The organism is Micromonospora solifontis, from assembly GCF_003725545.1.
Lineage (GTDB): Bacteria > Actinomycetota > Actinomycetes > Mycobacteriales > Micromonosporaceae > Micromonospora > Micromonospora solifontis.
Window position 1 is genome coordinate 1 of the sequence record NZ_RJLN01000030.1, and the last position, 57,671, is coordinate 57,671.

At 73.0% G+C, this 57,671-nt stretch carries 46 protein-coding genes and 1 pseudogene (1 of these 47 running past the window's edge); 25 read left to right on the plus strand and 22 right to left on the minus strand.

Features of this window, described 5'->3' with window-relative positions; all coding sequences use genetic code 11:
- The 4 genes and pseudogenes from EFE23_RS12945 to EFE23_RS28885 all read right to left on the minus strand — a co-directional run.
- The coding region (locus EFE23_RS12945; protein ID WP_199737050.1) for a CYTH domain-containing protein at positions 1-532 on the minus strand (532 nt) is incomplete at its 3' end.
- Between the two features lie 54 nt (positions 533-586).
- The gene (locus tag EFE23_RS12950) at positions 587-1,015 is read right to left on the minus strand and encodes a putative zinc-binding protein (protein ID WP_148058441.1); all 429 of its coding nucleotides are present in this window, start codon (positions 1,013-1,015) and stop codon (positions 587-589) included.
- 14 nt (positions 1,016-1,029) lie between these two features.
- Complete coding sequence (locus EFE23_RS28880) at positions 1,030-1,629, minus strand: thiamine pyrophosphate-dependent enzyme (protein WP_233600961.1); 600 nt, start codon at positions 1,627-1,629, stop codon at positions 1,030-1,032.
- Positions 1,630-1,714: 85 nt separating this feature from the next.
- Positions 1,715-2,629, minus strand: a pseudogene (locus EFE23_RS28885) (thiamine pyrophosphate-binding protein); the annotation flags it as partial.
- 207 nt (positions 2,630-2,836) lie between these two features.
- On the opposite strand from EFE23_RS28885, the gene EFE23_RS12960 reads away from it, so the two are divergent.
- From EFE23_RS12960 to EFE23_RS12990, 7 genes are all read left to right on the plus strand, one after another.
- Positions 2,837-3,319 carry a pyridoxamine 5'-phosphate oxidase family protein gene (locus EFE23_RS12960; RefSeq protein WP_199737051.1) on the plus strand — a complete coding sequence of 161 codons (483 nt, stop codon included), beginning with the start codon at positions 2,837-2,839 and terminating at the stop codon, positions 3,317-3,319.
- Between the two features lie 5 nt (positions 3,320-3,324).
- Entirely contained in the window at positions 3,325-6,990 is a 3,666-nt protein-coding gene (locus EFE23_RS12965) for a nitrate reductase subunit alpha (protein ID WP_123241165.1), read from the plus strand.
- On the plus strand, positions 6,990-8,687 hold the full coding sequence (gene narH, locus EFE23_RS12970) for a nitrate reductase subunit beta (protein ID WP_123241166.1): 1,698 nt from the start codon (positions 6,990-6,992) through the stop codon (positions 8,685-8,687). The genes EFE23_RS12965 and narH overlap by 1 nt, the downstream gene beginning before the upstream one ends.
- Positions 8,684-9,307, plus strand: coding sequence for a nitrate reductase molybdenum cofactor assembly chaperone (gene narJ, locus EFE23_RS12975; protein ID WP_123241167.1), 624 nt, complete (start codon positions 8,684-8,686; stop codon positions 9,305-9,307). Before narH ends, narJ begins: the two co-directional genes overlap by 4 nt.
- Positions 9,304-10,068, plus strand: a complete 765-nt coding sequence (gene narI / locus EFE23_RS12980; protein ID WP_123241168.1) for a respiratory nitrate reductase subunit gamma — start codon at positions 9,304-9,306, stop codon at positions 10,066-10,068. Before narJ ends, narI begins: the two co-directional genes overlap by 4 nt.
- Before the next feature lie 31 nt (positions 10,069-10,099).
- Positions 10,100-11,290, plus strand: a complete 1,191-nt coding sequence (locus EFE23_RS12985) for a molybdopterin molybdotransferase MoeA (RefSeq protein WP_123241169.1) — start codon at positions 10,100-10,102, stop codon at positions 11,288-11,290.
- A gap of 140 nt (positions 11,291-11,430) precedes the next feature.
- The gene (locus EFE23_RS12990) at positions 11,431-12,660 is read left to right on the plus strand and encodes an MFS transporter (RefSeq protein ID WP_123241170.1); all 1,230 of its coding nucleotides are present in this window, start codon (positions 11,431-11,433) and stop codon (positions 12,658-12,660) included.
- 109 nt (positions 12,661-12,769) lie between these two features.
- Here EFE23_RS12990 and EFE23_RS12995 read toward each other — a convergent pair whose 3' ends face one another.
- Together EFE23_RS12995 and EFE23_RS13000 are read right to left on the minus strand one after the other, a co-directional pair.
- A complete protein-coding gene (locus tag EFE23_RS12995; RefSeq protein ID WP_123241171.1) occupies positions 12,770-13,306 on the minus strand; it encodes a GNAT family N-acetyltransferase in 537 nt (178 codons plus the stop codon).
- A gap of 166 nt (positions 13,307-13,472) precedes the next feature.
- Positions 13,473-14,420, minus strand: coding sequence for an MBL fold metallo-hydrolase (locus EFE23_RS13000; protein WP_123241172.1), 948 nt, complete (start codon positions 14,418-14,420; stop codon positions 13,473-13,475).
- A 236-nt stretch (positions 14,421-14,656) separates the two neighbouring features.
- Here EFE23_RS13000 and EFE23_RS13005 point away from each other — a divergent pair, with 236 nt between their 5' ends.
- Positions 14,657-15,667 carry a helix-turn-helix domain-containing protein gene (locus tag EFE23_RS13005; RefSeq protein ID WP_123241173.1) on the plus strand — a complete coding sequence of 337 codons (1,011 nt, stop codon included), beginning with the start codon at positions 14,657-14,659 and terminating at the stop codon, positions 15,665-15,667.
- Between the two features lie 16 nt (positions 15,668-15,683).
- On the opposite strand, the gene EFE23_RS13010 is transcribed toward EFE23_RS13005, so the two are convergent.
- The 5 genes from EFE23_RS13010 to EFE23_RS13030 form a co-directional block, all read right to left on the minus strand.
- Entirely contained in the window at positions 15,684-16,247 is a 564-nt protein-coding gene (locus EFE23_RS13010; RefSeq protein ID WP_123241174.1) for a GNAT family N-acetyltransferase, read from the minus strand.
- A 59-nt stretch (positions 16,248-16,306) separates the two neighbouring features.
- Entirely contained in the window at positions 16,307-17,425 is a 1,119-nt protein-coding gene (locus EFE23_RS13015) for a DUF3103 family protein (RefSeq protein WP_123241175.1), read from the minus strand.
- A gap of 382 nt (positions 17,426-17,807) precedes the next feature.
- Positions 17,808-19,031: a L,D-transpeptidase gene (locus EFE23_RS13020; RefSeq protein ID WP_123241176.1), complete on the minus strand. Its 1,224-nt coding sequence runs from the start codon at positions 19,029-19,031 to the stop codon at positions 17,808-17,810.
- A 98-nt stretch (positions 19,032-19,129) separates the two neighbouring features.
- Positions 19,130-20,317, minus strand: a complete 1,188-nt coding sequence (locus tag EFE23_RS13025; protein ID WP_233600962.1) for a low temperature requirement protein A — start codon at positions 20,315-20,317, stop codon at positions 19,130-19,132.
- Positions 20,318-20,606: 289 nt separating this feature from the next.
- Complete coding sequence (locus EFE23_RS13030) at positions 20,607-21,131, minus strand: P-loop NTPase family protein (RefSeq protein WP_123241178.1); 525 nt, start codon at positions 21,129-21,131, stop codon at positions 20,607-20,609.
- Positions 21,132-21,235: 104 nt separating this feature from the next.
- Here EFE23_RS13030 and EFE23_RS13035 point away from each other — a divergent pair, with 104 nt between their 5' ends.
- The 4 genes from EFE23_RS13035 to EFE23_RS13050 all read left to right on the plus strand — a co-directional run bounded on the left by EFE23_RS13035 (position 21,236) and on the right by EFE23_RS13050 (position 25,796).
- Positions 21,236-23,089: a hypothetical protein gene (locus EFE23_RS13035; protein WP_148058442.1), complete on the plus strand. Its 1,854-nt coding sequence runs from the start codon at positions 21,236-21,238 to the stop codon at positions 23,087-23,089.
- 15 nt (positions 23,090-23,104) lie between these two features.
- Positions 23,105-23,803 carry a hypothetical protein gene (locus EFE23_RS13040; protein ID WP_123241180.1) on the plus strand — a complete coding sequence of 233 codons (699 nt, stop codon included), beginning with the start codon at positions 23,105-23,107 and terminating at the stop codon, positions 23,801-23,803.
- Positions 23,804-23,957: 154 nt separating this feature from the next.
- A complete protein-coding gene (locus EFE23_RS13045; protein WP_123241181.1) occupies positions 23,958-24,869 on the plus strand; it encodes a GNAT family N-acetyltransferase in 912 nt (303 codons plus the stop codon).
- A 75-nt stretch (positions 24,870-24,944) separates the two neighbouring features.
- Positions 24,945-25,796 carry a DUF72 domain-containing protein gene (locus tag EFE23_RS13050; protein WP_123241182.1) on the plus strand — a complete coding sequence of 284 codons (852 nt, stop codon included), beginning with the start codon at positions 24,945-24,947 and terminating at the stop codon, positions 25,794-25,796.
- A 3-nt stretch (positions 25,797-25,799) separates the two neighbouring features.
- On the opposite strand, the gene EFE23_RS13055 is transcribed toward EFE23_RS13050, so the two are convergent.
- Positions 25,800-26,837 carry an acetylxylan esterase gene (locus tag EFE23_RS13055; protein WP_123241183.1) on the minus strand — a complete coding sequence of 346 codons (1,038 nt, stop codon included), beginning with the start codon at positions 26,835-26,837 and terminating at the stop codon, positions 25,800-25,802.
- A gap of 265 nt (positions 26,838-27,102) precedes the next feature.
- Between EFE23_RS13055 and EFE23_RS13060 the strand changes: the two genes are divergently transcribed.
- From EFE23_RS13060 to EFE23_RS13090, 7 genes are all read left to right on the plus strand, one after another.
- Complete coding sequence (locus EFE23_RS13060; protein ID WP_123241184.1) at positions 27,103-28,089, plus strand: ABC transporter permease; 987 nt, start codon at positions 27,103-27,105, stop codon at positions 28,087-28,089.
- Positions 28,086-29,015: a carbohydrate ABC transporter permease gene (locus EFE23_RS13065; protein ID WP_233600963.1), complete on the plus strand. Its 930-nt coding sequence runs from the start codon at positions 28,086-28,088 to the stop codon at positions 29,013-29,015. The genes EFE23_RS13060 and EFE23_RS13065 overlap by 4 nt, the downstream gene beginning before the upstream one ends.
- Positions 29,016-29,056: 41 nt before the next feature.
- Positions 29,057-30,691, plus strand: a complete 1,635-nt coding sequence (locus EFE23_RS13070) for an ABC transporter substrate-binding protein (RefSeq protein ID WP_123241186.1) — start codon at positions 29,057-29,059, stop codon at positions 30,689-30,691.
- Positions 30,692-30,777: 86 nt separating this feature from the next.
- Entirely contained in the window at positions 30,778-32,337 is a 1,560-nt protein-coding gene (locus EFE23_RS13075; RefSeq protein WP_123241187.1) for a GH39 family glycosyl hydrolase, read from the plus strand.
- A complete protein-coding gene (locus tag EFE23_RS13080; RefSeq protein ID WP_123241188.1) occupies positions 32,334-33,023 on the plus strand; it encodes a YesL family protein in 690 nt (229 codons plus the stop codon). The genes EFE23_RS13075 and EFE23_RS13080 overlap by 4 nt, the downstream gene beginning before the upstream one ends.
- The gene (locus EFE23_RS13085; protein ID WP_123241189.1) at positions 33,020-35,059 is read left to right on the plus strand and encodes a beta-galactosidase; all 2,040 of its coding nucleotides are present in this window, start codon (positions 33,020-33,022) and stop codon (positions 35,057-35,059) included. The genes EFE23_RS13080 and EFE23_RS13085 overlap by 4 nt, the downstream gene beginning before the upstream one ends.
- 25 nt (positions 35,060-35,084) lie before the next feature.
- A complete protein-coding gene (locus tag EFE23_RS13090) occupies positions 35,085-37,169 on the plus strand; it encodes an alpha-glucuronidase (protein ID WP_199737052.1) in 2,085 nt (694 codons plus the stop codon).
- 143 nt (positions 37,170-37,312) lie between these two features.
- Here the strand turns inward: EFE23_RS13090 and EFE23_RS13095 are convergent, their stop codons facing one another.
- The 4 genes from EFE23_RS13095 to EFE23_RS13110 are packed head-to-tail and all read right to left on the minus strand — an operon-like array spanning position 37,313 to position 42,719.
- Positions 37,313-39,637, minus strand: coding sequence for a beta-xylosidase/alpha-l-arabinosidase (locus EFE23_RS13095; RefSeq protein WP_123241190.1), 2,325 nt, complete (start codon positions 39,635-39,637; stop codon positions 37,313-37,315).
- A 39-nt stretch (positions 39,638-39,676) separates the two neighbouring features.
- Positions 39,677-40,543, minus strand: coding sequence for a carbohydrate ABC transporter permease (locus tag EFE23_RS13100; RefSeq protein WP_123241213.1), 867 nt, complete (start codon positions 40,541-40,543; stop codon positions 39,677-39,679).
- On the minus strand, positions 40,540-41,538 hold the full coding sequence (locus EFE23_RS13105) for a carbohydrate ABC transporter permease (protein ID WP_123241191.1): 999 nt from the start codon (positions 41,536-41,538) through the stop codon (positions 40,540-40,542). Before EFE23_RS13105 ends, EFE23_RS13100 begins: the two co-directional genes overlap by 4 nt.
- On the minus strand, positions 41,535-42,719 hold the full coding sequence (locus tag EFE23_RS13110; RefSeq protein ID WP_233600964.1) for an extracellular solute-binding protein: 1,185 nt from the start codon (positions 42,717-42,719) through the stop codon (positions 41,535-41,537). The genes EFE23_RS13105 and EFE23_RS13110 overlap by 4 nt, the downstream gene beginning before the upstream one ends.
- Positions 42,720-42,985: 266 nt before the next feature.
- On the opposite strand from EFE23_RS13110, the gene EFE23_RS13115 reads away from it, so the two are divergent.
- A complete protein-coding gene (locus EFE23_RS13115; RefSeq protein WP_123241193.1) occupies positions 42,986-43,990 on the plus strand; it encodes a LacI family DNA-binding transcriptional regulator in 1,005 nt (334 codons plus the stop codon).
- A 6-nt stretch (positions 43,991-43,996) separates the two neighbouring features.
- Here EFE23_RS13115 and EFE23_RS13120 read toward each other — a convergent pair whose 3' ends face one another.
- Positions 43,997-45,055 carry a LacI family DNA-binding transcriptional regulator gene (locus EFE23_RS13120; RefSeq protein WP_123241194.1) on the minus strand — a complete coding sequence of 353 codons (1,059 nt, stop codon included), beginning with the start codon at positions 45,053-45,055 and terminating at the stop codon, positions 43,997-43,999.
- Between the two features lie 264 nt (positions 45,056-45,319).
- Here EFE23_RS13120 and EFE23_RS13125 point away from each other — a divergent pair, with 264 nt between their 5' ends.
- The 3 genes from EFE23_RS13125 to EFE23_RS13135 all read left to right on the plus strand — a co-directional run bounded on the left by EFE23_RS13125 (position 45,320) and on the right by EFE23_RS13135 (position 50,029).
- The gene (locus EFE23_RS13125) at positions 45,320-46,945 is read left to right on the plus strand and encodes a glycoside hydrolase family 43 protein (RefSeq protein ID WP_123241195.1); all 1,626 of its coding nucleotides are present in this window, start codon (positions 45,320-45,322) and stop codon (positions 46,943-46,945) included.
- A gap of 185 nt (positions 46,946-47,130) precedes the next feature.
- Positions 47,131-48,324: an endo-1,4-beta-xylanase gene (locus EFE23_RS13130; RefSeq protein WP_123241196.1), complete on the plus strand. Its 1,194-nt coding sequence runs from the start codon at positions 47,131-47,133 to the stop codon at positions 48,322-48,324.
- A gap of 271 nt (positions 48,325-48,595) precedes the next feature.
- A complete protein-coding gene (locus tag EFE23_RS13135; RefSeq protein ID WP_123241197.1) occupies positions 48,596-50,029 on the plus strand; it encodes an endo-1,4-beta-xylanase in 1,434 nt (477 codons plus the stop codon).
- Positions 50,030-50,211: 182 nt separating this feature from the next.
- Here EFE23_RS13135 and EFE23_RS13140 read toward each other — a convergent pair whose 3' ends face one another.
- The 5 genes from EFE23_RS13140 to EFE23_RS13160 all read right to left on the minus strand — a co-directional run bounded on the left by EFE23_RS13140 (position 50,212) and on the right by EFE23_RS13160 (position 56,306).
- A complete protein-coding gene (locus tag EFE23_RS13140) occupies positions 50,212-50,631 on the minus strand; it encodes a DUF6069 family protein (protein WP_123241198.1) in 420 nt (139 codons plus the stop codon).
- 10 nt (positions 50,632-50,641) lie between these two features.
- Entirely contained in the window at positions 50,642-51,640 is a 999-nt protein-coding gene (locus EFE23_RS13145) for an RNA polymerase subunit sigma-70 (protein ID WP_123241199.1), read from the minus strand.
- 64 nt (positions 51,641-51,704) lie between these two features.
- Entirely contained in the window at positions 51,705-52,850 is a 1,146-nt protein-coding gene (locus EFE23_RS13150; protein ID WP_233600965.1) for a glycoside hydrolase family 26 protein, read from the minus strand.
- Positions 52,847-54,745, minus strand: coding sequence for a glycosyltransferase family 2 protein (locus EFE23_RS13155; protein ID WP_123241201.1), 1,899 nt, complete (start codon positions 54,743-54,745; stop codon positions 52,847-52,849). Before EFE23_RS13155 ends, EFE23_RS13150 begins: the two co-directional genes overlap by 4 nt.
- 70 nt (positions 54,746-54,815) lie before the next feature.
- Entirely contained in the window at positions 54,816-56,306 is a 1,491-nt protein-coding gene (locus EFE23_RS13160; protein WP_199737053.1) for a glycosyltransferase family 39 protein, read from the minus strand.
- Positions 56,307-56,513: 207 nt separating this feature from the next.
- On the opposite strand from EFE23_RS13160, the gene EFE23_RS13165 reads away from it, so the two are divergent.
- A complete protein-coding gene (locus EFE23_RS13165) occupies positions 56,514-57,281 on the plus strand; it encodes a class I SAM-dependent methyltransferase (protein WP_123241202.1) in 768 nt (255 codons plus the stop codon).
- Positions 57,282-57,363: 82 nt separating this feature from the next.
- Positions 57,364-57,671, plus strand: partial view of a hypothetical protein gene (locus tag EFE23_RS13170; RefSeq protein ID WP_148058443.1) — the start only. 907 nt of this gene lie beyond the right edge of the window; the window shows 308 of its 1,215 coding nt (coding positions 1-308); the start codon lies at positions 57,364-57,366; its stop codon lies off the right edge, out of view.

Here is a 57,671-nt window from a genome sequence, read left to right on the forward strand (position 1 = left end):
TGATGCCGTAGTCGGCGAGCCAGCTGAGCAGGTCGTCGCGTTGGGCGAGGACGAGTGAGCCACCGGTGAAGCGGGGGTCGTCGGTGACCTCGGCGACGATCTGCGGGGGTGGGACGAACGAGCGTGCCGCCTCGTCGGTGGTGAACTCGGCCTCAGCCAGGATCAGACCGTGCAGCGGAGGGTCGAAGACGTCGATGCCCAGCGGTGGGACGCTCAGGCGTGTCTTGGACAGCGTTGCGGCGGGCAGGCTGGCGAACAGTTCGTATTCGGCTGGGGACAGGTAGATGTTCGTGATCATTCCCTGGATGTGGCCTGGCCGCTGGGCGGGCACTTTCTGGGTGAGCTTGAACTCGCAGGCTCCGCCGGGGAGGTTCTCGACACGCCGTAGGCGCAGCCGCGTGCCGGCCAGGTACCGGTCGGTGATGTGGCGGCTGGCGGTGACCGCAGCCGGCAGCGGCGGTTCGGCCAGCAGGAACCGTCTCTCCCGCTCGACCCGCGCGTACTTCCCATCGCGGACGGGCTCGTCCGGCATCCCCGCCACCCTTCGCATCGGTGTCCTCACGACGCCTTCGACCCGCTGGTCAGGCTACTCGCGGTCGGGTAGCGCCGGCGCGCAGTCGCGCGCCGCCTCGGCGACCAGCGGCCACAGCCGGCGCAGGTCCGCCTCGTCCGGGTCGACGTGCCGGCGCTTGCGCACGCCGTGGTCGCTGAGCACGACGTGCCGGTCCGGGGTGAGGCCGTGCCGGCCCAGGGTCGCCGCCACGCAGACCAGCGGGCAGCCGTCGAGCGCCAGCAGCGGACGGCCGGAACGGGCCAGCCGCAGCAGCGGCGCGACGTCGCCGCCGAGGCCGGCGACGCAGGACATCTCGGCCAGCCCGGACCGGTCGAGGCGGACGGCGAGGGCGTTGGCGAGCTGGGCCGCGCTGGAGCAGCCGGAACAGGAGTACACCACGGGCTGGTCGCGCCGCGACCGGCGACGGTCGGTCATCGGCGGGACATCATCGGGACGGGTCACCGGGTCTCCTCCGCTCACCAGTGCTTCTCTCCGGCGCCGCCGATCGGCACCTCGATCAGGGTCGGGCCGGTCCGGGCCAGGGCGTCCCGCAGGGCGCCCGCCAGCTCCGCGCCGCCCGCCGCGCGGGTGGCCGCCACCCCGTACGCCCGGGCCAGGGCGACCGTGTCGATCCCGGGCACCCGCAGGCCGGGCACCTCGGGCAGCCCGAGGAAGTCCCGGTAGTCCTCCAGCACCGCGTACCGGTCGTTGCGCAGCACGACGACGGTGACCGGGACGTCGTACCGGGCGGCGGTCCAGAGGGCCGGCAGGGCGTACTGGAGGGCACCGTCGCCGACCACCGCGGTGACCGGCCGGTCCGGCTGCGCCAGTTGCACCCCGATCGCGGCGGGCACCCCGAAGCCGAGGCTCGCCCCGGCCGGGCTGTAGTAGCCGCCGGGGCGGCCGAACCGGATCTGGTCCTGGCAGTCGCGCATGTTCGACACCGACTCGCACACCACCACCCCGTCGGGCGGCAGCACGCGGCCGAGGGCCGCGTAGGCCCCGGCGGCGCTGAGCCGGTCCGCCGGGTCGTCCACCGGGCTGCGGGCGCGGCCCTGGGACGCGGGGCGCGGCACCGGCCTCGCCGACCTCCTCGGCCAGCACCGCCAGCACGGCCACCGGGTCGGCTAGCACCGCCCGCCCGACGCGCGCGCGGGCCGCCTCGTCCGGGTCGTCGGTGAGCAGCACCAGTTCGGCGTCGGGTCCCAGCAGCCGTCCCGGCACGTAGGGGTAGTAGCGGAAGGCGCTGGCCCCGGCGACCAGGACGAGGTCGTGCCCGCGCAGCGCCTTGCCCACCCCGGCCTCGGTCGCCGGCAGGACCCCCTGGAACGCCGGATGCCCGGTGGGGAAGCCGCACCGGGGCTCCAGCGGCGCCCAGTACACCGGGAGGCCGCACCGGTCCGCGAGTCGGACCGCCGCCGCCCACCCCTCGGCGCTGTCCAGCGCGGCGCCGACCAGCAGCACCGGCGAGCGGGCGGCGGAGAGTCGGGCGGCGAGCTCCCGCACGAGGGCGACGTCGACACCGGTGGCGACGGTGACCCGTCGCTCGGCGAGGACCTGCGCCTGGGCGTCGTCGACCTGGGCCGTCCAGTCGTCCATGGGCAGGGAGACCAGCACCGGTCCGCGCGGCGGCAGGGCCGCCAGGTGCGCGGCCCGGGCCAGCGCGGCCGGCACGTCCTCCGCCCGGGGCGGCTCGACGCTCCACTTCACCAGCGGACGGGGCAGCACGGTCGGCTCCGCGTTGGTCAGCAGCGCGGGCCCGGTGAGCAGGGCCCGGACCTGCTGCCCGGCGGTCAGCACCAACGGGGTGTGCGCCGCCGCCGCGTTCACCAACGCGCCCATCGCGGTCGCCACGCCCGGCGCGCTGTGCAGGTTGACCAGCGCGGGACGCCCGGTGGCCTGGGCGTACCCGTCGGCCATCCCGATCACCACCCCCTCCTGCAGGCCGAGGACGTAGCGGAAGTCGGACGGCAGGCCGGCGATCATGGGCAGCTCGGTCGAGCCGGGGTTGCCGAACACGGTGGTCAGGTGATGCGACCGGAAGATGTCGAAGGCCGCCTGTCGTACCGAGATCATGGCTGAGCCTGACCCGGGGCAACCGGCCGCCGGCAGCGGCGAAGGGCCCGGCCGCGACGGGACCGACGACCGTGGCGGCCCGGGTATCGCGGGGGGTCCCACCCGGCCGGGGTGGGCCGGGACCTTCGGCCCTACCCGCCGTCCGGCCCGACCCCTGATCGTGGCCGGGAGATGCCGGATGCCGGGTGGATGGGCCGAGGAGGAGGCGTGGCGGAGAGCCGGGCGCTGCGGAAGATGCCGAGGGCCGAGGCGATGCGCCTGGTGGCCTCGGTCCGGGTCGGCAGGGTGGTGTTCACGCAGCGGGCGCTGCCGGCCATTCGTCCGGTCAACCATGTGGTGCTGGACGGCCTCGTGGTCTTCGGCACCCACCGGGACTCGGCGGTGGCGACGCAGACCGCCGGCGCGCCGACGGTGGTCGCGTACGAGGTCGACCAGATCGACGAGGAGCAGCGGTCCGGCTGGAGCGTCGTCGTCACCGGCCTCGCGGTCCGGGTCGAGGCCGGTGAGCGCGCCGACCGGTATCACGGCCGGTTGCGTCCCTGGGTGGGCGTGGCCGATCACCTCATCGCCGTCACGCCCCGGCTGGTGACCGGCTTCCGTCTGGTGCCACGGACCGCGGGCGCGTCCGGGTTGCGCCGCGTCATGATCGGTACGACGGTGGAGGGCACGCCCGACCGAGCGGAGGAATGAGGCACATGTCGCGAGCGACCGAGCAAGCGGAACGGGCACTGCTGGCGGTCGGCGGTCTGGTACGCCGGGCCGAGGTGTCCGCCGACGGCCGGACGCTGCACCAGATCGGCGGTCGGGAGGCGGACGCCTTCTACCGGGACCGCTGGTCCTACGACAAGGTGGTCCGCTCCACGCACGGCGTCAACTGCACCGGCTCGTGCTCCTGGAAGGTGTACGTCCGCGACGGGATCATCACCTGGGAGCAGCAGCAGACCGACTACCCGAGCGTGGGGCCGGACCGGCCGGAGTACGAGCCGCGCGGCTGCCCCCGCGGCGCCGCCTTCTCCTGGTACACGTACTCCCCCACCCGGGTGCGCTACCCGTACGCCCGGGGCGTGCTGGTGGAGATGTACCGGGAGGCGAAGCGGCGGCTCGGCGACCCGGTGGCGGCGTGGGCGGACATCCAGGCCGACCCGGAGCGCCGCCGCCGCTACCAGCGGGCCCGGGGCAAGGGCGGCCTGGTCCGGATCACCTGGGACGAGGCCCAGGAGATGGTCGCCGCCGCGCACGTGCACACGATCCGGGAGTACGGCCCGGACCGGGTCGCCGGCTTCTCCCCGATCCCGGCGATGTCGATGGTGTCGCACGCGGTCGGCGCCCGGTTCCTGTCCCTGATCGGCGGCTCGATGCTGTCCTTCTACGACTGGTACGCCGACCTGCCGGTGGCCTCCCCGCAGGTGTTCGGGGACCAGACCGACGTGCCCGAGTCCGGCGACTGGTGGGACGCCTCCTACCTCGTCATGTGGGGCTCGAACGTCCCGGTGACCCGGACGCCGGACGCGCACTGGATGGCCGAGGCCCGGTACCGGGGCCAGAAGGTGGTGGTGGTCAGCCCCGACTTCGCGGACAACGTGAAGTTCGCCGACGAGTGGATGCCGGCGCAGCCGGGCACCGACGGCGCGCTCGCCATGGCGATGGGGCACGTGGTCCTCAAGGAGTTCTTCGTGGACCGGCGCACGCCGCGCTTCGTCGACTACGTCCGGCGCTTCACCGACCTGCCGTTCCTGGTCACCCTGGAGCCGGGCGCCGACGGGGCGTACCGGCCGGGCAAGTTCCTCACCGCGGCGGAGCTGGGTGAGTCCGACCGGGAGGCGGCGTTCAGGACGGTGCTGTGGGACTCCGCGACCGGCGCGCCGGCGGTGCCGCGCGGCAGCCTCGGCCACCGGTGGGGCGAGCAGCCGGGCCAGTGGAACCTGGACCTCGGTGCCCTGGAGCCGGCCCTGACCTGCCTCGGTGGGGGCGACTCGGTCGAGGTGGAGCTGCCCCGCTTCGACACCGACACCCCGCAGGTGCTACGCCGGGGCGCGCCCACCCGGACGGTCGGCGGGCACCTGGTGACCAGCGTCTTCGACCTGCTGCTGGCCCAGTACGGGGTGGCCCGCGACGGCCTGCCCGGGCAGTGGCCGGCCGGCTACGACGACGTCGAGGCGCCGTACACGCCGGCTTGGCAGGAGCCGATCACCGGGGTGCCGGCGGCGCAGGTGGCCCGGGTGGCCCGGGAGTTCGCCGACAACGCCGAGCGTTCCGGCGGCCGGTCGATGATCCTGCTCGGCGCGGGCACCAACCACTGGTTCCACTCCGACGCCACCTACCGGGCGATCCTCGCGCTGGTGACGCTGACCGGCTGCCAGGGGGTCAACGGCGGCGGCTGGGCGCACTACGTCGGGCAGGAGAAGTGCCGCCCGGTGACCGGCTGGCAGCAGCTGGCGTTCGGCCTGGACTGGGTGCGCCCGCCGCGGCAGATGATCGGCACCGCCTTCTGGTACGTGCACACCGACCAGTGGCGCTACGACACGTACTCCGCCGACGTGCTGGCCTCGCCCACCGGGACGGGGGCGTTCGCCGGGAAGCACACCATGGACCTGCTGGCCCAGTCGGCCCGCTCCGGCTGGATGCCGTCCATGCCGACCTTCGACCGCAGCCCGCTGGACCTGGCCGACGAGGCGCTCGCGGCGTCCCCGGACGACCCGGGTGGCTGGGTCGCCGAGCAGCTCGGCCAGGGGCGGGTGCGGTTCGCCTGCACCGACCCGGACGCGCCGGAGAACTGGCCCCGGGTGCTGACCGTGTGGCGGGCCAACCTGCTCGGTTCGTCGGCGAAGGGCAACGAGTACTTCCTGCGCCACCTGCTGGGCACCGACGCCAACCTGCGCGCGTCGGAGGCCCCGGAGGAGTTGCGCCCGAAGGACGTGACCTGGCGGGAGGAGGCGCCCGAGGGCAAGCTCGACCTGCTGCTCAGCCTGGACTTCCGGATGACCTCCACCACCCTCTTCTCCGACATCGTGCTGCCGGCCGCCACCTGGTACGAGAAGCACGACCTGAGCAGCACGGACATGCACCCGTTCGTGCACGCGTTCACCCCGGCGATCAACCCGCCGTGGCAGACCCGGACCGACTTCCAGGCGTTCCACGGCATCGCGAAGGCGTTCTCCGCGCTGGCCGCGACCCATCTCGGCGTGCGCCGGGACCTGGTGGCGGCGCCGCTGCTGCACGACACCCCGGACGCCATGGCCACCCCGTACGGCCGGGTCCGGGACTGGGCGGCCGAGGGTGCGACCCCGGTGCCGGGCCGGACCATGCCGAAGCTGGTGGTGGTCGAGCGGGACTACGGCGCGGTCGCGGACCAGATGGCCGCCCTCGGCCCGTTGATGGACTCCCTCGGCACCACCGGCAAGGGCGTGGCCGTGGACGTCCGGCCCGAGGTGGAGTACCTGCGGCACAAGAACGGCGAGGTGCGCGGCGGGACGGCCGACGGGCGGCCGTCGCTCGCCACCGACGTGCACGCCTGCGAGGCCATCCTCGCGCTGTCCGGCACCACGAACGGCCGGGTCGCCGTCGCCGGCTTCCACGACGTGGAGAAACGCACCGGGGTACGCCTGGCCGACCTGGCCGAGGAGCACGGCGGGAAGAAGATCACCTTCGCCGACACCCAGGCCCGCCCGGAGCCGGTGATCACCAGCCCGGAGTGGTCGGGCAGCGAGCACGGCGGCCGGCGCTACTCGCCGTTCACCATCAACACCGAGCGGCTCAAGCCCTGGCACACGCTCACCGGCCGGCAGCACTTCTTCCTCGACCACGACTGGATGCACGAGGCCGGCGAGGGGTTGCCGATCTTCCGGCCACCGCTGGACATGCACCGGCTCTTCGGCGAGCCGCGCCTGGGCGCCAACGGGGAGCTGGAGATCACCGTCCGGTACCTCACCCCGCACTCGAAGTGGTCGATCCACTCGGAATACCAGGACAACCTCCTCATGCTGACGCTGTCCCGGGGCGGGCCGACGATGTGGATGAGCGAGGCCGACGCGGCGAAGATCGGCGTACGGGACAACGACTGGATCGAGGCGGTGAACCGCAACGGCGTGGTGGTCTGCCGGGCCGTGGTGAGCCACAAGATGCCCGAGGGCACCGTCTACATGTACCACGCCCAGGAACGGGTGATCGACGTGCCGAAGGCCGAGGTCAACGGCCGCCGCGGCGGCATACACAACTCGCTGACCCGGCTGCTGGTCAAGCCCACCCACCTGATCGGCGGGTACGCCCAGCTCTCCTTCGCCTTCAACTATCTCGGGCCCACCGGCAACCAGCGCGACGAGGTCACCGTGATCCGCCGCCGCTCCCAGGAGGTGCAGTACTGATGCGGGTCATGGCGCAGATGGCGATGGTGATGAACCTCGACAAGTGCATCGGCTGCCACACCTGCTCGGTCACCTGCAAGCAGGCGTGGACCAACCGCTCCGGCGTCGAGTACGTCTGGTTCAACAACGTGGAGACCCGTCCCGGGCAGGGCTATCCGCGCACCTACGAGGACCAGGACCGCTGGCAGGGTGGCTGGGTGCGGACCCGGTCCGGCCGGCTGAAGCCGCGCTCGGGCGGGCGGCTGAAGAAGATGTTCACCATCTTCGCCAACCCGAAGCTGCCGGCGATGCGGGACTACTACGAACCCTGGACCTACGACTACGAGCACCTGATCAACGCGCCGGCCGGCGAGGACATCCCGGTGGCCCGGCCCAAGTCGCTGCTCACCGGCCAGGACACGAAGATCACCTGGAGCGCCAACTGGGACGACTCGCTGGCCGGCGGCAACGAGATCGCGGCCGGTGACCCGGTGCTCGCGAAGGTCTCCGACCAGGTGCGGCAGGAGTACGAGAAGACGTTCATGTTCTTCCTGCCGCGGATCTGCGAGCACTGCCTCAACCCGTCCTGCGCCGCGTCCTGCCCCTCCGGCGCGATCTACAAGCGGGCCGAGGACGGCATCGTGCTGGTCGACCAGGACCGCTGCCGGGGCTGGCGGATGTGCGTGACCGGCTGCCCGTACAAGAAGGTGTACTTCAACCACCGCACCGGCAAGGCCGAGAAGTGCACCTTCTGCTTCCCGCGCATCGAGATCGGCCAGCCCACCATCTGCTCGGAGACCTGCGTGGGCCGGCTGCGCTACCTGGGGCTGATGCTCTACGACGCCGACCGGGTGGCCGAGGCCGCCGCGATGGCCGACGAGCACGACCTGTACGACGCGCAGCGCGCGGTCTTCCTCGACCCGCACGACCCGGCGGTGGTCGCCGCCGCCCGGGACGCCGGCATCCCGGACGACTGGATCGACGCGGCGCAGCGGTCGCCGATCTGGGACCTGATCATGAAGTACGAGGTGGCGCTGCCGCTGCACCCGGAGTACCGGACCATGCCGATGGTCTGGTACATCCCGCCGCTGTCCCCCGTGGTCGACGTGCTGCGCGAGACCGGGCACGACGGCGAGGCGGCCGGCAACCTGTTCGGCGCCATCGACGCGCTGCGCATCCCGGTCGAGTACCTCGCGGAGCTGTTCACCGCCGGCGACCCGGCCCCGGTGCGCAACGTGCTGAACCGGCTGGCCGCGATGCGCGCGTACCAGCGGCGGATCAACCTGGGTGAGGCGGCCGACGAGTCGATCGCCGCCGCGGTCGGGATGACCGGCGCGGCGATGCAGGACATGTACCGGCTGCTGGCCATCGCCAAGTACGAGCAGCGCTACGTCATCCCGGCCGCGCACGCCGAGGACGCGCACCGGCTGGAGAAGATCGCCACCGAGTGCAGCCTCGACTACGAGGGCGGCCCGGGCATGGGCGGCGGCGGCCCGTACGGGCAGGGGCCGTTCGGCGAGTCCTCCGGCACGCCGGTGCCGGTGCAGGTGGAGACCTTCCACGCGCTGCGAAACCGGCAGACGTCGGACCGGTTCGTCGACCCGGGCGACGAACCGCGCCGGGTCAACCTGCTCAACTGGGACGGCAAGAGCGTCCCGAAGGGCCTCTTCCCACCCCGCCGCACCGAACCGGAACACACCGACGGAGGCGACCGGTGACCGCACCGAACTGGCGCGCCGTGGCGGCCCGCGCCGCGTCCCTGCTGCTGCGCTACCCCGACGACGAGGTGCTCGGCGCGCTGCCGACGATCGGGGCCGCCCTGGACGGGCTGCCGTCGCAGGTGGCGGCCCCGCTGCGCGAGGTGGTCGCGCACCGGACCGCCGCCACCCCGGTCGAGCTGCGCGCCGAGTACGTGCAGGTCTTCGACTTCCGCCGCCGCTGCTGCCTGCACCTGACCTACTACACCTGCGGCGACACCCGCCGGCGCGGGGAGGCGCTGGTCGGCTTCGCCGGCGCGTACCGGGCCGCCGGGCTGGAGGTCGTCGACGGCGAACTGCCCGACTTCCTGCCCGCCGTGCTCGACCTCGCCGCCCTGCACGAGGGCGGGTGGCGGCTGCTGCGGGACAACCGGGTCGGGCTGGACCTGCTGGTGGAGGCGCTGGGCCGGGAGGGCTCCGGCTACCGGCACGCGGTTGCCGCCGTACGGGAGATGCTGCCGCCGGCCCGGCCGGCCGACCTCGCCGCCGCGGCCCGGCTGGCCCGCACCGGGCCCCCGGTGGAGCAGGTCGGCCTGGAACCCTTCGGACTCGTCGACACGACCACGGGAGGCCGCCGGTGAACACGACGAACGTGCTGCTGTGGGTGGTGTACCCGTACCTGGCGATGGCGATCCTGGTGGGTGGCCTGATCTGGCGGTACCGCTACGACAAGTTCGGCTGGACCACCCGCTCGTCGCAGCTCTACGAGACCGCGATCCTGCGCTGGGGCAGCCCGCTGTTCCACTTCGGGGTCCTGATGGTGCTGATCGGGCACGTCGGCGGCCTGGTGATCCCGAAGTCGTGGACCGAGGCGGTCGGGGTCACCGAACACACCTACCACCTGATGGCCGTCTTCATCGGCACCGTCGCCGGGCTGTGCACCCTGATCGGGATGGGCATCCTGATCGCCCGCCGCCGGCTCACCGGGCCGGTCTTCGCCGCCACCACCCGCAACGACAAGGCCATGTACCTGGTGCTCGCCGGGGTCATCGTGCTCGGGCTGCTGGCCACGGTACGGGCCAACGTGATCGGCGCCGGGTACGACTACCGGGAGACGGTCTCCCCGTGGTTCCGCTCGCTGTTCTACCTCCGCCCCGACCCGGACGTGATGGCGGGTGTGCCGGTGGGCTTCCAGATCCACGTGCTGGCCGCCTTCGCCCTCTTCGCGTTCTGGCCGTTCACCCGCCTGGTGCACGCCTTCAGCGCCCCGGTCGGTTACCTCACCCGCCCGTACGTGGTCTACCGCAGCCGAGGCCCCCGGCCCGGCCTGCGTCCCACCCGGCCCGGCTGGGACGGGCCGCCCCGCCTGCCCGCCCGGGGCCACGGTCGGGCGGACCGGTGAGCGCCGCCGCGCTCGTCGTCCGGGAGGCGCCGTGACCGTCGCCGTCGAACGCCACCGGCGGGACCACGCCGCGCCCACCGGCTGGGCGGAGGCCCGCCGGCTCGCCCACGCCCTGGCCACTCCCCTGCCGGCGGAGGACGTGCCGCTGGCCGCGGCGGCCGGGCGGATCCTGGCGGCGCCGGTGCGGGCGGCGGTGCCGGTGCCCGGCTTCGACAACTCCGCCATGGACGGGTACGCGGTCCGCGGCCCCGGGCCGTGGCGGGTGGTCGACCGGGTGCTCGCCGGCCGCACCCGGGCCCCAGCGCCGCTGGCCGAGCGGACCGCCGTCGAGATCGCCACCGGCGCGCCGGTGCCCGCCGGCGCCGACCGGGTGGTGCCCTACGAGGCCGCCGACCGGCGGGGCGACACGGTGTGGGCGGCGCCGAGCGACCGCCGGCACATCCGCCACCGGGGCGAGTACGCCCGGCCCGGGCGGGACCTGGTCCCGCCGGGCGCGCCGGTGACGCCACCGGTGGCGGGGCTGGCCGCCAGCGTCGGCCTCGACACCCTGACCGTGCACGCCCGACCCCGGGTGCGGCTGGTGGTCAGCGGCAACGAGCTGGTCACGGCCGGCCGGCCCGGTTGGGGCCGGGTCCGGGACGCCATCGGCCCGATGCTGGGGCCGCTGCTGACCTCGTGGGGTGCCGAGCTGCTCGACACCCGCACGGTCGACGACGAGCCGGACCGGTTCGCCGCGGCGGTGGCGGGCAGCCTGGCCGACGCCGACGTGACCGTCGTCTGCGGCGCGTCGTCGGTCGGCCCGGCCGACGGGCTGCACCACGCGCTGGACCTGCTGGGGGCCACCGTGCACGTCGACGGCGTCGCCTGCCGGCCGGGGCATCCGCAGGTGCTGGCGCAGGCCGGCGCGAGGTGGATCATCGGGCTGCCCGGCAACCCGTACGCCGCCCTGGTCGCCGCGCTCACCCTGGCGGATCCGCTGCTGGCCGCCCTGGCCGGGGCGGCACCGTCCGAGCCGGCGTCGGCGCCGCTGGTCGGCGCGCCGGCGCCCGACGAGCGGCACACCCGCATCCTGCCGGTGCGGTACGCGGCCGACGGCCTGCACCCGCTCCCCGGCGGGCAGCCCGGCTGGCTGGGCGGCGCGGCCCTCGCGGACGCCTTCGCCGTCGTGCCGCCGGGCTGGCGGGGCGACGGCCCGGTCGCCGTGCTCCGGCCGGGACGATGACCGGCCCGAGGTCCCGCCCGCGCCGGGACTTCCGACCCTGACCGGTCCGGTTCAGGGGCTCCACGATCAAGAAGACAAGAAAACGGCTTCTGCTCCTCCGGTTCGAAGCCGAGTGGCGCCCCACCACGACGGAGAAAGCGATGACAATGACCCGTGACAGACAGCAGGTTGCCGGCCGGCCGGCGGCGCAGCCCGCCGGAGGCGGCGTGGCGTCGCTCCAGCTCGCCATCGCCACGCTCGGCTTCCTGGTCAACTTCTGGGCGTGGGCGCTGCTCGGGCCGCTCGGCCCGGGCATCAAGGAGCGGCTGGGGCTGAGCTTCGCGGCCCAGTCCCTGCTCGTCGCCGTCCCGGTGGTGGTGGGGTCGCTCGGCCGCGTCCCGATCGGCGCGCTCACCGACCGGTACGGGGCGCGGCTGGTGTTCCCGCTGGTCACCCTGGCCACCATCGTTCCGGTGCTGACGCTGACCGTGGTCTCCTCGTACGCCGCACTGATCGTGACCGGCTTCTTCCTGGGCATCGGCGGCACCGCCTTCGCCGTCGGCGTCCCGCACGTCTCCGCGTGGTATCCGCCGGCCCGGCGGGGCTTCGCCATCGGCGTGTTCGGCGTCGGGATGGGCGGCACGGCGATCGCGAACTTCACCACCGTCCGGCTGGCCGACGCCTACGGCGACCGGGCGCCGTTCCTGCTCGTCGCCGCGATCCTCGCCGGGTACGCCGTGCTGGCGTTCCTGCTGCTGCGCGACGCCCCGGGCCGCGTCCGACCGACCGGCTCGGCCTGGCAGCGGCTGGCCGGCGTGGGACGGCTCACCGTCACCTGGCAGCTGTGCTTCCTGTACGCGGTCGGTTTCGGCGGCTTCGTGGCGTTCAGCGTCTACCTGCCCGCCTACCTGCGCACCACGTACGAGCTGAGCCCCGCCGACGGGGCGCTGCGGACCGCCGGGTTCGTGGTGCTGGCCGTGGCCGCCCGGCCCCTCGGTGGCTGGCTGTCCGACCGGCTGCACCCGGTCCCGGTGCTGGTCTGGTGCTTCGCCCTGGTGGCCACCCTGGCCGTGGTGCAGGCCTTCGAGCCGCCGCTGATGCCGGTGGCCACCGTGGCCCTGCTCGGCATGGCGGCCCTGCTCGGCGCGGCCAGCGGAGCCGTGTTCGCCCTGGTCGGCAAGGTCGCCCCCGCCGAGCAGGTGGGCGCGGTCACCGGCCTGGTCGGCGCGGCCGGTGGCCTCGGCGGGTTCGTCCCGCCGCTGGTGATGGGCTGGGTGTACGGCGTGCAGGGCTCGTACGCGATCGGCCTGATGCTGCTGTCGGACGTGGCGCTGGCCGCCGCCGTCTTCACCGCCGTCAAGATGAGCGGACTCGCCCGCCGGTCGGGCTGAGACGGGCCTTTCCCCTGGCCGGCGGTCGCGGTTCGTGGCCGCCGGTCTCCGCGTTCCGGGCCGGCTCTCCCCGGCCGGCTCCGCGGGCCGTTGCGCCCGGGCCGAGCCGTCAACCGAGCTTCCTGACCAGCGTCTCGAAGGCCAGGTCCGGCCGGCGGGGCAGGCCGAACCGCTCGTCGCCGTACGGGAACGGGGTCAGCTCGCCGGTGCGGATGTAGCCGCGCCGCAGGTACCAGGCGATCAGGTCCTCCCGCTGGGTGATGACGGTCATCCGCAGCTCGCCGGCGCCCCACTCCCGCAGGGCGAACCGCTCCGCCGCCGCCAGCAGCTCGCGCCCGAGCCCGCCGCCCTGCCGGGTGGGCGAGACCGCGAACATGCCGAAGTAGGCGTGGTCGTCGCGGCGCTCCAGCTGGCAGCAGGCGACGATGCCGGCGTCGTCCTCGACGACCAGCACCGTCCCGTCCGGGTGCGTCACCGCGGCGGCCACCATGTCCGCGTCGGCGCGCTGGCCGTCGAGGAGGTCGGCCTCGTGGGTCCAGCCGACCCGGCTGCGCTCGCCCCGGTACGCCGACTCGACCAGGTCGACGAGGGCGTCGACGTCGGTGGCGCGGGCGGTCCGGACGGTACGGGAGCCAGGGTTCGGCATCGTGGAACTCCAAGGTCGCGATGGTCGCCGACCAGCGTACGCAGCACGCGGGCCGGTCTCCCGCCACCCCGGCCGGGCCGGTCCGCGCCACCCGGCGCGGACCGGACCAGGGGTCAGCGAGCCGGCGACCAGCAGGGCGACCGGCGCGGTGAGCGCCCTGCCCGGCTCACCGCGCCTCGGTCCACGGCTCGGTCAGATGTGCCGTGGCGAGAACGGCTCGCCGCGCCCTCGCCTCGGCCAGTAACCGTTCCCGGGTCTGGCGGGCGATCTCCGGGTCGGCCTCGTACCGGTAGGCCACCGACGGATCGACGAGTTGCACGGCGTGCACCAGCACGTCGCCGGTCACGATGACCTGCCGGTGACCGTCCTCGACCACGACCGACTGGTGTCCGGGCGTGTGGCCGGGGGTGGGCACCACGCGGACCCCACCCGACCGCCCGGGGGCGCACGCCAGCCGGGCGCTGCCGTCCACCTGGTCGAGCTGGCCGGCGGCGCGCAACGGGTCGACGACGTACGACAGGGCGGCGTCACCGGCTGCCAGGGCGGCCACCTCGGACCGCTGGACCACGTACCGGGCGTTCGGGAAGAACGGCGTGCCGTCCAACCCGACGGACCAGCCGAAGTGATCCTCGTGCAGGTGGGTCAGCACCACCGTGTCCACGTCCGCGGGATCGATGCCGGCCCGCGTCAGCTCGACCGGGAGGTGGCCGGGCGTCGGCGCCCAACCGCCGGCCGGACTGCCGTCGGGTCCCACCCCGGTGTCGACCAGCATCAGCCGGTCCCGCGGCCCCCGCACGGCAAAGCAGCGGAAGTCGAGCTGCCAGGTCTGCCCCGGACCGAACGCGCCGGGGTCGATCTCCCGCGCCCGCTCCCAGTCCTGCGGCGTCGCCGCAGGGAACGCGAGCTGCCGGTCGAGGAAGAACGGCCCCGCCGCGTCCAGCAGGGGGATCACCTCGTACGCGCCGACCGACCGGGAGGACGTCGTCGCCGGTTGTCGACGGCGCGCCGGGTTCGCGCCCGCCGGGTCGGCGGCACCGGCAGCACCGGCGACCGTCACGGCGGTGGCGGCGATCAGGAAGGTCCTTCGTCCGAACGCGGCAGGGGTCTCGGTCACGTCGCTCGCCTTTCCGTCTCAGGGCCGGACGGGTCGATCGATCCGCCCGGTGCGGCACGGACGACGCTAGGACCGGGCCCGACAACCGGGCACCGCCCAGGCCGGTGGCTGACCTGATCCTGTCGATACCTGTCCGGACCTCGCCGCCGCGCCACCCCCGCGATTTCTAGGATGTGAGTCGGCAGGCCCGCTCCCGCCGCTGGGCGGGCGGACACGTGGGTCGGAGGAGGCCGCCGATGCCGTCGCACGGGCCCGAGGTGGCCATGCTCGTCTACTCCGGCGCCGGCAGCTTCGACTACGTGACCGTCAACGAGATCTTCGGCGTCGACTACTCCGCCCGGTTCGGCTCGTGGTACCGGACCAGAGCGTGCGGCGTGGTGCCAGGGCCGGTCGAGCTCGACAGCGGGGTCACCGTCCAGGCCGAGTACGGGCTCGACGAGGCGGCGCGGGCCGACCTGCTGGTCGTGCCGGGCTGGACGAGGGAGCACGAGGTCCCACCGCGGGCACTGCTGACCGTCCTGCGGCGGGCGTACCAGCGCGGGGCACGCATCATGTCGATCTGCACCGGAGCGTTCGTGCTCGGTCACGCCGGTCTGCTCGACCATCGGCGGGTCACCACGCACTGGGCGCTGGCGCCGCTGCTCGTTTCCCTCTTTCCGGCCGCCACCGTGGAGCCGCGCGCCCTGTTCATCGACGACCGCCGCGTCCTCACCGCCGCGGGGATGTCGGCCGGGATGGATCTCGCGCTGCACGTCGTACGGGGCGATTTCGGCGCGGACGCCGCCGCCACCCTCGCCCGCCGGTTGGTGCTGGCCGGCTACCGCAGCGGTGGGCAGGCGCAGTTCGTCGACTCGCCACTGAGCCCCGACCCCGGCGATCCGCTGCCGGATCTGCTCGATTACCTGCGTCGGCACCTCGACCAGCGATGGTCGCTGGACGCGCTGGGCGCTCAGGTGCACATGAGCGCCCGGACGTTGGCCCGACGTTTCCACCGGCTGACCGGGATGAGCCCGCACCAGTGGCTCACCCGGGAACGGATCCTGGCGGCGCAGCGGCTGCTCGAGGCGGGTGATGAGTCGGTGGAACAGATCGCCGCCCGGACGGGTCTCGGCTCGGCCGGCAACCTGCGGCACAGCTTCCGCCGGGAACTCGGCATCTCGCCCCAGGCGTACCGGAGCACGTTCCGGTCCCGCCGCGCTCCGGAGCGTCGGGACGAACAGGCCGCACCCTCTTCGTCGGGTCGGTGACGGCGGCGCCGCACGGCTACGCCGCCGCGGTCCGGGACCGCCACTCGTGCGCCAGGACGGCGAAGACGAGCTGGTCGGCCCACTCCCCCCGGAACAGGTAGCTCGCCACGTGGTGCGCCTCCTGGCGCATGCCGAGCCGGCGCATCAGCCGGGCGGAGGGCTCGTTGCGGCCGTGGCACCGGGCCTGGACCCGGTGCAGCCCGAACTCGCCGAAGCCCCAGTCGAGCAGCGCCGCGGCGGCCTCGGTGGCCAGCCCGCGGCCACCGTGGTCGGGGTGGAAAACGTACCCGAGTTCGGCCGTCCGGTCGGCCTGGCTGCGCCAGACCAGTTCCACCGTGCCGATCACCCCGGCGTCGGCGGCCACGGCCAGGGTCAGGCAGTCGCCCTCCGCGCGCAGCGCGTCCTCGCCCGCCATGGCGGCCACCGACGCCCGCGACTGCTCACGCGTACGCGGCTCGGCGAGCATCCAGCGCACGACGTCGGGCCGGCGCTGGTACGCGTACACGTCGTCGAGGTCGTCCGGCGTGACCGGGCGCAGGGTGAGTCGCGCGGTGCGGATCGGGTACGTCGGCCGGAACATCAGACGATCGTAGGGGTGGGCGGTCGCCCCGGCCCGCGCCGGGGCGACCGGGCCGGGTGCTACAGCTGCTGCACCCAGTACGGGACGACGTCCATCCAGCCGTTGCCAGCGGCCCCGTTGAGGCGGCCGGAGCTGCCGGTGCTCAGGGTGTACCAGGAGTCGACGTAGTCCGGGTCGTCGGTCCACCAACTGGCCGGCATGGCGTCGATGATCGCGTTGACCAGCGGGGTGTACGTGCCGTAGTCGACGACGGTCAGCAGCGCGGTGATCAGCGCCTTGGCCAGGTCACGGTAGTTGGTGTCGCCGTCGTCCTCCCACATCACCACGTCGGCCAGGTTGTACTTGTAGCTGTTGAAGTGGACCAGCAACTGGTTCGGGTAGTAGGTCGTGCCGTCGGTGTCGAGGTAGGGCATCTCCACGACGTTGACCGTGGCCTTGCCGTCGAGGCCGAAGCCGCCGACGACGTTGAAGATCTCGGCGCTGCCCTTGATCCAGGGCTCCTTGTCGTCGTTGAGCCGGATCGCGTTGACCTTGGTGGCCCAGTAGCCGGACTGCGCGCTCATCGTGGCCGTGGCGCCGGTGAGGCCCTGCGCGGCCAGTTCCCGGCGGACCTGCGCCAGGCCCCGTCCCATCGCCTTCGCCACGTCGACCTCGACCACCAGCACCGGCCGGTCGGGCAGCCGGACCGGGTCCAGCTGGACCTGGCCGCCGGCGGGCTGGTATCCGACCACGCCAGCCGGCGCGTCGTCGGTCGACGCCGCCGCGACCAGCGGGAGCGTGCCCCCGGTCAGCATCGCCGCCATGTCCCGGTGCCCGAGCCGCAGTCGCAGCACGGAGCCGGTGGTCTCCGGCAGGCCCTTCGCCGCCAGCACGGCCTGGTTGACCGTACGGGTGGCCCGGTCGGCCCGGGAGTCGAGCCGGGCCGTCATGAGGTCCACCGGTCCGGCGACGACGGCCGGGACGATCCGGTCGCGGACGGCGGGGTCGGCGAGCGCCGTGGCCACCTCGCGGGCGAGCCGGTCGGTGGCGGAGAAGACGGGAGCGACGGCGGACGGGGCGGGGGCGATCGGCGGGGCGCCGTCCGGACGGGCCTGGGCCGGTGTCGCGGTCGTGGCGATCAGGGTGGTCACCGCGAGGCCCAGGGACGAGACGACGAGCCGGAGGGAACGTGGACGCATTCGGACTCCTCTGCAGTCGCGGCGCTGGCTCGTGACCGCGCCGCCGGCTTTGCCGAATGATCCCATCCGGACATAGGTGTAAGTCAATGGGCGATGTCAACCGCCCCGGGCTGTCGGTCACCCGCCACCCACCGAACGTGAATCCGGCTTCTACAATCGACGGAGCCCGTCCCCGGTACGGTGCGACGGCTCGGCCGCGGCGGCCGGGCGACTTCGGGGGTGTGCGTGGCGATCAAGGCTCCCCGCCGCGCCGTGCTCGACCACGTGGCCACCGGCGAACGCCCCACCACCGGCCTCACCTGGCAGCCGGCGTCGGAGGACTGAACCGTCCCGTCCGGCCGCCCGGCGTCGGGCCGCCGTCAGCCGACGGCCGCCCGACGGGTCACCACTTGTCCCAGGGGATGGTCCAGTCGCCCACGCCGTCGCTGAGCGCCATCCGCCGCGGGGTGTTGCGCACGTCCACCACGTCACCCAGCCCGAACGTGTCGTAGAACCAGCGGGCGTGGGCCGGGCCGACGTTGATGCAGCCGTGCGAGGTGTTCTGGTTGCCCTGCGCCCCGATGTTCCAGTCGGCCATGTGCACGAACTCGCCGGAGTACGAGATCCGCAGGCAGAGCTTGATGACCTCGTCGTAGTAGTTGGGGTCCTTCGGATCGGTGACCCCGTAGCTGGCCGAGGTCATCCGGTGCGAGGGTTCCCGGGTCATCACCACGTGCGGGCCGGAGCGGGTCCAGTAGCTGACGATCTCGCCGTTCGCGCCGACGGTGGTGCCACCCTTGCCCATGCTGATCGGGATGTCCCGCACCATCTTCCCGTCGATGTACACCTTCATCCGGTGGCTGCGGGCATCGGCGATCGCGATGCGGGACGGGCCGATGGTGAAGTTCGTGCTGGCGTTGGCCCCACCGTAGACGCCCTTGCCGAGGTCCTGGCCGAAGAGGTTGATCTTGACGGAGATCTTCGTGCCCGGGGTCCAGTACTTCGCCGGCCGCCAGTGCGCGTTCTGGCCGTCGATCCAGCGCCACCGTCCCTCGACCGCCGGCGTGGTCTCCACCAGCATCGACTTCTCCGCCTCGGCGCGGTTCTTCACCGGCCGGCTGAAGTTCACCATGACCGGCAGACCGACCCCGTACGTGCCGCCGTCCCGCAGCGCGGCCAGCTTGTTCGCCTGAAACATGACGGAGGCGACCCCCGCCGGCTTGAGGGTGCGGAACGTGCTCTTGTGCTCGGTCACCGTGCCGGCGGCGTCGGCCGCCGCCACGCTGACCGTGTACGTCTTGTTGTAGGCCAGTTTGCCGGTCGACCGCCAGGTGAGCCCGTCGTCGTCCAGCTTCCCGGCGACGGTCTTGCTGCCGGCGGTCACCGTCACGTCCTTGAGGCTGCCCGCCTCGACCGTCACCACGACCCGCTCCAGCGGCGACACCTTGGCGGCGTCGGCGGCCGGCGTGACGGTCACCCGTACCTCGCCCGCGGCGGGGCTGCTCTCCCCGGCCTGAGCGGGCTGCGACCAGGTGGCGGCGGACGATCCACCCTTGGTGCACCCCGCGGTCACCAGGCCGGCCGTGACACCCACGCCGGTGGCGATCAACTTTCGACGACTGATCATCGCGTTCCTCTCCGAGCGGGAGAGTACTTGGCCGCGGCGCGGGACGGGAGCCCGGTGCCGCCCGCGTCACCGTCGATCGGGTATCCGACGACCGCCCGTCACCGGCGCCCGGCCGGGCCGGCGCCCCGGCGCATCCCGACGGGCCGCTCGGCCCGTACCCCGCCGAGCCGTTCGACCAGCACCCCGGCGAGCAGGAGGACGGTGAGCACACCGAGCGCCGCGGCCGGCGGCAGCGCCCGGCCCAACGGCAGCAGGAGCACCGCCGACACCGCGACGACCACCTGATCCCGCCGGACCGGCTGCCCGGTGAACCGGCGGAAGAGCAACCGGCCGGCCAGGTAGAGCGCGGCCCCGCCGTACAGGGCTGCGGCGGCCGGCCAGTTCAGGTTCGGCTCAGCGGCCCGGTCGCCGTGGTGCGCCCGGGTCACGTGCGCGAGCACCTGCTCGATGCCGACCGCGAGGTAGACGACCCCGGTGATCAGCAACAGGTGGGTCTGGCTGTAGGCGTCCGCCGCGGCCCGGTCCCGCCGCTCCCCCGCCGCCTCGGCCAACGCACGGGCGCCCATGGGCGCGGCGTGCGCGAAGTAGAGCCACCACAGGCAGACGGAAGCCGCCAGACCGACCAGCGCCATGCCGAGGACCGGTGGCGCGGTCACCGCCGCCCCCGCGCCCACCCCGGCGGCGCTCAGCGACTCACCGAGCGCGATGATCAGGACCAGCCCGTGCCGTTCCGTGAAGTGGCTGGCGCTGCGCAACGGCCAGGCGCCGCGCCACGCGTACGACAGGCGCTGGCCGCCGATCTCGATCACGAACGCCACCACCCAGAGCACGGCGTGCGGCGTCCCGCTCAGCAACGCCCCGAGCAGCAGCGGCACCCAGCCGACGACGCTGACCGCCGCGAAGAACCGGATCCGGGCCCGCAGCCCGGGCACGCTCGCCCCCGCCCAGTGGTACAGCACCAGGTGAACCGCGCGCAGCAGCACGTAGGCCGACGCGACGAGCAGCGGCCCGTCCAGGCCCGGCCCGGACGTCCAGGCCGCCGGCATGGCCAGCGCCGCGACGAGAAGCGCCGCCATGGCCACCAGGAAACCCGCGCGGACCGGGCCGACGTCGGCCCGAGTCTGGTTGCCCAACCAGGCGTACGACGACCAGGCGAACCAGAGCAGCACCAGCAGGAGCAGCCCCTGCGCCATGGACACCGGGGTCGGCTCGCGCCCGATCAGCGCCATGATCCGGGTCAGCGCGAACACGAAGACCACGTCGAAGAAGATCTCGAACGGGGTCACCGTACGCTCGCGGGGCGCCGGCGGAGGCGGGCCCGGCCAGGCCGGACGCCACCCCGTCCTGTCGCGCCCCATCCCGCCGTCCCTTCCCACCGCCCGGCCGATCGTCCCTGCCGACCGACGTTAGGTCCCCCGACCCGGAGCGACGCGCGGATTCACCGAACCGGCGGCGCCCGCCGGCCGACCCGCTCGGCTCGGCCTACCGCGCCGTCCACCCCCGGCGGGACGCCGCCCTGCGGCAACCGGAGTCGATCAATCCGCTGGGCCGGCGGCCGGCGCGGCAGCGGGGGTGCTACGGCAGGGCGGCCAGCCAGTCCTCCAGGGCGGCCGGTGACCGGAACAACAGCACCGGCGGCCCGGACGGATCGGCCTGCCAGGCCCGCATCCGCCGGCGGGCCCGACCGAACGCGGCGACGTGCCACACCAGGATCGAGTCCCGGGAGAGCACGCTGCCCAGCGACTCCCGGTTGCCGTTGCAGATCTCCTCCCCGGTCGCCAGCCGGCGCAGGGTCCGGCGCAGCAACCGTCCGAACGAGCGCCAGCGCGGGTAGTCCAGGCCGACCACCAGGTCGGCGCGGCCGAGCGGGAGGTCCCGCCACCCGTGGTACGCCCCATCGAGGATCCAGCGGTCCCGCCGGCAGATCTCCTCGATCCGGCTGCGCTGCTGGGCGACCGGCACCTCGACCCAGCCGGGCCGCCAGAGCAGGTCGTCGACCGGGTACCAGGGCAGCCGGAGGCGCTCGGCCAGCCGCGCGGCGAGGGTGGACTTGCCGGCGCCGTACACCCCGTAGACCAGGATGCGGGTCGGTGCGCTCACCCGCGGCAGCGTACGTGGCGGATGCGAGCCACGTTCCCAGGCGCCGCAGGCATTGACACCGGCAACTACCGTCTGATGCGGCTCGTCGACGCATGGGGGACACGATGGACGATGCGCGCCCGCCGGGCGGACCGGACGTACCACCGCCGGTGCCGCCACCGCCGCCGGTCCGACCGCCACCCGGGTACGGCCCGGCGTACGGACCGCCGCCGGCTTACCGCCCGCCGCCGTACCCGGTCCCCGCGCCGCCACCACGGCGGAGCCGGCTGCCGCTGCTGCTCGGGCTGGGCGGCACCGGGATGGCGGTGCTGCTGGTCTGCGGCCTGCTGGCCGGGCTGCTCTGGGCGAACAGCCGGCCCGACGACCCGGCGTCGCCCGGGGCCACCGATCCCGGGCTGGTCGAGCAGGTCGCGGCGGACAGCGAGCTGACCCGGGCCGCGACCACGCTGCTGGACTCCCCCGCGACCCGCTACCGCGGCTGGTTCACCGACGCCGCCGGCAGCCGGTACGACGTCGACGCCCGGGTGACCAACGACGGCTCGACGGTGGCCCGGCTGACCGCCGGCGGCCAGTCGATCCAGGTGGTGGAGATCGGCGAGCGCACGTTCGTCAAGGCCGGAGTGGCGTACTGGCGGTCCGCCGGGGCGCCGGCCCGGGACGTGGCCGAGTACGCCCGCCGCTGGGTGAAGGTGCCCGCCGAGACGTTCGGCTTCGACCTCGGCGATGTCCTGGCGCCGCGCCAGGTCGCCGAGTTCATGGCCCCGGGGGTCGGCGGCGAGGCGGCGGCCTCCGTCGACGAGGCGACGTCGCGGCGGGGCCCGCCGCGGACCGTCGACGGAGTCGCCGTCGTGCCGGTCACCGCCGGTCGGCTCACCTACTACGTCACCCGGGACGAGCCGAAGCGGCTGGTCCGGATGGCCACCGGCGCACCGCCGGCGGGCGGGACGGTCCAGCACACCCGGCACGACCGCCACGGCGGCGGGTTCCGGCTGGCGGCGGTCCGGACCGGCGAGGTCGAGCTGGCACTCACCCTCGCCCAGCTCACCGCCACCGAGTCGAACCAGCTCTTCACCGAGTTGAAGGCGCACCTCACCGACCTGCGGAGGGCGATCGACACCGAGGTCAAGTTCAGCCTCAACGGTTCGGTCACCCTGGCGCCCTGCACCACCAACGGCTGCACCGCGACCCTGACGCTGCGCAACACGGTCAGCTCCCGCTCGCCGTACCTCTCGGTCCGGCAGGTGACGGCCGAGGTCACCGTGCGGATGACTCTCGACGGGGCGCCGGTGGCCACCTGCCCCTCGACCCGGACGATGAAGGCCAACGGCACCGTCCGCGTCAGCTGCCGGGCCGCCTACTCCATCCCGCCGTCGCGCAACCCGCGGACGCACACCGTGCGCGCGGACGCCACCGCCATCGCCCGGGCGCTCGCCGAGGCCGACATCCGGCAGATGGCGAAGGACCTCGCCGACCAGATCACCGGCAACCGCAACCCACCGACCCGGACCGGCGCCGAGTACTTCCCCAAGGGCCGGCCCCCGACGCTCACCGCCCGTCAACAGGCGGCCCGCGACCGGGTGGACCAGTTGGCGAAGCGGGCCTGCCGGGAGGTCAAGCAACTGCCCGGCGAGGACGCCACGGCCTGGGGCAGCCGGGTGCACCGCCGGCTCGCCCAGATGTTGGCCGACGAGCCCCGGACGAGCCAGCTCTACAGCGAGGTGGGCTACCGGGCCGGTGGCCTGTCCCGACGGTGGTACAACCCGGTGCGCGGCATCAGCGGCTGGATCAAGGGCACCCGGGTGCCGGACGTGGTGTTCGGGGCCGACCGGCTGCGTCCCGAGCTCCTGCTCGACCTCAAGACCGGGTCGCTGGGCCTGGAGGAGCGCTGGTACAACGAGTTGGTCGCCCAACTGCCGCAACGCTACAAGAACGTACCCGTGCTCGCGGTGCGCTGCTGACCCGGAGGTCCGACCGTGAACACCCGTCGCTGGACCGGCGCGGCCCGCCGGTTCCTGGTGCCCGCACTGCCCGGCCGGTGGACGGTCGCCCACGGCACGCTGATCCGCGGCGACGTCGGCTGGACCGTGCAGCAGGTCGTGCTCCGGCCCGCCCGGCACGCCCCGGCGGTACGACTCGACGCGGTGGTCCAGTTCCTGGCCACCCCGGCGGTCGACCGCTACACCTGCGCCGTCCCGCTGGACGGCGCGTGGGACGAGCCCGCCTCGGTGGACGACTACGCGCCGGTGATGGCGGAGATCGCCCGGGTCGTCGGCACGGAGGGCGTGCCCTTCCTCGACCGGTACGGCAGCCTCGACGGCTACCTCGACCACCTGCGCGAGCAGGCGGCACCGGACCCGGCGGTCGGCGTCGACTGGCTGGACATGAACACCGCCGAGGAGTTGACCTACCTCCACCTGGTCCGGGGCGACCTGGCGGCGGCGACCGACGCGGCCCGCGAAGCGGAACGCTCCGCCGAGGAGGACCGGCGGCACGCCATCCCCAGCCCCTGGATCACCGAAGGCCTGGAGCGGGTGCGTGCGGTGATGGCCGTGGCCCGGCGGGACCCGCGCGAGGCACGATCGCTGCTGGCCGGCAACGCCGCCACCGCCGCCGCCCGGCTGGGGCTGCCCGCGCCGGCGCTCGACGCCGCACCGGACGGCACCGACCGGTAGCTGCCCGGTGTCGCGGTGACCGGGACGCGACGTGCACGGTGGACGGTGGGCGGGTCCGCGGTTCACCCGACGGGGGTCCACTCGGCGTCATCGCGGCGTTCGAGCGGCGGAAATCCCGGTGCGGTGTGCCGTCGGGCCGGGCTAACGTCCGGTGATGGACCCGTACCCGACGACCGGACCCCGCCTGCAGTTCCTCCGGGATCCCGGCGAGTTCCTCGCGGTGGCCGGCGACCACCTGGCCGCCGATCCGGTGGTCAGCACCGTGGTGGCCTCCGTCGCGTACCGGCTGTCGGCTCAGCGGGCGGACGGGGTCGCACTGCCGGAGCGGAACTGGTGGCTGGTGGTGCGGGACGCCGCCGGCGCGGTCGTCGGGGCCGGCATGCGCGCGGCGCCGTTCGCGCCGTACCCGCCGTTCCTGCTGCCGATGCCGGACGAGGCGGCGGTGACCCTGGCCGCCGCGTTGCACGAGCGCGGGGAGGACGTGCCCGCCGTCAACGGCGCGCTCCCCGCCACCGAGCTGTGCGCCGCCGAGCTGGCGCGGCTGGGTGGCGGGCGGGTCGAGGTCGCCCAGCACACCCGGTTGCACGAGCTCGGGGAGCTGATCCGGCCGGCGCCCGTCCCGGGGCACCTGACGGTCGCCACCGAGGACGACCTGGAGCTGGCGACGGAGTGGTTCGCCGCGTTCATGGGTGACGCCGACGAGCAGGCGGGACGCCCGCGCGGCGCCAGCGCGCACGAGGTGCCGGACCGGGCGGACATGCTGCGCCGGATCCGGGGCGGGCGGGTCTGGTTCTGGCTCGACGAGGCCGGGCGGCGGGTGCACCTCACCGCCGCCAACCCGCCGTCGTTCGGGGTGGCCCGGGTGGGCCCGGTCTACACGCCGCCGGCCGAGCGCGGGCGCGGCTGGGCGAGCAACGCGGTCGCCGAGGTGTCCCGGCGGATCCTGGCCGAGGGCGCCCGGGCCTGCCTCTTCACCGACCAGGCCAACCCGACCTCGAACAAGATCTACGCCGCACTCGGCTACCGGCCGGTGGTGGACATGGCGAACCTGGTCATCGCCCGCTGACCCGGCGGCGCCGCCGGGCCGCCCCGCCGGATACCGTGGCCGGGTCGCCGGACGGCCGAGCGGTGGGAGGACCGGATGCGCCTGCACGTCGGATGTGCGATGTGGACGCACCGGTCCTGGCCGGGGCGGTTCCTGGCGCACCGACTGCCGGCGCACGAGCGGCTGCGCGCGTACGCCGGCTGGTGCACCGCGGTGGAGGGCAACACCACCTTCTACGCCACGCCGTCGCGGGAGACCGTGGTCTCGTGGGCCCGGCAGACCGACCCGGACTTCCGGTTCGTGCTCAAGCTGCCGAAGGTCGTCACGCACGAACGCCGGCTCACCGGCGCCGAGGCGGAGCTGCGCGGCTTCCTGGACGCGATCGAGCCGCTCGGCCCGCGCACCCACGCCCTCTGGGTCCAGTTGCCGGGCGCGTTCGGCCCCGCTGACGTACCCGCGCTCGCCCGCTTCCTGCGCGGCCTGCCGACCGCACACCGGTACGCCGTGGAGGTCCGCCACCCGGCGTTCTTCGACGACCCGCGGGCCACCCGGACGCTGGAGGAGGCGCTCGCCACGGTCGGCGCGGAGTGGGTTCCCTTCGACACCACCGCGTTCTTCCGCACCCCGCCGACGAGCGACGCGGAACGGGAGGCGTGGCTGAAGAAGCCCCGCACGCCGTTGCGCACCCGCGCCCTGACCGACCGGCCGATCGTCCGGTACCTCGGCCGCGACGACCCGGCCCGGACGGTGGCGGGGTGGCGACCGTGGCTCGACGTGGTGACCGGCTGGCTGCGGGAGGGCCGCTCGCCGACGGTGTTCGTGCACACGCCGGACAACGCCGACGCGCCGGAACTCGCCCGCCGGTTCCACGATCAGGTCCGGGCGCGGCTGCCCGAGGTCGAGCCGCTGCCCGAGCCGGCGCCGGTCGGTCCGTCGACGCTGTTCTGAGGATCAGCCGGCGGGCCGGCCGGCCGCGACGCGCGGCCGCTCGCCGTCGCGGTCCGCCAGCACCGAGGCCAGCCACCGCAACTGGCGTCGCACGTGCACGGCCTCCCCGCCCTCGTGCTGGTTGAACGGATAGACGTGCAGTTCCCGCTCCGGCGGGACCGGCCGGCCGTTCGCGGCGCCGTACTGGTTGTGGGCGGCGAAGCCGGTACTGGGCGGGCAGACGGTGTCGCGCAGGCCGATCCCGAAGTGCGCGGGAGCGACGGCCCGGCGGGCGAAGGTGACGGCGTCGACGTAGGACAGGGTCCGGCGGACCGCCTCCTCCGCCTCCCGGTTCACCGCCAGGTAGCGCGCGATGTCGCCGTACGGGGCGGCGTCGGTGATCTCGATGGCCCGTTGCAGGTGGCAGAGGAACGGGGCCGTGCTGAGGACCGCGGCGAGGTCGGGCAGCAGCCCCGCCACGGCGAGGGCGAGCCCGCCGCCCTGGCTGTTGCCGGCCACCACGACCCGGTCGGGTGCGACGCCGGGCAGGGCGCGCGCCGCCTGGACCGCCCGCGCCGCGTCGGTGATGAGCCGGCGGTAGTGGTAGTCGTGCGGGGTGAGGATGCCCCAGGTAACCGGCCAGGGACCGCCCGCCGCCCCCTGTCCCGGGTCGGGGGTGTCCCCGCCGCCGTACTGGCCGCTCTGCCCGCGGCAGTCCATCAGCAGGTGCGCGTAGCCGGCCACCGCCCAGGTCAGGCGCTCGTGCGGCAGGCCGCGTCCGCGTCCGTAGCCGGGGAACTCCACCACCGTGGCGAGTGGTCCCGCCAGCCCGGCGGGACGCGTGTACCAGGCCCGGACCGGGTCGCCGCCGAAGCCGGTGAAGGTGACGTCCCAGGTCTCGACGAGCCGCAGGTCGGTCGGCTCGGGCCGGACGTCGAGCAGGACCGGCCGGGTGGCGGCCTCGGCCAGCGTCGTACGCCAGAACGCGTCGAAGTCGGCCGGCTCGGCGACGGCGGGCGCGTAACGGCGCAGTTCCTCGAGCGGAAGGTCGAACAAGGCCATGGCTCCTCGCGGGGTCGGGCGCCACCCGATGGCCGGCGGGACAGCCGTCGACGTCCGGTGCGACATCCGAAAGTTTCGCCGCACGGTATCACGACGGCATCGACATTCCTGCCCCCTGACCAGGTCACCGTCCGTGCTGGACAGTGGCGGCAATGCGCCGTCCGCCACCCTTGACACAACACCATCGATGCTCCTAGGTTCCCGGAAAAGTCTCGATGTATCGCCGAAAGTTTCGGTGTGCCCGGCTTGGCCGAGAGGGGTCCAGATGACCGCGTCCGACACGGCGCGACCGGTGGCGGACCCGGGGAGTCCGTCGCCGCCGACGACCCGTACGCGCCGGCGCGCCGGGCGGCATACCTGGCGCCGGGCGCTGCGGCGGGACTGGCAGCTCTACTCCCTGGCCGTGCTGCCGTTGCTGTTCTTCCTGGTCTTCCGGTACCTGCCGATGCTGGGCAACGTGATCGCCTTCCGCCGGTTCCAGCCCGGCGGGAGCGTGTTCGGCGAGCGCTGGGTGGGCCTGCGGTACATCCGCATGTTCCTGAGCGACCCGACGTTCTGGGACGTCTTCACCAACACGCTGGTGCTGGGCCTGCTGACCCTGCTGTCCTGCTTCCCCCTGCCGATCGTGCTCGCGCTGCTCCTCAACGAGCTGCGCAGCCGCCGGCTCAAACGGTTCGTCCAGTCGGTGTCCTACCTGCCGCACTTCCTGTCGATCGTGATCGTGGCGGCGATGGTCATGCAGCTGGTGTCCGTCGACGGCACGGTGAACCAGCTCGTTCGCGCCCTGGGCGGCGAGGCGGTGCCGTTCCTGCAGCAGGCCGGGTGGTTCCGGACGATCTACGTCTCCTCCGAGGTCTGGCAGACCGTCGGCTGGGGCACGATCCTCTACCTCGCCGCGCTGACCGCCGTCGACGAGGACCTGTACGAGGCCGCCCGCATCGACGGCGCCAACCGGTGGCGGCAGACCTGGCACGTCACGCTGCCCGGGATCCGGCCGACGATGGTGACGCTGCTGATCCTCAACATCGGCACGTTCATGGCGGTCGGATTCGAGAAGATCCTGCTCCTGTACAACCCGCTGACCTACCCGACGGCCGACGTGATCTCCACCTACCTGTTCCGGGTCGGCATCGTCTCCAACAACTTCAGCTACGCGGCGGCGATCGGCCTGTTCGAGTCCGTCATCGGGCTGACGCTGGTGCTGTCGGCGAACGCGATCTCCCGGCGCACGGTGGGGACGAGCCTGTGGTGACCATCGGCGCGAGCACGTCCGCCCCGGCGAGGAAACAACAGCCCGGCCACCGCCCCACCCGGGGCTACCGGGTCTTCCGGGTGGTCAACGCGGTCATCCTGACCGGCGTCGTGCTGGTGACGTTGTACCCCTTCGTCACCATCGTGGCCCGCTCGCTCAGCGACAACGCGTACATCGTGTCGGGGAAGGTGAACCTGATCCCGCGCGGGTTCAACCTCGCCGCGTACAAGGCCGTGATGGCCGATCCGATGTTCTGGACGAGCTACCGCAACACGGTGGTGTACACGGCGGCCGCCACGGCCGTGTCGCTCGTGCTGACCACCTGCTACGCCTACGTCCTGTCCAAGCCGCAGCTCAAGGGCCGGACCGCACTCGTCGGGATCGCCGTGTTCACCATGTTCTTCAGCGGCGGGCTGATCCCCAACTACATCCTGGTCACCAGCCTCGGCCTGAAGAACACCCTGTGGGCGATCGCCCTGCCCAACGCGATCAGCGTGTTCAACCTGCTGGTGATGAAGGCGTTCTTCGAGAGCCTGCCGGTCGAGTTGGAGGAGGCCGCCGCCGTCGACGGGCTGAACACGTACGGCATCCTGCTGCGCATCGTGCTGCCGCTGTCGAAGGCGGTGCTCGCCACGATGTTCCTCTTCTACGCGGTCTCCTTCTGGAACTCCTGGTTCGCCGCGTTCCTCTACATGGACCGGATGGACCTGTTCCCGGTGACCGTGTACCTGCGCAACCTCATCGCTGGCGCGACCGACGCGACGTCGGTCGGCGGCGGCCTGGGCAGCGCCAGCGACGTCGTGCAGTCCGCCGCCACCATCCAGTCCGTGACGATCGTGCTCACGGTCCTGCCCATCCTCGCGGTCTACCCCTTCATCCAGCGCTACTTCGTCTCCGGAGTCATGCTCGGCGCGGTCAAGGGATAGCCACCGGCACCACCACCGCCCCCACCCGAAAGGAATCCCCCATGGTTCAGCTATCCCGGCGCCAGTTGCTGTTCGCCGCCGGCGCGGCCGCCGTCGTCTCGGTGGCCGGCTGCAGCGACGACGGCGACAAGAAGGACCTCGCCGACAACCGCGCCGGCGCCATGGACAAGTACGGCGTCGGGGACCAGTTCAAGGCCACCACCGCGCTGTCCTTCTCGATGCTCTACAACAACCACCCGAACTATCCGCTGAAGGACGACTGGCTGTTCTGGTCGGAGCTGAAGAAGCGGACCGGGGTCACGATCGAGCCGGTCGCCGTGCCGCTGAGCGACTACGAGCAGAAGCGCAGCGTGCTGATCGGCGCCGGGGACGCGCCGTTCATCATTCCGAAGACGTACCACCCGCAGGAGGACGCCTACGTCTCCTCCGGCGCGATCCTTCCGGTCAGCGACTACCTCGACCTGATGCCGAACTTCAAGGACAAGATCGAGAAGTGGAACCTCCAGCCGGAGATCGATTCGCTGCGCCAGGAGGACGGCAAGTTCTACCTGCTGCCGGGCCTGCACGAGAAGCCCTGGCAGGACTACACCCTCGCGGTCCGGATGGACATCCTGGAGCAGCTCAAGATCCCGGTCCCGCAGACCTGGGACGACGTGTACAACATGCTCAAGGCGATGAAGGCCGCCTACCCGAACGTCTACCCGTTCTCGGACCGGTTCGGCAAGCCCAACCCCGCCGGCAACCTGCTGAACATGCTCGCCCTCGCGTACGGCCTGCAGGGCGCCGGCTGGAACTTCCAGCACACCAGCTGGGACGCGAGCGCCAAGAAGTTCGTCTACACCGGCGCGTCCGAGCAGTACAAGGCGATGCTGGACTACCTGCACAAGCTGGTCGCCGAAGGGCTGCTCGACCCGGAGACCTTCACCCAGACCGACGACCAGGCCCGCCAGAAGCTCGCCAGCGGCAAGTCCTTCGTCATCAGCACGAACGCGCAGACCCTGGTCAACGACTACCGGCCCGACATGGCGAAGACCCTGCCGAACGCCCGGATGGCCAAGATCCCGTTCCCGATCGGGCCAGCCGGACCGGTCAACCCGGCGAGCCGGCTCGAGAACGGCATCATGATCTCCACGAAGGCCCGCGACAGCAAGAACTTCGTGGCCATGATGCAGTTCATCGACTGGCTCTGGTATTCCGACGCCGGGCAGGAGTTCGCCAAGTGGGGGGTCGAGGGGACCACCTACACGAAGGACTCCGCCGGCAAGCGCACCCTCGCCGCCGACGTCGACGTCCTGGGCCTCAACCCCAAGGGGACCAAGCACCTGCAGAAGGACTTCGGCTTTTACAACGGCATCTTCGCCTACGGTGGCCGCCTCGAACTGGTCCAGTCCTTCTTCTCGGCCGAGGAGATGGAGTTCCAGAAGGTGCTCAACGCGCGGCCGACCGTCGCCGTCCCGCCGCCGCACCCGCTCAGCGACGCCGAACGCGAGCAGGTGACGCTCTGGGAGACCCCGCTGAAGGACTACGTCTACCAGAACACGCTGAAGTTCATCCTGGGCCAGCGCGCCCTGGGCGAGTGGGACGCCTACGTGACCGAGCTCAAGGGCAAGAACATGGCCTCCTACCTGGACCTCATCAACAAGGCGTACGACCGGTACCAGAAGAAGCACGGCTGACCCGACCGGAGGCCGGGCCCGGTGACGGGGCCCGGCCTCCGGCGGCAGGAACGGCCGGCACCTGCCGGGCGGAGGAGAGGAACGACATGCCGATCGTCGTACCGGAGCAGGCCACGGGCCGGCTGACCGACGCGTGGCGCGCCTGTGTCGGCACCGGCCGGTTCGACCTGGCGCTCCGGCGCGACTACCAGGACTCGCTGTCCCTGGTGCAACGGGAGATCGGCTTCCGGCACATCCGGGGGCACGGGCTGTTCAGCGACGGCACGGGCATCTACCGGCCGTACGAGTACCGGGGCTCGCGCCAGGTGCGGTACGCCTTCACCTACGTCGACCAGGTGATCGACGCCTACCTCGCGCTCGGCGTCCGGCCCTTCCTGGAGTTGGGCTTCATGCCCACCGACCTCGCCGCCGGCGACCAGACGGTGTTCTGGTGGCGGGGCAACGTCACCCCGCCACGGTCCTGGACCGGGTGGGCGGACCTGGTCCGGGCCACGCTGCGCCACCTCGTCGACCGGTACGGGCTCGACGAGGTACGCGGCTGGCCGATCGAGGTGTGGAACGAACCCAACCTCACCCAGTTCTGGCGGGACGCCGACCGGGACGCCTACCACCGGCTCTACGAGGTGACCGCGCACGCGGTCAAGGAGGTCGACGCCGGCCTCCAGGTCGGCGGCCCGGCCATCTCCCCCGGCGCGGACGACTGGCTGATGCCGTTCGCCGAGTTCGTGACCGCCCGCTCGGTGCCGGTCGACTTCGTCAGCAAGCACGCGTACACCTCCGGGCCCGCCCAGCACGTGCCGTTCGGCACCCACCAGCCCCTCGCGCCCGGGTCCGAACTGCTGGCGCAGTTCGCCGCCCCCCGACGGCTGCTGCGCGGCACCGCGCTGGCGGACCTGCCGGTGCACATCACCGAGTTCAATTCGTCCTACCGGCCCGACAACCCGGTGCACGACACCGCGTTCCACGCCGCGTACCTCGCCCCGGTGCTGGCCGGCGGCGGCGACCTGGTCGACTCCTTCTCCTACTGGACCTTCAGCGACATGTTCGAGGAGGAGGGGGTGCCGACCACGCTGTTCCACGGCGGCTTCGGCCTGCTCACCCACCGCCAGATCAAGAAGCCCACCTACCACCTGTACGCCTTCATGGCCCGCCTCGGTGACGAGGTGCTCGCCCGCGGTTCGGACCACCTGGTCACCCGGGACGCCACCGGCCGGATCGCCGTGCTGGCCTGGGCGCCGGTGGACGCCACCGGCGACACCCCCGGACCGGACCGGCACACCGTCCGCCTGTCGCTGCCCCTGCGCACCCCGGGGGGCGCCGCGTTCCTGCTGCGCTCGTCGGTCGACGAGGAGGTCGGCAACGCCTGGACGGCGTGGTGCGAGATGGGCCGCCCGCACTCCCCCACCGCGCGGCAGCTGGACCAGCTGCGGGAGGCCGCCGAACCGGCCCGCCGGCACGCCCGGCTGCCGGTCGAGGGCGGCCGGGTCACGCTGGACCTGCACCTGTCCCGGCACGAGGTGACCCTGGCCGAGCTGACCGCGGCGACCGACGAGACCCCACCGTGGTGGGACGACGACCGGCTGCTCGGCCGCGCCGCGGACGACGGGCCGCCCCGCGACGCCGGACCCGACCAGGAGGCGAGGTGAGCGACATCCTCGGCGCGCGGCGCCAGTTCGGCGACGGACCACTGTCCCGCGCCGCGGCGCGGGTCTACACCCTGCTGGTGGTCGAGCTGCTGCTCCTGGCCAGCACCGCACCCGGCCTGCTGGCGCTGCTGCTGCTGGATCGGGACGTCAGCAACCTCCCGCTGGTCGCGGCCTGCGCGCTGCCGCTCGGCCCGGCGCTGTCCGCCGCCCTGTACGCGCTGCACCACCAGCCGCCCGACCTGACCCAGCTGCATCCGGCCCGCGCCTTCTGGCGCGGCTACCGCACCAACCTCACCGACGTCCTGCGGATCTGGGTTCCGCTGCTGCTCTGGCTGGCCGTCATCGCGGTGAACCTCGCCCACCTTCCCGCCGCGGGCGTCCCCCGCTGGTGGGCGGTGCCCCTCGTGCTGGTCGGGGCGGGCGTGACCCTGATCGGTGCGAACGCCCTGGTGATCACGTCGTTGTTCCGCTTCCGGGTCCGGGACGTCCTGCGATTGGCCCGGCACTTCCTCGTCCGTACCCCCTCCGTCACCATCGGCAACGCCGCGCTGCTGGTCGCGGTCGCCGCCCTGATCCTGGTCACCTCCGAGGTGGTGGTCGCCGTGCTGGGCGCGGTGCTGGTGCTCGCCCTGCTGCACGGCAGCCGCCCCATGATCACCGCCGTCCGGAAGGACTTCACCGCATGAGCCTGCCGGGCGCCGCCAAGGTCGGTTTCGGTGGCGACTACAACCCGGAGCAGTGGCCCGAGCCGGTGTGGCACCAGGACTACCGGCTGTTCGACCTGGCCCGGATCGACACCGTGACCCTCGGGGTCTTCCACTGGGCGCTGCTCCAGCCGGCCCCCGACGGGTACGACTTCTCGCTGCTGGATCGCATCGTCGAGCGGGCCGCCGCCGAGGGTCGCCGGATCTGCCTGGCGACCGGCACCGCGGCCCACCCGGCGTGGCTGGCCCGCGCCCACCCGGAGGTCACCCGGGTCGACTTCGAGGGCCGCCGGCACCGGTTCGGCCAGCGGCACAACTCCTGCCCCAGCTCCCCGGTCTTCCGTCGGCTCTCGGCGGAGCTGGCCCGCCGAATCGCCGCCCGGTACGCCGGCAACCCCGCCGTCGTGGCCTGGCACGTCGGCAACGAGTACGGCGGCGCCTGCTACTGCGAACGGTGCGCCGACGGCTTCCGGGACTGGCTGCGCGACCGGTACGGCACCCTCGACGCGCTCAACGACGCCTGGTGCACCACCTTCTGGTCGCACACCTTCACCGACTGGGCGCAGGTCGAACCGCCGTCGGCGCTGACCGAGCACTGGCGCGGCCCCGACCACACCGCCTTCCAGGGCATCACCCTGGACTACCTGCGCTTCACCTCGGACGCCCTGCTGGCCAACTTCCTCGACGAGAAGGCCGCCATCCGCGAGTCCAGTCCGGACCTGCCGGTCACCACCAACTTCATGGGCATGTACCGGCCGATCGACTACCACCGCTGGGCACCCCACCTGGACTTCGCCTCCTGGGACAACTACCCGCCGGATGACAGCTCCCCGGCGTGGATGGCGCTGAGCCACGACCTGATCCGCGGCCTCAAGGACGGCCAGCCGTTCTGGCTGATGGAGCAGACCCCGAGCCACACCGCCTGCCGGGACGTGAACCCGCTGAAGCGGCCCGGGGTCATGCGGCTGTGGAGCTGGCAGGCGGTGGCGCACGGCGCCGATGCGGTGCTCTTCTTCCAGCTGCGCGCCGCCCGCGGGGCCTGCGAGAAGTACCATGGCGCGGTGATCGGCCACGCCGGCCGGTCCGACACCCGGGTCTTCCGGGAGGTCGCGGCGCTCGGCGCGGAACTCGACCGGCTGGGCGACGCCACCCTGGGGGCGCGCACGCCGGCCCGGGTCGCGCTGCTGTTCGACTGGGACAGCTGGTGGGCCCTGGAGATCTCCGACGGGCCGAACCGCCTGGTCCGCTACCAGCAGGTCGTGTCGGCCTACCACCGGGCGCTCTGGGACGCCGGGGTCGACGTGGACGTGCTCCCGGTGACCGCGGCCCTGTCCCGCTACCAGGTGGTTCTCGCCCCGGTGCTGCACCTGGTCAAGGGGGACCTGGCGGACCGGCTGGCGGAGGTGGCGGCCCGGGGCGGTTCGGTGCTGACGACGTTCCTGTCCGGTCGGGTCGACGAGCACGACAACGCCTTCCTCGCCGACGTGCCCGGCCCGCTCGCCGCGCTGACCGGGGTACGGGTCGACGAGTGGGACGCCCGCGGGCCGGAGTTCGTCAACCCGGTGCTCCTGGCGGACGGCGTCGACCGGGTGGAGGTGGCGTCCCGGCTCGTCTTCGAGCTGGTCATTCCGCAGGGTGCGGAGGTGGTCGGCAGGTACCGGGCCGATTTCTACGCCGGCACGCCGGCGGTCACCCGGAACCGGTTCGGCGCCGGCGACGGCTGGTACGTCGCTGCGGGGCTGGACCAGGAGGGGGTGTCCTGGGTGGTCCGGCGGGTGCTCGACCGGCACGGCCTGATCGGCCCGTACGCGGACGTGCCGGAGCTGGAGAGCGGCGTGCGGGTCACGCCCGACGGGGTCCGGCTGCGTTTCCTGCTCAACCACCGGGCCGAGCCCGTCGAGGTCGCCGCCGCCGCGGGCGGTGTCGACCTGCTCACCGGCGACCGGGTCGAGGGCGGCCAGCCGATCCGGCTCGACCCGTACGGAGTCATGGTGGTTCGCGAGGACGGATCCGCGTGACCGGCCCGCTCGACCGGGAGGTCCGGTGAACACGGTGCAGCCGAACGACGTCCACGCCGCCTGGCTGCCGCCGGAGGCGTTCCGCGCCATCGGGTCGCGGCGCACCCTGGTCTGCGGCGAGGGCACGCTCGTCGACACGGTGCGCGCCGAAGTGGCCCGGGCCTGCGCCCGGTACGGCGGCAGCGTCGACCGGCCCCCGCCGCGACCGGCGTCCGCCGACCGGCCGGCCGCCGGCGCGTCGTACGACCTGGTGCTCGCGCTGGTCCCGGCCGCGCTCCTGCCGGTGGCCGCCGCGGCGGTCGACGTCGGCTATCGGCGGCGGCACGGGTCCGGCGCGCTCGGCGAGGAGGGTTTCCTGCTGGCCCGGCACGCCGAGGTCACGGTGGTGCTGGCCGAGGCGCCCGCGGGGCTGCTCTACGGCCTGTTCCACCTGGTCCGGCTCGGCGAGTCGGCGTTCGGGCTCACCCGCCCGACGGAGCTGCACCGGCCGGCGACGCGGCTACGCATGCTCGACCACTGGGACAACGTCGACGTGCACCCGGTGATGGGGCAGGTCGAGCGCGGCTACGCGGGCAGGTCGATCTTCTGGCGGGACGGCGCCCGGCGCGCGGACCTGACCCGGGTCGGGCCCTACGGACGGCTGCTGGCCGCCTGCGGCGTCAACGCGATCGCGGTGAACAACGTGAACGTCCACGCCACGGAGGCACGGCTGCTCACCGACCGGCTCGGTGACGTCGCCGCGATCGCCGACCTCCTGCGGCCGTACGGGGTCCGGGTGCACCTGTCGGTCAGCTTCGCCGCGCCCGTCACCCTCGGCGGCCTGCCCACCGCGGATCCGCTGGACGACGGGGTGCGGGCGTGGTGGGCCGAGGCCACCCGGCAGGTGTACGAGACCATCCCCGACTTCGGCGGCTACCTGGTCAAGGCGGACTCCGAGGGGCAGCCGGGCCCGTTCGGGTACGGGCGCAGCCACGCCGACGGCGCGAACGTCCTGGCCGACGCGCTGGCGCCGTTCGGGGGTGTGGTGCGCTGGCGGGCCTTCGTCTACAACCACCGGCAGGACTGGCGCGACCGGTCGACCGACCGGGCCCGGGCCGCGTACGACCACTTCACGCCCCTGGACGGGCGGTTCCGGGACAACGTGATCCTGCAGGTCAAGCACGGCCCGATCGACTTCCAGCCCCGGGAGCCGGTCTCTCCGGTGCTCGCCGCCATGCCGGACACCCGGCTGGCGGTGGAGTTCCAGGTGACCCAGGAGTACACCGGCCAGCAGCGGCACGTCTGCTACCTGGCGCCCTGGTGGAGCGAGGTGTTGGGGTACGCGCCGTGGGGCGACGACGGGCCGACCGTGGCCGACGTGGCGGCCGGCGGTGGGTTGGTCGGGGTCTCCAACGTCGGCGACGACCCGTTCTGGACCGGACACCCGCTGGCGCAGGCGAACCTGTACGCCTTCGGTCGGCTGGCCTGGGACCCCCGGCTGGACCCGGTGGCGGTGCTCGACGAGTGGATCGGGCTCACCTTCGCCGGGTCGGCGCCCGACGCCTCGGGGATCGTCCGCCGGACGCTGCACGGGATCATGGACGACTCCTGGCGCACGTACGAGCGGTACACGGCGCCGCTGGGCGTCGGCTTCATGGTCCGTCCCGGCGACCACTACGGGCCCGACGTCGACGGCTACGAGTACAGCCCGTGGGGCACCTACCACTTCGCCGACCGGGACGGCGTCGGCGTGGACCGGACCCGGGCGTCGGGCACGGGGTTCACCGGCCAGTACCCGCAGCCGTGGCGCGACGTGTACGAGTCGGTCGAGCGGTGCCCGGACGAGCTGCTGCTCTTCTTCCATCACGTGCCGTACGGGCACCGGCTGCACAGCGGCTCGACGGTGATCCAGCACATCTACGACACGCACTTCGCCGGGGTGGAGCAGGTGACGGCGATGCGGCGGCGGTGGGAGCAGCTCGCCGGGGTGGTCGACGCGGGGTTGCACGCCCGGGTCCGGGAGCGCCTCGACGAGCAGGTGCGGTGCGCCGAGGAGTGGCGCGACCAGGTCAACGCCTACTTCTTCCGCAAGTCGGGGGTGCCGGACGCCCGTGGCCGCCGGATCCCCTGACGCCCGGGCCCTGCCCCGCCCCGGCCGTCGACGGCGCCTCGCGGCATCCCGGGGTGTCCCCCGTGCGGGATGCCGCGAGCTGCGGCTTGTCGGGCGGGCCGCGGTCCGCCGATCGTCCCCGTCGGGACGACCGGCGGGCGACCTCAGCGGATCTCGGTGGTGGTCCAGCGCGGGGAGGCGTTGGTGACCGGGACGGTGTCACCGACCAGTGTGGTCACCGCCTGCGTGTCCCGCCGCGCGCTCGTGCCGACCCAGAGTTCGACGTCGCCGGGCTCCACGACCCGGGTGAGCGTGCGGTCGGAGAAGGCCAGCCGGGTGGTGGGGACCGTCAGCTCGACCGTGACGGACCGGCCCGGTTCGAGGTGGACCCGCCGGTATCCGAGCAGCTGCGCCACCGGCCGGGTCACCGAGGCCACCGGGTCGCGGCCGTAGAGCTGGACCACGTCGTCGCCGGCGACGGCGCCGGTGTTCGTCACGCGCACGGTCACGCGCAGCGCCCCGTCGGTCGGCACGGTGGCGGGCACCGTGAGGTCGGCGTACGCGAACGTCGTGTAGGACAGTCCGTGCCCGAACGGCGCCACCGGCGTCGCCGGCAGGTTGGTCACCTCGCTGCCCGCGCCGAGGGTGGGGTGCAGGTAGGAGTACGGCTGCGCGCCGGCCGGCCCGGGCAGGGTGACCGGCAGCCTGCCCGACGGGTTGACCCGCCCGGAGAGCACTCCCGCGATCGCCCCCGCGCCCTCCTCGCCGGGAAAGAACGCCTGCACCACCGCCGCGCAGCGCGCCAGCGCCCAGCCGACCGCGTACGGCCGGCCGGTGACCAGCACGAGGACGACCGGCGTACCCGTCGCCAGCACCGCCTCGACGAGTTCGCGCTGGACGCCGGGCAGCTCCAGGTCGTCCCGGTCGCAGCCCTCGCCGACGGTGCCCCGCCCGAAGAGGCCGGCGTGGTCGCCGACGACCAGGACGGCGACCTCCGCGGCGGCCGCCGTGGCGACGGCCTCGGCGAAGCCGGACCGGTCGTCGGTGTCCACGTCGCAGCCGCGCGCCGAGGTGACGAGATCGGCCCCGAACTCGACCCGCAGCGCGTCGAGCACCGTCGGCACCTCGATGCCGGCCTCGACGCCCGGATGCTGGACGAGCACGTGGTTGAGGAACGAGTAGCACCCGAAGAGCGCGCCCTGCCGGTCGGCGTTCGGGCCGATGACCGCCACCCGTCGTCCCGCCGCCAGCGGCAGCGCGTCCCGGTTGGCGACCAGGACGATCGACTCCTCGGCGAGCCGGCGGGCGATCGACCGGTGCTCCGGCGAGTCGAGGTCGACCTCCTGGGGCGGCTCGTCGGTGAAGGTCGCGTCGAGCAGGCCGAGGTCCCGCTTCTGCCGCAGTACCCGCAGCACCGCCCGGTCGATGAGCGCCTCGTCGAGCTTGCCCGCCCGCACGGTGTCCCGCAGGGTCAGGTAGGCGTCGCCGGTCGGAAGCTCGACGTCGACCCCGGCGGTCAGCGCCTGCCCGGCCGCCTCGGCGTGGTCGGCCGCCACGTGGTGCAGCAGGTTGAGGAAGGCGACCCCGTAGTAGTCGGCCACGACGGTGCCGTCGAAGCCCCACCGGTCGCGCAGCACGCCGGTCAGCATCGTCGGGTCGGCGGCGACGGGCACCCCGTCGACCTCGGCGTACGAGTGCATGACGCAGCGCGCGTCGCCGTCGAGGATCGCCATCTCGAACGGGATGAGCAGCACGTCGGCCAGCTCCCGGGGGCCGGCGTGCACCGGACCGAAGTTGCGCCCGGCGCGCGAGGCGGAGTAGCCGGCGAAGTGCTTCAGGGTGGCGTGCACCCCCTGCGACTGCAGGCCGCGCACGTACGACGTGCCGACGGTGCCGACCAGGTACGGGTCCTCGGAGATGCACTCGTCGACCCGGCCCCAGCGCGGGTCGCGGATCACGTCGAGCACCGGCGAGAGCCCCTGGTGGATGCCCAGGGCCCGCATCGAGGCCCCGATCGCCGCGGCCATCTCGGTGACCAGCTCGGGGTCGAACGCGGCACCCCAGGCCAGCGGGGTGGGGAAAGTGGCCGCCTTCCATGCCGACAGCCCGGTGAGGCACTCCTCGTGGACGATCGCCGGGATGCCGAGCCGGGTGCCCGTGACCAGGTCCCGCTGGAACTTCCACAGCCAGGACGCCCGCGCCGCCACGTCCACGGGGCGGGTGCCGTAGGCCCGGGTGAGGTGGCCGAGGCCGTGCCGGGAGAAGTCCTCGAGCTTGACGGCGTCGCCGAACTCCCCCTGCAGTGGTGCGACCGCCTCGCCGTCCTCCTTCTCCCAGAAGCCGACGAGCTGCGCGATCTTCTCCTCGATCGTCATCCGGCCGAGCAGCTCGCGTACGCGTGCCTCGCCGTCGTGTCCGTCCGGTCGGTCGTGGTCCGGACCTGCCTGAGCCGGTACCGGCCCGCCCACCGCCGCGTGGACCTCAGTCATGCTGTGCCTTTCATCTGGTTGTGCTCGTTGCGCTGCCGCTCAGCCCTTGACCGCACCCTGCAGGCCGCCGACGATCTGCTTCTCCGCGAGCGTGAAGAAGAGCAGGGCCGGCAGCATCGCCAGTGAGGTGAAGGCGAGGACGCCCGCGGTGTCGGTGGAGTACTGGCTCGAGAAGCTCTGCACCCCGAGCGGCAGGGTGTGCAGGTTGACGTCGCCGAGGACGAGCAGCGGCAGCAGGAACGCGTTCCAGCTGGCCACGAACGCGAGCACGCCGACGGTGACCAGCGCGGGCCGCGACAGGGGCAGCGCGATGCGCCAGAGGAAGCCGAGCCGGCCCGCGCCGTCGATCGCGGCCGCGTCCTCCAACTCGCGAGGGATGGCGGACAGGAACGGCCGCAGGATCACGATCGTCAGCGGCAACTGGAAGGCGACCTGCGGGAGGATCACGGCGTAGTAGGAGTTGATCAGGCTCAGGTCGCGCAGCATCAGGTAGAGCGGCAGGATCGCCGCACCGGCCGGGAAGAGCAGGCCGACGGTGAAGAAGGTGTAGAGCGCCTCACGCCCCCGGAAGGTGTAGCGGGCCAGCACGAACGCGGCGGCCATCCCGAGCACCACGACGCCGAGGGTGGTGCCGAGGGCGATCACTCCACTGTTGAACGCCTGCTGCCAGAAGTTGCTCCGGCTCAGCACCCGGGCGTAGTTGTCCCAGACCCACGGATCGGGCAGGCCGCCGGGATCCGCGACGATCTGGGGAGTGGTCCGGAAGCCGCCGATGATCACGTAGAGGATCGGGGCGATCGAGACGGCCGCGATGGCGAGCGCCAGCGCGTAGGTGAGCGGGGTGCCCCAGGTCGCCGGACGGCGCCCGGTGGACGGGGAGAGGACGGGGTTGGTGGCCACGATCAGTTCGCCCTCCGGGTGATGGCGCCCTCGATGTCCCGGCGCAGGATGAAGCGCTGGAACAGCAGCGCCGCGACGAACGAGATGACGAAGAGGATGACGGCCACCGCGTTGCCGTAGCCCCACAGCCGGGCGAAGAACCCGTTGTCCACCATGTAGGTCGCCATGGTGCCCGATGCCCCGAGCGAGCGCACCGCGGGCACCGAGGTCACCCAGATCACGTCGAAGACCTGCAGCGAGCCGATCATCGACAGGAACGCCCAGATCCGGATGGTCGGGCCGAGCAGCGGGAGGGTGACGTGCCGCTGGGTCTGCCACCAGCTCGCGCCGTCGATGGCGGCGGCCTCGGTCAGCTCGTGCGGCACGTTGGACAACCCGGCGAGCAGGAGGATGATGGCGAAGCCGACGTACTTCCAGGTGAGGACGAACAGCAGGGTCCAGATGACGACGTCCAGGTCCGCGAGCCAGGCCTGGACCAGGCCGCCGAGCCCCAGGGACTTCAGCAGCGCGTCGAAGGTGCCGTTCTCGACCAGGATCAGCTTCCACATGATGCCGACGGTGACCTCGGCGAGCACGTAGGGCACGAACACCAGCAGGCGGAACACGGCGCGCCCGCGGAAGCGGCGGTTGAGCAGCAGGGCGATGCCAAGGGCGACGGGGCCCTGGATCAACAGCGACCCGAACACGATGATCGCGTTGTTGCGCAGCGCGTCGAGGAAGATCGGGTCCTGGAAGGCCAGGGTGTAGTTCCTCAGGCCGACGTAGTCGGTGGGCGGCCCGACGCCGCGCCAGCGATAGAGGCTGTAGTAGACCGCGAAGCCCATGGGCACCAGCACGAACATCACGTACACGACGATCGCCGGCGTGGTGAGCCCGACGATCTCGTACCACTTGCGGCGGGTCTCGGCCCGCCGGGAGGATGGGCGCCCGGCGGGCCGGTGACCCGCCGGCGGCGTCGAGACGCCGCCGGCGGGGAACCGGGTCTGGTCGGTGGAGGTCACTTGCTCGCGGCTGCCTTCATCCGCTCGACGACCTGCTCGGGCGTGCCCTTGCCCGAGAAGATGCCGACGATCCCGTCGTTCATCGCGGTGCCGATGGTGCTGCCGTAGGCGGTGTCCAGCCAGAGTTGCACGTAACTGGCCTGAGACGTGGCCTCCAGGATGGACTTCAGGGCCGGGTCCTTGATGCCGGCCTCCGCGCCCTTCGCCACGGGCAGGCCGGTGCCGGTCTCGGCGTAGCCCTTCTGCACCTCGGGGCTGGCGATGTACTTGAGGAACTCGACGCACTCGGCCGGGGCGTTCTTGGCACAGGCGAACCCGTCACCGCCGCCGAGGGCGGCCTTGGGGTCACCGGCGGAACCGGAGATCGCCGGCACCGGGAACCAGCCGAGGAACTTGGCGAGCTTCGCCTTGTCCGTGGCGACGGTGTCCAGCGTGCCGCGGTTCCAGTCGCCCATCAGCTCCATCGCGGCCTTGCCGTTGGCGAGCAGGCCGTTGGCGCTGGTCGGGTCGTTCTGGCCCGGCGTGGCGATGAAGTTGTTCTGGAACGGCTTGGTGTCGATGAAGGCCTTCAGGTCCTGGCCGGCCTTCACGAAGCACGGGTCGTCGAAGACCTTGTCGGTGGTCGCCTTCTTCAGGGTGTCGACCGAGCAGTCGCGCAGCGCGAAGTTGTACCACCAGTGCGCGGCGGGCCACTTGTCACCGGCGCCCACGGCGATCGGGATGACGTTGATGGCCTTGAGCTTGGTGACGGCGGCGTTGAGCTCTTCGAAGGTGGCCGGCGGCGCGGTGATGCCCGCCTGGGCGAACATGTCCTTGTTGTACCAGATGCCCTCGATGCCCATCCGGAACGGCAGGCCGTACTGCTTGCCGTCCACCTGCCAGATCTCGGCCGCGCTGCCGATGTTGGCGACCTCGGTCTTGACCTGGTCGGTGATGTCCTTGAGGTAGTCGGCCTCGACCTGATCGCGCAGCTCGCCACCACCCCAGGTCATGAAGATGTCCGGCGGGTCGTTGCTCAGCAGCGCGGCGGGGATCCGGGTGCGCTGGAGCTGGTTGGTCTCGATCGCCTCGATCTCGATCTTGACGGTCGGGTGGGCGGTGGAGAAGTCCTTGGCGACCTTCTCCCAGTAGGTCTTGCCGGGCCCGTCCTGGTTGGCGTTGTGCCACCAGGTGAGGGTCACCGGGTTCTTGTACAGCTCGCTCTGGGGGGAAGCCTCGTCGTCGCCGCCGCTGTTGCACCCAGCGACAACGAGAGCACTTGTCATAAGCAGTGCCAGGGCGGCACCTGCACGGCGCTTCGTCGCCATAGATTTCTCCTCGACTAGTCAGTCGCGGTACTCGGCCTGCGGGGGAGTTTTACAGCCACGTAACTTGGTGTCAATCGGTATCGATAACGTTTTCGAATCGCTCGTGACGGGGGCCGCGCGGCGGCTCTATCATCGTCTGCGTGGTGTTCCCGGAGCGCGTCAAGATGTCGGATGTGGCACGTACCGCCGGCGTCTCGGTCGCCACGGTATCGAAGGTAGTCAATGGGCGGTACGGCGTCGCCCAGGCGACCGTCGAGCGCGTCCAGCAGGTCATCCACGAGTTGGGCTACGAGGCGAGCCTGGGGGCGCAGAGCCTGCGCAGCCACCGCACGAACGTGCTGGGGATCCTGGTCGCCGAGTTCGAGCCGTTCTCGACCGAGCTGCTCAAGGGGGCGTCCCGGGAGGTGGCCGGCAGCGGATACCAGCTGCTGGCGTACTCCAGCGGCGACGGCGAGGGCGCCGCCATAGGGTGGGAACGGCGCTCGCTGGCCCGGCTGTCCGGCACCCTCATCGACGGCGCCGTGATCGTCACGCCGACCGTGGTCGAGACCAAGCACGGCTTCCACGTCGTGGCGGTCGACCCCCACACCGGCCCGTCCGGCCTGCCCACCGTCGACTCGGACAACTTCGCCGGCGCCGTGCTGGCGACCAACTACCTGCTGTCCCTCGGTCACCGGCGGATCGGGCACATCAGCGGACGCGCCGACCTGGAGTCGGCCCGGCTGCGCGAGGCCGGCTTCCGCAAGGCGATGGCCGACGCCGGTGTGCCGGTGGACGAGCGGCTCGTCCGCGTCGGCGGGTTCCGGGTCGAGAGCGCCGCCGGCACCGCCGCGGAACTGCTGGCACTCCCCGACCGGCCGACCGCGATCTTCGCCGGAAACGACCTCTCGGCGATCTCCACGATGGACGTCGCCCGCGGTATGGGCCTCACCGTGCCGGACGACCTGTCGGTGATCGGCTTCGACAACGTCCCGGAGTCCGCGCTGGTCGACCCGCCGCTGACGACCATCAGGCAGCCGATCCAACGCATGGGCGCCGAGGCGCTGCGCCTGCTCATCGACCTGATCGGCGGCGTCGAAGGCAACACGCACATCCGGCTCCCCACCGAGTTGGTCATCCGTTCGTCCTGTCGCCCCCATCGCTGACCCGCCTCAACCGGCCGGCGGCGCGGTCGGCGTCCCCGCGGCGTCCCGGGGCGGCCAGGGGGCGGCGCTGTCGCGCACGACGAGTTCGGTGGCGAGTTCCACCCGTGGGCTCTCGATCCGCTCGCCCTGAGCCAGGCGCAGGACCGTGCGGGCGGCGAGCATGCCCATCTCGGCCAGGGGTTGCCGGACGGTGGTCAGCGGCGGGGAGCACCAGCGGACCTCCGGCAGGTCGTCGAAGCCGACGACGCTGACGTCGTCCGGCACCCGCAGACCGCGTCGCCGGACGGCCTCGTAGACGCCGAGGGCCATCTGGTCGCTGGAGGCGATGATGGCGGTGGCCGGGTCGGCCATGCCGAGCAGGTGGTTGCCGCCGGCGAACCCGGCCTCGTGATAGAAGTTGCCCTGGCAGATCAGCCTGTCGTCGACGCCGAGGCCGGCGGCCTCCAGCGCGGCCCGGTAGCCGTCGAGGCGCGCCCGGCTGCACATCAGCTGCGGCGGCCCGGCGATGAAGCCGATCCGGCGGTGGCCGAGGCCGAGCAGGTACTCGGTGGCGCGCAGGCTGCCCACCCAGTTGGTCGCGCCGATCGTGGGCGCCTCCTGCGGCGGCACCCCGGCAGGGTCGACGATGACGACGGGGATGTTGAGGCGGCGCAGCTCGGCCTGCAGCGGCGGCTCCAGGGTGGAGGTCACGAAGATGACCCCTTCGGTGGACCGCATGCGCATGTTGTGCAGCCACTGCCTGGCCGAGGAGCTGCGCCAGTGGATCGCGGACACCACGGTGCCGATGCCGGCCGCGTGCGCGACGTCCTCGACACCCCGGATGATCTCGACCGCCCAGGGGCTGTCCAGGTCGTTGAAGACCAGGTCGACCAGGCCCGAGCTGGCCCGCATGCTCGGCGGGCGGCGACGGTAACCGTGCCGGGTCAGCAGCTCCTCGACCCGTTCCCGGGTCTGGGGTGAGACGTCGGAGCGGCCGTTGATGACCCGCGAGACGGTCGGAACCGAAACGCCGGCCAGGCGGGCGATCGCCGCGATGGTGACTTTCCGGGAATTGTCCGAGGTCACGGGGGCCCTTTCGACATCGCTGAGGCGCGCACCGGCAGGTTCCCCGGGCCGGCCGGCGGCGGATCCGCGAGCGCTGATGCCGGAATTTTCATCGAGGTGCCGACATGTTTCGACGTGCTGGCGGGTACGTTACGACGCGCTCCCGCCAGGGTCAAGGCTCTGTCGCCCGTCGCCGCGAGCCGTTACGGTGAGCGGAAATCCTGGAACTTCCGACGAAGAACTTCCGGAAACTCGGCGGAGGACCGACCCCCCAAGGAGCCGTACATGTCGACGGAGATCGCAGACGTGGCCACGACCGCCCGGTCGATCCGCAACCCGGTTCTCACCGGGTTCCACCCGGATCCCTCGATCCTGCGCGTGGGTGACGACTACTACCTGGCCACCTCGACCTTCGAGTGGTATCCCGGGGTCCGCGTGCACCACTCGCGCGACCTCGTCCACTGGCGCGCGGTCGGCGGGATCATCACCGACCGCCGGCTGCTGGACCTGCGTGGCTGCGGCGACTCCAACGGGGTGTGGGCGCCCGACCTGACGTACCACGACGGGCTGTTCCACCTGGTCTACAGCGACGTCGCCAGCTTCGCCAGCGGCTACTGGGACCCGCAGAACTACCTGGTCACCGCCCCGGACATCAGCGGGCCGTGGTCCGATCCCGTGAAGCTGCACTCGCACGGCTTCGACGCCGCGCTGTTCCACGACACCGACGGCAGCACCTGGCTGCTGAGCATGAGCGCCGACTGGCGGCCGGGGCGGGACCGCTTCGGCGGCATCGAGATCCAGCGCTACGACCGCGAGCGGCGCCAGCTGGTCGGCGAGGCGCGGATCATCTTCCACGGCACCGCCGCCGGCCTGACCGAGGGGCCGCACCTGTACCGGCGGGACGGCTGGTACTGGCTGGTCACGGCGGAGGGGGGCACCAGCTGGGAGCACCAGGTCACCGTCGCCCGCTCCCGGCACCTGTTCGGCCCGTACCTGGCCGACCCGTCCGGCCCGCTGCTCACCTCCGCGGGCCGCCCCGACCTGCGCCTGCAGAAGGCCGGCCACGGCTGCCTGGTGCAGACCCAGCGCGGCGACTGGTACCTGGCCCACCTGGTGGCGCGCCCGTACTCGCCGCTGGGCAGATGCGTGCTCGGCCGGGAGACCGCGATCCAGCGGGTCGACTGGCCCGCCGGGCAGTGGCCACAGATCGCCGGCGGCGTGCCCGCCGACACCATCGCCGCGCCGGACCTGCCCGCACACCCCTGGCCGGACGAGCCGGCGACCGACCACTTCGACTCCCCGCGGCTGGCGGCCTGCTGGTCGACGCTGCGCCGCCCGGCCGGCCCGGAGTGGCTCGACCTCGAGGCCCGCCCGTCGCACCTGCGCATCCACGGGGGACAGTCGCCGGTCGGCAAGCAGACCCCCAGCCTGGTCGGGCGGCGGGTGGGCGCCGAGCGGTGCGCGCTGGAGACCGTGGTCGAGTTCGACCCCGTCGATCACCGGCAGCTGGCCGGGCTGACCGCGTACTACAACACCCTCAACTGGCACTACCTCTACCTGACCCGGGCCGACGACGGCCGGGCGGTGCTGGAGCTGCTCAGCTGCGACCAGGGGCGACGGACCGCCCACCCGGAGCTCACCGTCGACGTCGGCGACGCCGTCCGGGTCGGCCTGCGCGCGCGGTTCGACGGGCCGGTGGTGCGCTTCGGGTACGACCTCGGCGCCGGCTGGCGGGAGCTGCCGGTGGACCTGGACGCGACGATCCTCTCCGACGAGCACGCCGCGCTCGTCGTCGACGGCGAACCGGCGGCCTGGGGCTTCACCGGCGCCTTCCTCGGCCTGTGGGTGCAGGACCTCGGCGGCGACGGCGTCTACGCCGACTTCGACGAGGCCACCTACCGGGAGGACTGACCGGCTCGCCGACGGTTGACGGGCGACATCGACCTCCGTAATCTCTCGGGCTACTTGCGGAAATACCTTCGGAAGTTTCGGGGGCCGCGGGCCGGGTGGACACCCGGCCCACCCCGCGTCCACGGCCTCCTGACCACCACCGCCGTCGACCCCCGGGCCGACCCGCTTCCCGGAAGGAATCCCCCATGAAACTGAGACGCTGGATAGCCGCCGGCGCGGTCGCCGTCGCGACCCTCGCCGCCCTGAACGTCGCCCCCGCCAGCGCGGGCCGGCCGTACGATCCCACCAGCCAGAGCCTGCGCGACCTGGCCATGCGGCACGGCCTCTACGTGGGCACCGCCGTCGACATGGCCGCCCTGAACGACGCCACCGACCCCCGCTACCGCGAGCTGGCCGGGTCCGAGTTCTCCACCGTCACCGCCGAGAACGCGATGAAGTGGGAGAGCCTGGAGCCCACCCGGGGCAGCTACAACTGGGGGCCGGCCGACGAGCTGGTCGACTTCGCCCGGCAGCACCACCAGCGCGTACGCGGGCACGTGCTGGTCTGGCACAACCAGCTGCCGGCCTGGCTGACCGCCGGGGTGGCCGACGGCTCGATCAGCAACACCGAGCTGCGCCAGATCCTGCGCGACCACATCACCGCCGTGGTCACCCACTTCAAGGGCCGGATCTGGCAGTGGGACGTGGTCAACGAGGCGGTCAGCGACCCCTGGGACACCCCGTCCACCCTGCACTACAAGGGCTTCTGGGCCGAGCACCTGGGGTCGGGCTACGTCGCCGACGCGTTCCGCTGGGCGCGTGCCGCCGACCCGAAGGCGCTGCTGTTCTACAACGACTACAACATCGAGGCCTTCGGCTCCGGTGACCCGGCGAACGACAAGACCCAGTTCGTCTACGAGATGGCCCGGGACCTGCGGGCCAAGGGCGTGCCGATCGACGGGATCGGCAGCCAGGGCCACCTGGGCACGCAGTACGGCAACTACGACACCTTCCAGGTGGCCGCGGCGCTCAAGAAGTTCGCGGGCCTGGGGCTGGCGACCGCGTTCACCGAGGTCGACGTTCGCAGCCAGCTCACCGAGGGCGTCCAGGCCGGCGACTCCGCCGAGATCAACCCGAGGCTGCAGGCGTCGGCGGCGAACTTCAGCGTGCTGCTGCGGGCCTGCCTGTCCTCGCCGCACTGCCTGTCGTTCACGCTCTGGGGCTTCGACGACAAGCACTCCTGGGTGCCGGGCTGGTTCAAGGACCCGCCCGAGGGACTGGCCACCGTGTACGACGAGAACTACCAGCCCAAGCGGGCGTACCAGGAGCTGAAGGCAGACCTGATCTACTCCGGACCGCCCTTCGTGCTGCCGCGCGTGCCGCAGCAGCCGCGCCGGTAGGCGCGCCCACCCGATGACGGCGGGGCCGGTCCGCGGACCGGCCCCGCCGTCATGCTCCGGGAAATTTCCGGAAGTTGTTGACGTTGCCGCAGGGGTGTACGGACAATGACACCCGCGAATGGAGCCGCTCCCTGCGGGAGCGGCGCTCCGATCGACTCACGGTGGACTCCGTCCGATCCGCGGCCTCCGGGCGGCCGCGCGGCGAGCCGACCACCGTGGTGGGCAGTCGGCGGAGCGGGCTCCTCATCCACCACCCATGGAAAGGCTTCTGATGGACAAGGTGCTCGCCCGCGGCAGCGGGAGCCCGAACGCCCGGCCCGGACCGCGTACGGCGCTGCTGTCGGCGGTGGCCGGCGTGGCGATGATCGCGACGACGGTGGTCGTCGCCACCAGCGCCAGCGCCGGGACCACTCTCGGGGCGTCGGCTGCTGAGCAGGGGCGCTACTTCGGCACCGCGGTGGCCGCGTACAAGCTGTCCGACAGCCAGTACGTCGGCATCCTGAACCGCGAGTTCAACATGGTCACGCCCGAGAACGAGATGAAGTGGGACGCCACCGAGCCGTCCCAGGGCCAGTTCAGCTTCAGCAGTGCCGACCGGATCGTCAACCACGCCCAGGCCAACGGGATGCGGGTGCGGGGGCACGCGCTGGCCTGGCACTCGCAGCAGCCCGGCTGGGCGCAGAACCTGTCCGGCAGCGCGCTGCGCCAGGCGATGGTCAACCACATCACCCAGGTCGCCACCTACTACCGGGGCAAGATCTACGCCTGGGACGTGGTGAACGAGGCGTTCGCCGACAGCGGTGGCGTCCGCCGCGACTCAAACCTGCAGCGCACCGGGGATGACTGGATCGAGGTGGCGTTCCGCACCGCGCGGGCCGCCGACCCGGGCGCCAAGCTCTGCTACAACGACTACAACACCGACAACTGGACCTGGGCGAAGACGCAGGCCGTGTACAACATGGTCAAGGACTTCAAGGCGCGTGGCGTGCCGATCGACTGCGTCGGCTTCCAGTCGCACTTCAACAGCGGCTCGCCGTACCCGAGCAACTACCGCACCACGCTGCAGAACTTCGCCGCCCTCGGTGTCGACGTGCAGATCACCGAGCTCGACATCGAGGGCTCCGGCACCACCCAGGCCACCACCTACGGCAACGTCGTCAAGGACTGCCTGGCCGTGTCCCGCTGCAACGGCATCACCGTCTGGGGCATCCGCGACAGCGACTCCTGGCGGTCCAGCGGCACGCCGCTGCTGTTCGACGGCAACGGCAACAAGAAGCCCGCGTACACGGCGGTGCTGGACGCTCTGAACGCCGGCGGCACCACCCCGCCGCCCACCACCGCGCCCCCGACGACCGCTCCCCCGACGACTCCGCCCCCGACGACCGCGCCGCCGACCACGCCGCCGCCCACTGGCAACGGCTGCACGGCGACGCTGACGCTGAACCAGTGGGAGGGTGGCTTCGTCACCAGCGTCCGCGTCACCGCCGGCGCCGCCGGCGCCAACGGCTGGAGCGTCACGCTGACCCTCCCGGCCGGCGCCTCCATCACCAACACCTGGAGCGCCCAGCCCAGCGCCACCACCGGCACGGTGACCTTCCGCAACGTCGACTACAACGTGCGGATCGCCCCCGGCGGGTACACGGACTTCGGCTTCCAGGGCGTCGGCACCGGCCCGTCCGGCACCGCCACCTGCACCGCCAACTGACCGGCGGTGGCCCGGCGTGGAACCTCCACGCCGGGCCACCGGCCGGTCCGCGTCCCGGTCAGCCCCGGGTACGCGACCGAGGCGGGCCGACCCGGCCCGGGCTGCCCTTGAGACGGACATGTCGCTACGACATGTTCATGTCGTAGCGACATGACGGTCGGACCTTGATGCCCGGGCCGGCGTCAATCGGTCCGGCTGCGCAGGCTCCACGCCAGGCTGGGGATCATCACCGTGGCAGGGACGAGGTGCAGCCCGAGCAGGGCGGTGGTGGTGGCGGTGTCTGCCCCGGAGAGGAGGGGCGGGACCAACGAGAGCGCGGTCAGTGACACCGCCACCCACACGAATCGCTCGGCGGGGCGGGCGCTCCACCGGAGAAGGACGACGGCGATGACGACGCCCACGACCGAGAAGAAGCCGGTCACCACGGCGAACCCGGGCAACGGGATTCTCTCGCCCCCGTCGGGGATCTCGAAGTTGACGCCAACGGCCTGGGCAAGCGCGGCGGCGAGGGTGGTGGCCACCATCGCTGCGAGCGTGGCGATGAAGCCGGTGACGGCGAGCCCCGGGCCGGCGACGACCCGGGTGTCATTCATGCTCTTCATGTCGTCGGGCCTACTCCGTGCCGTCCGCCGGCAGTCGCTCCGGCAGCCCGAGCCGCGGGAACTGGTCGTGGTGGAAGATGACGATCTCGGTGATCGCCCCGCCGGTGACACGCAGGACGTCGATCGTCAGCGGCAGGTACGCGCCCTCGCGCTCCCGCCAGTGGTAGAAGGCGACGGCGGGCTGCCGGTTCACGGCGGTGGGGACGGCGCGCAGACCCGTCATGCCGTCGAAGCCGTCGTTGATCCAGTCGTTCACCACGGCGTCGCGGCCGATGTGCAGGCCCGGCGTGGGCGGCATCGAGCACCGGACGTCGTCCCGCAGCATCGAGGCGAGCGTGGGGATGTCGGTGGCCACGCTGGCGTCGGTGAAGCGGCGCACCAGCTCGCGCGTTCCGGCGTCCTCCTCGCCGCCGGTCCAGTCCTGCCGCTCGGCGGGCAGGTGCTCCCGCATGCCGGCGCGGGCCCGCTGCAGCGCGCTGTTCACGGAGTTGACCGAGTCCCCGAGCAGCTCCGCGACGTCCTTCGCCGGCCAGCCGAGCACGTCGCGCAGGATCAGCACGGCCCGCGGGCGCGGCGCGAGGTGCTGGACCGCGACCAGGTACGCCAGCTCGATCGTCTCCCGCGCGACGGCGATGCTCTCCGGCTCGTCCGCGTCGCCCGCGGGCAGCTCGTCGAGCAGCCGGTCCGGGTAGGGCTGCAGCCACCGCACCTCGCCGCCCGTCGCGGGCTCCGGGCGGCGCCTGGCGAGCAGGTCCAGGCAGGCGTTGGTGGCGATCCGGTACAACCACGCCCGGAACGTCGACCGCCCCGCGAAGGTCTCCCGTCGCCGCCAGGCGCGCAGGAACGTCTCCTGCACGGTGTCCTCGGCGTCCTCGAACGACCCCAGCATCCGGTAGCAGTGCACGTGCAGCTCCCGCCGGTGCCGCTCCGCCAGGCCCGAGAACGCCGACTCGTCGACCTCACCCAGACCGCTCACGCCCAGCTCCGCCAGCCGCGTGTCCGCACTCATCACGTCATCCTTCCGCCTCGTCGTGTCCCGTTGTAGGTGTGACGGGTGCGGGCGCGACAACTCATCACCGGGTGCGCGGGACCGCCTCCGGTGACCAGGTGACGTCGTACCGGGGATCGGCGACTCCCTCGGCGAACGCCGCCGCGGCGGCGGGCGTGCTGACGATGCGCCAGTCCCGTTCCTTGTCCACCTCGAACCAGATCAGCCCGATGATGTCCGGGTAGCCGGGCAGCGTCCGGAAGGCCTGCCGGATCCAGTCCGCCTTGCGCCCGCTGACCTCGGCGGCGCCGGTCTCGGTGACCACCAGCGGTTTGTGGCTGAAGGCGCGGATCTCGGTGACGGTCCGCTTGAAGATCGCGTCGAAGGAGTAGTACTGCGAGAAGGCGCCGCTGCCGTAGTAGCCGGTCATGCCGATCCAGTCCACGTAGTCGTCGCCGGGGTAGAGCGGGGCGAGCGCGGGGGTCGAATCGCTCCACCTGACGTTGGCGCTCCACACCCAGACGACGTTGGTCACCCCGGCGTCGCGGAACACGTCGTGCACGTGCCGCCAGGCCTTCACGTAGTCACCGGGTCGATTGCCGTTGGCCGCCCCGCACCACGGGTACCAGTCGCCGTTCATCTCGTGGGCGAACCGGATGGCCACCGGGTAGCCCAGCGATCTGATCCCCGCGGCCCAGGACAGCAGGTGGTCGTCGAAGTCGCCGCGGGCGATCCGGGACAGCCGGTAGCGGGGCTGGTTGGACCGAATCTTGTCGATCTCACGGTTGGCCAGCTTCCGCTTGCGGGCCGCCTCGTCGACCCGTTGGTCCCACGGCTCCCAGCCCAGCATGGGGAGCATGCCGCGGTCGCTGATCCGGTCGAAGAGGGTCCGGTCGAACGGGGAGTCGGCCCAGCCGACGCTGAAGAGCATGACCTGCGGCTGGCGGCGGGCCGCCGCCGTGAAGGTGTCCACCGCGGTGAAGTCGTACGGTCCCTTGTCGGTCATCACCCCGATGAACGCCTTGCCGGCGGGCGGGAAGACGGGCGGCGCCGGCCGGGGTGGCTCGCTCGTCGCGGCCTGCGTCACCGCCTCCGGCCCGGCCTGCGCGACCTGGTTGGACGGCGCCTCCTGCCGGCGGCCGGCCACTGTGGCCGGCGCCACCGCGAAGGCGTACGTCAGCAGCAGCACGCCGATCAGCGCCAGCGCCACGCGCGGCAGGGTCAGCCTCACCACCGCGCACCTCCGTCCGCGGCCACCCGCGCCGCCAGGGCCGGTCGTTCCCCGGCCCGCGCCCGGGCGACCAGGGCGGCGGCCTCGGCGCGTTCCTCGCGCCTGGCCCGCAGGTTCGTCCCGAGCGCGATCAGTGGCGGGCCGAGACCGGTCAGCAGGGTCAGCACCGGCCAGACCCGTAGCAGGGGCGCGTCGGCGCCCAGGACGAAGCTGGCGCCGAGCAGCCCGGCGGCGGCGGCCGCCCAGCACAGGTGCAACCGGAACGTGCCGAGCGACTCGGTGGTGCGCAGCTTCCCCTTGGCCGTCACCACGAAGCCCAGTTTCCGGCGCAGCAGCGCACCGAACCCGGCGGCCACGTAGACGGGACCGGCGAACAGGGCCAGCGCCATGCCGACCATCCCGATCTCCTCCCGCTCGTGGGGGGCGATGTTGAACCGGCGCAGCCAGAGCCAGAGCGCGAACCAGGTGCAGAACGTCGCGCCCCACAGCAGGGACCACACGGTGCCGTCGAGCTGCGCGGCGCTCACGCCGGTGAGCAGGTACATCGCCGTGGCGAGGTTGCCCAGCAGCAGGCTGACCGCCACGCTGGGGTAGTAGAACTGCAGCAGCCGGTACTGCCAGCGCCGCCGGGTCGGCAGCTCGCGGGGGGCGCGCAGCTCGGGACGGACGATGATCTCGCTGATCCCGGCGGCCCAGCGTTTCTGCTGGTTGAAGTAGTCCGCCCACGAGGTCGGGCCCTCGCCGATGGCGACCACGTCGGGGGTGTAGACGCCCTTCCACCGGTTGCCGGTGCCCGGGTTGACGGCGGCGTGGACGCGGATGCTGGTCAGGTGGTCCTCGATGATCGAGTCCTGGTAGCCGCCGATGGTCTGCCACGCCGCCGGCCGGTAGAGGTGCCCGGTGCCGGTGAGCAGCGGCGCGTCCAGCCCGTTCCCGCCGCGCGCGATGAGGCCGTTGTAGAGGTACTGCTGCACGGAGGCGCCGTGCGCGACGAAGTTCTGGTGCATGTTGCCGTACACCTGGGGGGTCACCACGAAGGCGACGTCCGGGTCGCGGAAGTAGCCCAGCGTGCGTTCGAGGAAGTTCGGCAGCGGCACGTGGTCCGGGTCGACGTTGGCGACCACGTCGTAGTGGCGTTCGTGCTCGGCCCGCCAGGCGTTGTGGTTGCCGGACTTGGTCCGCGCCCGGAACTCCCCGGCGGGCTGGTTGTACTCCGGGCGGCCCTTGCGGCTGAAGTGGCGTACACCCAGCCGCGCGGCCATCTCCCGCACCGCCGGGTCGTCGCCCTCGTCGAGGATCCAGACGTCGACCTGACCGCAGTACACGATCTGCCGCAGCCGGCGCAGGGTCCGTTCCACCACGTCGAGCGGCTCCTTGCTGGGCACGATCGTGGTGAGCAGGGCCACCCGCAGGCCGACCGGCGGGTCGACCGGGACCGGGTCGCGGGCGTGGAAGGCGAACATCCAGACGACCACGTTCTGCGCGAGGCGGATCAGCTCGACCCCCACGACGACGCAGAAGCCGAGCCGGGCGGCGACGGTCTGCCAGCCGCCGAGGGCGCTCCCGCCGACGCCGGGTACGTGCTGGGGAAGCAGCAGCCAGCCGACGAACAGCAGCCCGGCCGCGCTGTTGACCAGGACGAGCAGGGTGAGCACCAGCCGGGCCGCGGGCGAGGCGACGTGCCGGAACTCGACCGCCGCGTCCGCGCGCGCGGGCGCGGTCAGCGGGCCGGCGGTCGCGCCGCAGCCGGCGTACGTGAGGCGGGCCCGGACGTTGCGCCGGCGGCGCTCCACCTCCCGCCCGGGCGGCGGCGGGGCCGGCGGGACCGGCGGAGCGCTGTCGCCCGAGGTCCCGGGCGTGGCGCGGGACAGGCGTGTATCGGCGGCGACGGCCACGTTTCCCCCATGGGTCCGAGTCTTGCTGAGCCTGGTCAGGACGATCTACAGAAAGGTCATGCGGTGACGGTCAGCGCGCCGTGCGGTCGTCCACCAGCAGGGCCAGCGTGAACCCGGTCGGCCGCCAGACCTGCGCCACGCGGTAGCCGACCCGGAGCATCCGCCCGGTCGGGCCGTCGGTGGGCGGCAGCGGGTCGGCCCGTTCCCCCGGGCGGACCACCCAGAGTCGCCGGCAGTGGGGGACGTCGACGCACCCGGTGGCGGTCGGCGGCACGGTCGCGGCGGTGACGTCCGCCGGCCGCCGGTCGGCGCGGAGGTAGCGCGCCAGGACGCTGCGCACGTCCGGGCCGCTGCCGGCGTCGTAGACGAGGCGGTCGCCGGGTTCCCAGCGGTCCTCGACGATCCGGGCGAGCTGGCGGGTGGCGGGTCCGTGCCCGTCGGGCGCCCGCACGGCGGCCTGCGCCGGGGCACCGATCAGGGCGATCACCGCCAGCACGCCGACCGACCAGCGGGTGCGTACCCGGGACAGCGCGACCGCGGCGAGGGTCGCCCAGGCCGGCAGCGTGACCAGCAGCGCCTGCGGGGACCAGAGCGGCGTCGCCTGCGCGACGAGCAGCAGGACGACCGGCGGCACCGCCGCCCCGGCGGTGAAGACGGCCGCGGGGTACCGCAGCGGCAGGCTGAACAGGGCCAGCACGAACAGCACCCCGGCCAGCGCGGCGACGCCGAACAGCGCCGCCGGCGTCGCGGCGAGCGCGGTCAGGTCGGGCCGGCCGGCGGGGGCGATCCGGCCGCCGTCGCGCAGGACGAGCCAGAGCAGCGTGGCGGCGGGCAGCGCGCCCACGGACGCGGCCGCCAGCCACCGGGCGGCCGAGGGGCGGCGGAAGGCGTACGCGGCCCAGCCGTGGCCGGCGAGGAGCGGCAGCGCCGCGACGTGGCAGAGGCCCAGCACGGCCACGGCGCCGGCGTACGCCGCGAGGCGCCACCGGGTCGGGCGGTCCAGGGTCGGCAGCAGCAGCCAGGTGGCGAGCGCCGCGCCGAGCACGGCCAGCGCGTACGGCTGGGCCTCCTGCGCGTAGCGGGTCGAGGCCGGCAGGAGCGCGAAGATCAGGCCGGCCAGCAGGCCGGTGCCGGGCGTGAACGCCCGGGCCGCCGCCGCGCCGACCAGTGCCGCGGCGGCGATCATGGCCAGCACGGACGGTACGCGCAGCGCGAGGTCCGAACTGCCGAACGCCTCGGCCCACGCCCGCATCAGCAGGTGGTACGGGGTGCCGGTGCCGCCGGCCGAGCCGAGCGCCGACCAGTTCTCCCGCCAGGACGCGGTGGCGGCGCGCCAGGTCGCCAGTTCCTCGGTCCCGAGGCCGGGCACCCCGGCCCGGACGGCGCCGAGGACGCCCATCACCAGGGCCGGCACCAGCCACGCGGCGATCCATGGGGTGCCGGCCACCGGGCGGCAGCGCTCGCCTCGGGGTTCGGCGGGGAGGTCCTCGTCCCAGGGATCCTCGGGGCCGCCCCCCACCGGCCCGAGCCGGGGCAGGACCATGGTGTCCGCGTCGTTCATCGTGACTCACGCATCTCCGTGGCTGCGGCGAGAGAGGCCCAGCCGCGCGGAGGCGACGCCAGGTCGTCGGCGACTGGATGACACCGAGGAGCCTAATGAGCCCAGCCCGGCATAACGCCCATATCTCCCGAAAGAGGGATGATCGCGGCATGGGTCGGCGGGTAAAGATCGCGCGTTGCCGGCGGAGGGCGTGGCACGATGCTCGGCATGTCTGGCCGCGCGCTCAGCTTCGGGACGGTGGCGGAAGAGTACGAACGGTTCCGGCCCGGCTATCCCGTCGAGCTGGTCGACCTGGTGCTGACGTACGCGGGCCGCCCGGTGCCGACCGCGCTGGAGATCGGCGCGGGGACCGGCAAGGCGACCCGGCTGTTCGCGCGGCGGGGGGTCGCGGTCACCGCGACCGACCCCGACCCGGCCATGCTCGCCGAGCTGCGCAGGCACGTACCGGCGGAGGTCAGGACCGTACGGGCCGCGTTCGAGGACCTGCGGCCGGACGCGCGGTACGGCCTGCTCTACGCGGCGGCGGCGCTGCACTGGACCAACCCGGAGGGCCGGTGGTCGCGTGCCGCCGCGCTGCTGGAGCCGGGTGGCGTGTTCGCGTCCTTCGGCGGCCCGGTCCGGCTGGCCGACCCGGCGGTGGAGGAGGCGGTGCGCGCCGCCCGGGCGCCGTTCCTGGGCAGCGACGAGGTGCCGTCCCCGGACGGGACGCCCCCGGAGCAGGACACGCAGTGGCCGGGCACCGAACTGCAACGGTCCGCGTGGTTCACCGACGTCCGGCAGTCGGTGATCGAGCGGCGCGTGACCATGACCGCGCGCGACTACGTCGGCTATCTCTCGACGGTCTCGGCCTATCTGACGCTGCCGGCCTCGGCGCGGGAGCAGGCGTACCGCCGCATCACGCAGGCCCTGCCGGCGACGGTCGAGATCGCCGCCGACATCGTCGTCCACCTCGCCCGCCGGCTCGGCGAGCGGTAGGGCACCTCCGCCGCCCGGCGGTGCTTTTCCGGCAATTCACCCACCGTCGTGTCCACCTTGCGCAGTCACCGTTGTACCGGTTGTGACGGCAACGGTGAACGGCCGGCCACAGTGGCAGGTCAGGTGGGCACGACGCGAGAACGACCGGCGGCAGCGGGCGTACGAGGCCGCGCTCGGCAGCTGGCTCCGGCGCGAGGACCAGCTGATCCGGCTGCGGATCGAGGCCGCCGGATTCCTGGGGTGCACCCAGCCCCGCACCGGCCTACCGGTGGCGCTCGCCGACGACGAGGTGGTCTACCGCGTGCTGCCGGCCGCCGAACTGGTCGAGGCGGAAGCACGGCACCTGCGCGGGCTGCCCGCGCCCGCGCTGACCCTCGCCACCGGGGCGGT

Excerpts from the sequence above, each read along its gene's own strand:
- EFE23_RS12990 (WP_123241170.1), top strand. The coding sequence starts at position 11,431 with ATGACAATGACCCGTGACAGACAGCAGGTTGCCGGCCGGCCGGCGGCG.
- EFE23_RS13070 (WP_123241186.1), top strand. The coding sequence starts at position 29,057 with ATGGTTCAGCTATCCCGGCGCCAGTTGCTGTTCGCCGCCGGCGCGGCC.
- EFE23_RS13060 (WP_123241184.1), top strand. The coding sequence starts at position 27,103 with ATGACCGCGTCCGACACGGCGCGACCGGTGGCGGACCCGGGGAGTCCG.
- EFE23_RS13140 (WP_123241198.1), bottom strand. The coding sequence starts at position 50,631 with ATGAAGAGCATGAATGACACCCGGGTCGTCGCCGGCCCGGGGCTCGCC.
- EFE23_RS13075 (WP_123241187.1), top strand. The coding sequence starts at position 30,778 with ATGCCGATCGTCGTACCGGAGCAGGCCACGGGCCGGCTGACCGACGCG.
- EFE23_RS13085 (WP_123241189.1), top strand. The coding sequence starts at position 33,020 with ATGAGCCTGCCGGGCGCCGCCAAGGTCGGTTTCGGTGGCGACTACAAC.
- EFE23_RS13095 (WP_123241190.1), bottom strand. The coding sequence starts at position 39,637 with ATGACTGAGGTCCACGCGGCGGTGGGCGGGCCGGTACCGGCTCAGGCA.
- EFE23_RS13020 (WP_123241176.1), bottom strand. The coding sequence starts at position 19,031 with ATGATCAGTCGTCGAAAGTTGATCGCCACCGGCGTGGGTGTCACGGCC.
- EFE23_RS13010 (WP_123241174.1), bottom strand. The coding sequence starts at position 16,247 with ATGTTCCGGCCGACGTACCCGATCCGCACCGCGCGACTCACCCTGCGC.
- EFE23_RS13135 (WP_123241197.1), top strand. The coding sequence starts at position 48,596 with ATGGACAAGGTGCTCGCCCGCGGCAGCGGGAGCCCGAACGCCCGGCCC.
- EFE23_RS13005 (WP_123241173.1), top strand. The coding sequence starts at position 14,657 with ATGCCGTCGCACGGGCCCGAGGTGGCCATGCTCGTCTACTCCGGCGCC.
- EFE23_RS13130 (WP_123241196.1), top strand. The coding sequence starts at position 47,131 with ATGAAACTGAGACGCTGGATAGCCGCCGGCGCGGTCGCCGTCGCGACC.
- EFE23_RS13050 (WP_123241182.1), top strand. The coding sequence starts at position 24,945 with ATGCGCCTGCACGTCGGATGTGCGATGTGGACGCACCGGTCCTGGCCG.
- EFE23_RS13160 (WP_199737053.1), bottom strand. The coding sequence starts at position 56,306 with ATGAACGACGCGGACACCATGGTCCTGCCCCGGCTCGGGCCGGTGGGG.
- EFE23_RS13145 (WP_123241199.1), bottom strand. The coding sequence starts at position 51,640 with ATGAGTGCGGACACGCGGCTGGCGGAGCTGGGCGTGAGCGGTCTGGGT.
- EFE23_RS12965 (WP_123241165.1), top strand. The coding sequence starts at position 3,325 with ATGTCGCGAGCGACCGAGCAAGCGGAACGGGCACTGCTGGCGGTCGGC.
- EFE23_RS13045 (WP_123241181.1), top strand. The coding sequence starts at position 23,958 with ATGGACCCGTACCCGACGACCGGACCCCGCCTGCAGTTCCTCCGGGAT.
- EFE23_RS13035 (WP_148058442.1), top strand. The coding sequence starts at position 21,236 with ATGGACGATGCGCGCCCGCCGGGCGGACCGGACGTACCACCGCCGGTG.
- EFE23_RS13015 (WP_123241175.1), bottom strand. The coding sequence starts at position 17,425 with ATGCGTCCACGTTCCCTCCGGCTCGTCGTCTCGTCCCTGGGCCTCGCG.
- EFE23_RS13055 (WP_123241183.1), bottom strand. The coding sequence starts at position 26,837 with ATGGCCTTGTTCGACCTTCCGCTCGAGGAACTGCGCCGTTACGCGCCC.
- EFE23_RS13125 (WP_123241195.1), top strand. The coding sequence starts at position 45,320 with ATGTCGACGGAGATCGCAGACGTGGCCACGACCGCCCGGTCGATCCGC.
- EFE23_RS12995 (WP_123241171.1), bottom strand. The coding sequence starts at position 13,306 with ATGCCGAACCCTGGCTCCCGTACCGTCCGGACCGCCCGCGCCACCGAC.
- narH (WP_123241166.1), top strand. The coding sequence starts at position 6,990 with ATGCGGGTCATGGCGCAGATGGCGATGGTGATGAACCTCGACAAGTGC.
- EFE23_RS13165 (WP_123241202.1), top strand. The coding sequence starts at position 56,514 with ATGTCTGGCCGCGCGCTCAGCTTCGGGACGGTGGCGGAAGAGTACGAA.